Source organism: Myxococcus sp. MxC21-1 (assembly GCF_032612255.1).
Classification (GTDB): domain Bacteria; phylum Myxococcota; class Myxococcia; order Myxococcales; family Myxococcaceae; genus Myxococcus; species Myxococcus virescens.
In genome coordinates this window covers 7,986,167-8,041,575 of the sequence record NZ_CP123278.1, presented here as the reverse complement: position 1 = coordinate 8,041,575, position 55,409 = coordinate 7,986,167, and the positions used below count along the sequence as shown (strand labels likewise).

Here is a 55,409-nt window from a genome sequence, read left to right as displayed (position 1 = left end):
AACACGCACCCCTACGTCGCGGCGGCGATTGTCGGCGGCGTCATCAACCACGAGGAGCGCATTGCCCGGGGGGAGGAGACACCGGACAAGGTGGTGGCCTTCAAGGCCGCGCTCATGGGGCCCCTGGCCGCGCTGGGGGACGGCTTCTTCTGGCTGTCCCTCAAGCCCGCGACGGGGGCGGTGAGCGCCGCGCTGGTGCCGCTGCTGGGCGTGTGGGCGGTGCCGCTGTTCCTGGTGCTCTACAATCTGGTGCACTTGCTGCTGCGGGTGCGCCTGTACTGGCTGGGCCTGACGCTGGGCGACAGGCTGGTGGAAGCAGTGGCTCGCGCCAACCTCCCCGCGCGGGGGCCCGGCTGCGGGCGGTGGCGGCGGCGAGCGCGGGCGGTGTGGCCGCCTGGCTCGCGGTGTCATTCGGGGCCAACGCGGGTGGGCTGTATGCGCCCCTGCTGGCGGCCGGATGCCTGGCCCTGGGGGTGGCGTCCTACGTGCTGGTCAGCCGTCGGGTGCCGAACTACGTGGTGCTCTATGTCGCGGCGGGCCTGGCCTGCGTGGCGGGAGCATTCCTCTAAGGAGAGTGGGAGTCGCGATGGCAAGCGTGGTCGAAGGGACATACGAGATCATCAACGCGCTGGGGCTGCACGCCCGGGCCGCGGCGCAGATGGTCAAGGTGGCCAACCGGTTCAAGAGCGAGGTCACCATCGAAGCCCAGGGACAGCGGGCCAATGCCAAATCCATCATGGGCGTGCTGATGCTCGCCGCCGCCCAGGGCACCCAGGTGAAGCTCACCTGCAAGGGCGACGACGCGGAAGCCTGTCTCCAGGAGCTGGCGAAGCTCATTGGTGACCGTTTCGGCGAGGCGCAGTGAAGGGTTGGTCGGAAAACGCGGTAGACGGACAGGAACGGAAGGAACCGTGAGCAGCCAGGCCACCCCCACTCTGAGGTTGTTGGGCATCGGTGCCTCTCCCGGCGTGGCAGTGGGGCACGCCTTCATCCTGGACCGCAAACGCATCCGCACGCCCAAGCTGCGGCTGGCGGAGGCGGAGGTCGAGCCCGAGCGGATGCGGATGAAGACAGCCATTGACCTGTCCGACCGCCAGCTCGCCGAGCTGAAGGAACAGATTACGCGCACCGAGGGCAGCGACCACGCCCTCATCCTCGAGGCGCACCGGTTGATGCTCCACGACCCCATGCTCGTGGACGAGGTGAACCGGCTCATCATCGAGGACCGCATCAACGCCGAGTGGGCCGTCCGGCGCGTGGCGCGCAAAATCAAGCACCTGTTCGACAACATCCCCGACGAGTACTTCCGCGAGCGCCGCTCGGACGTGGACTACGTCGCCGACCGAATCATCCGCAACCTGATGGGGCAGGTGGTGGATGAGGAAGTGGAGGTCCCCGCGGAGGCCATCGTCGTCGCGCACGACTTGTCTCCGGCGGACGCGGCGCTGATGGCGCGCAGCGGCCGGGTGGGGGGCTTCGTGACGGACCTGGGGGCCAGACGAGCCACACCGCCATCGTCGCCCGCGCGCGGGAGACGCCCGCGGTGGTGGGCGCCGGCCGGGCCAGCGAACAGATTTCGCCGGGCGACCTGGTGGCCATGGATGGCATCCGGGGCGTGGTGCTGGTGAACCCCTCGGACGAGCAGCTCACCGTCTTCCGCGAGGAGCAGCGCCGCTACCAGGAGAGCGAGCGGCTGGCCCTGGCGACCAAGGACCTGCCCGCCGTCAGCACCGACGGCTTCCAGATTCGCCTCAACGGCAACATCGAATTCCTGGAGGAAATCCCCTCGCTGCTGGCGCACGGCGCGGAGGGCATTGGCCTGTACCGCACCGAGTTCATGTTCCTGGACCGGAAGACGGCGCCCACCGAGGAGGAGCACTATCGCGCCTACCGCCAGGTGCTGGAGGCCATGGGCGGGCGCCCCGTCACCATCCGCACGTTGGATTTGGGCGGCGACAAGGTGCCGGGCAAGACGAAGCACGAGAAGGAACCGAACCCTGCCATGGGCCTGCGGGCCATCCGGTACTGCCTGTCCAACCGGGAGCTGTTCCGCACCCAGCTGCGCGCCCTGCTGCGCGCCAGCGTGCACGGCAACTTGCGGCTGATGTTCCCCCTCATCTGCGGGGTGAGTGAGCTGCGTGAGGCCCGCAGCGAGCTGGAGGCCTGCCGCACGGAGCTGGGCCGCGCGGGTGTCCCCGTGGGCAAGCGCTTCCCCGTGGGCATCATGGTGGAGACGCCCAGCGCGGCCACCATCGCCGACCGGCTGGCCCAGGAGGCGGACTTCTTCTCGGTGGGGACCAACGACCTCATCCAGTACTCGCTGGCCATCGACCGCCAGAATCGGGAGGTCGCCTACCTCTACCGGCCCCTCCACCTGTCCGTGCTCCGGCAGCTGCGCGGCATCATCGACGCGGGCCGGGCGGCCAACATCCCCGTGTCCATGTGTGGGGAAATGGCGGGAGATCCGCTCTACACCCTGGTGCTGCTGGCGCTGGGCTTCGACGAGCTGTCCATGACGTCGGGGCAGATTCCGGTGGTGAAGCGCTTCCTGCGCCGGGTGAGCCGTGTGGAGGCCATGGACCTGCTTCAGAATGCCATGGAGCTGACCACGGCGGAGGAAATCGAGCGCTACGTGCGCACGGAGATGGACCGCCGCTTCAGTGAGACGATGGAGCCGGGCGCGCCGGGAGTCGGGAACGCGGAGCCCACGGACCACGAGCCCTCCGAGCACGGGGCTTCGCCCTCGGGACGGAACACGGCCTGACCCCGCGCCCGTGAGGGCGGGGCGGACGGCGGTGGCTTGCCAACATGGCTACCGGACCCGAAGGGGATTCCGGACGCGAGCCGTCGTGTGCAACTTGCCGGGACGAGCACAGGGGGGCGCCCCAGGAGCAAGCATGTTCAATCCCGCCAACATCCAGATGGGTATGACCGCGAGAGACCGGGACGGTGAGGAGGTGGGCACCATCATCGCCGCGGACGCGGCGGGTTTCTTCATCGGCAGGGGGCGCCTCTTCACGCGCGACTGCCGGCTGTCCTTCTCGGATGTGGCGGACATCGACGGGGAGGACGTCTACCTGCGTGAGGAGTTGTCGCACCTGCCGGACCTCAAGCCGGAGGCCCTGGCACCCGCGCGGCGGTCCTCCACCACGGCGGGCCTGCCGCTCCAGCACGACTTGACGGGCGGACTGGGCTGGGCGGACGACGACACCGACGAAGAGTCCTCGGCGCCGTCTTCGGCCCGGGAGCCCTCCGGCATGCAGCAGTGGGCCCGCGGGGAGGGCGAAGCGGCGCCTCGTCGCGAGGCCCCTTCCGCGGATGCGCGGCGGTACACGCGCCACTGAGCGCCCCCGCTGCGGCGTTGCTCACCAGCTCGACTTGACGACGCCGGGAATCTCTCCCCGGAGCGCCTTCTCACGGAACGCGATGCGAGACAGGCCGAAGCGCCTCAGGTTGCCCCGAGGCCTTCCCGTCAGCGCGCAGCGGTTCGTCACGCGGTTGGGGTTCGAGTCGCGGGGCAGTGACGCCAGCGCGTCCTGCGCCGCGCGCCTTTCTTCATAGGGCAGGGTGAGGTCGCGGATGCGCGCCTTCAGCGCCGCGCGGCGCTTCGCGTACTTCGCGACCAGGGCCTTGCGCTGCGCGTTGCGCGCGACCTTGCTCTTCTTCGCCATGGCTGTGTCTTTCTCGCTCAGGGGGCGGGGGAGGGACGACGTTCAGGTGGGGCGGCGGTGCCGGGGATTCGTCCGCGTCGTCCGCCCCGACGTCGACGAGCAGCGGGGGCGCGAACTCACGGCCATGAAGCCGGTGCCGCGCGGCGGCCCGGAGGCGGGTGGGGCGGGTGGGGCGTCCATCGCGCCGGCGCATCAGAGCTTCACTCCCTCCGCGAGCAGCTCCCGCACCACGCGGTCGATGCCGCGCTGGTTGATGATGCGGATGCCGTGCGTGCTCACCCGCAGCTTCACGAAGCGGTTCATGCTGGGCACCCAGAAGCGGTGCCACTGGAGGTTCGGCAGCGAGCGCCGCTTGTGCCGGTTGTTGGCGTGGGAGACGGTGTTGCCGACGAGTGGCCGCTTCCCGGTGACCTGGCAGACCTTCGACATGGTGGGGTCCTCTAGAGTGCTTCGATGGAGAGAAAGAGCCGCCGCCGACCACTGCTGGCGATGGCGGGAGAGCGGTGCACGGCGCCGTTGCCCTGATTGCCGGGCCAGGACTCGCCCTTGAGGAGCGCCACGTCGAAGCGCTCCAGCGCGTGGACGGGCGCGGGCAGCCCATCCAACCGGCGCCGCAAATCCGGCGCGTCGCCCCGTACGCGGGCGATGACGTCCAACTCGCGGGTGGCCGCCACGTCGCTGAGCCAATGCGCCAGCGGCGCGTCCAGGCCCCGGCGCCACACGCAGCGGTTGAGGTCCTCGCGGTAGATGCCCGCGAGCTCCTCGGGCGTCCACACGAAGGCATGGGCGGGCGGAGCGAGGGAGCGGAGGGCGGTCTGCATCAGGCGCGCTCCTCGTCCTCGTCGGGCGCGTCCGTCCGCTGCACCTGCCATTCGGGAAACGGGTCCTCCAGACGCACCCAGTGTTGGGGCCCGCGCGCCAGCTCCTCCGGCGTGAGCAGACACGCCTCCAGCAGCCGGGCCATCTCCTCGTGGTCCGCGTCCTGGGTGATGAAGACGATTTCCTGCCGCCGGTCGCCGTGTGGGCCCACGCACTCGCGCTCGATGTCGGCGCGCGCCTGGGCATCCTCCGGCCACTCGGCGCGGGGCATCGCGTCCCACCACACGCCGCCGGGCTCGAAGCTGCAGGCGCCGCCCGCCTGGGCCCAGACACCGGCGATGTCCATCCGCGTGGCGAGCCAGAAGAAGCCCTTGGAGCGCAGCACGCCCTTCCAGCTCTCGTGGATGAAGTCCCACAGCCGCGCGGGGTGGAAGGGCACGCGGCCGCGGAAGACGAAGCTGCGGATGCCGTAGGTCTCCGTCTCCGGCGTGTGTTCGCCCCGCAGCTCCTTGAGCCAGCCCGGGGCGCGCCGCGCGCGTTCGAAGTCGAAGCGGCCGGTGTTGAGCACCGCGGAGGGGGCACGCGGCCCCGCTCGGAGGTGACGAGGTGCGCGTCCGGGTTGAGCTTGCGCAGGATGTCCTTCAGCCGGGCCAGCTCCTTCGCCGGGACGAGGTCCGTCTTGTTGAGGACGAGCACGTCCGCGAACTCCACCTGCTCCACCAGCAGGTCCACCACGGTGCGCTCGTCCTCGTCCGCCGCGGCCAGTCCGCGCGCGGCGAGGTCATCCGCGGCGCTCCAGTCCCGCAGGAAGTTGAGGGCGTCCACCACCGTGACGAGCGTGTCCAGCCGCGCGACGTCCGACAGCCCCTGGCCCTGCTCGTCCGTGAAGGTGAACGTCTCCGCGACGGGCAGCGGTTCGGAGATGCCGGTGGATTCGATGAGCAGGTAGTCGAAGCGGCCCTCCCGGGCGAGCCGGGAGACCTCCAGCAGCAGGTCCTCGCGCAGCGTGCAGCAGATGCAGCCGTTGGACAGCTCCACCAGCTTCTCGTCCACGCGGCTCAGCGCGCCGCCGCCCGTCTTCACCAGCCGGCCGTCGATGTTCACCTCGCTCATGTCGTTGACGATGACCGCCACCCGCAGGCCCTCCCGGTTCTGGAGGACGTGGTTGAGCAGCGTCGTCTTGCCCGCGCCCAGGAAGCCGGAGAGCACCGTTACCGGCAGCCGGGCCGTGGCCGCGGGCGCCGTCATGGCTTGCCCTCCACGAACAGCACATGCTTGCGCACGCGCGGGTCGTACTTCCTGAGCTGGAGCTTCTCCTGCGACTTCCGCTTGTTCTTCGTCGTTGTGTAGACGTAGCCAGTCCCCGCCGACGACACGAGATGGATGATGGTGCGGTTTCCCTTGGGCATGGTGGGCTCCAGCCGCGCGGACATGACAGGGCATGCCGCGACGATTCGCTGCCGCGGAGTCACGTCGGGATGGCGGTGTTGATGTGTCGGGTGTTGTTGTATCTGAGTTGCGTTTGTCGTGCAAGCAACTGCGCGGGCCCGACGTCCGGAGAGCGCGCGCCGCTAAGCCTCGGCGTCTTCGTCCACGTCCGGGATGCGAGTCGCGCTTTGCCGCTTCCGGTAGCGCCTGATGGCGCGCTCCAGGGGGCGCAGGCCCGCCAGGCACAGCAGGGCGATGGTCATGGTGGTGACGGCGGCGAAGTAGAAGCCCAGGCCGGCAGCCAGGCCCACGGACGCGGTGAGCCAGAGGTTGGCCGCCGTCGTCAGTCCCTTCACCTGTCCGTTGTGGCGCAGGATGACGCCCGCGCCGAGGAAGCCGATGCCCACCACCACCTGGCTGGCGATGCGGCTGATGTCGCCTCGGGTACCTTCGGGGGTGTCAGGGCCCAACGCCACTTCGATGAAGACGCTGGCCAGCGTGAAGCAGCACGCGCCCAGGGAGACGAGGATGTGGGTGCGCAGCCCGGCCGCCTGGCCGCGCACCTCACGCTCCAGGCCCAGCACGCCCCCCAGCAGGGCGGCCAGGGCCAATCTCAGCGCGACAATCTGCTCATCCACGAGCGGGGAGCCTACTCACCCAGCTCGATTTTCTCGTCCTTGTCCGCTTCGCTCAGTTCGGGATTGGGCAAGGTGGCCAGCGTGGCCGTCAGCAGCTTGCTGGACGGCACCACGTAGGGCGCCACTTCTTCACCCAGCTCCTGGACGTACTGACCCACGCGCTGCTCGTAGTCCGCGTCCTTGGAGTTCCAGCTCCCGGCGGCGTCGGCGGACCAGACCTCTTCACCGTCGCGGCAGCGCACCAGCTTCGCGCTCACCGCGGCCTCCGCGCCGCTGCCCCGGAGCTGAATCTGGGGGGACAGCCAGAGCACGCCCTCCAGCCCCTCCACGCACAGCGTCTTGAACGTGGCGTCCGTGGGCACGTCGGGCAGCGCCGCGCTCTCCTTCACCAGGAAGTCGCGGTTCTGGTTCACCCACTGGCGGGCGATGAGGCTCCACAGCTCGCCCACGGCGACCTTGCCGTCGGGCAGCGGCTGCGTCACCACCACCAGTCGCTTCACCTGGTGCTTGTCCACCGTGTCGTAGTCACTGCGCAGCCGCTGATTCTTCACCGCGGAGCATCCGGACAGCAGGCCCAGCCCGAGCACGGGCAACAGTCGCTTCATCATGATGTCCCTCTCCCGGCCCCCTTCCGCGGGAAGGGGGCCTCCTTCAGGTGCACGCCCGGGCCAGGCGGCTCAGGCCGCCTTCGGCTCGGTGTCCTTGCCACCGCCAGTCGAGCCGCCCTCACCGGAGGACGCGCCCGACTCGCGCTGACGCCGGTCGTACATGAGCTGCATCACCGCGGCCAGCACCGTGAAGGACACCACCAGCGTGGTGATGAGGCCAATGCACGCTACCAGACCCATGGAGCGCAGGCCGTTGTGGGCCGCGGCCAGCAGCGCCGCGAAGGCCACCACCGCCGTGAGCGTGGAGGACGCCACGGCCGCGCCCACGCTGCGCAAGGCCACCAGGGGTGAGGTGCCCTCCAGGAAGCGGTGGAGCAGGTAGAGGCCGTGACTCACCCCGAAGCCCAGGAGGATGGGCAGGATGATGATGTTCATGAAGTTCAGGCGCAGCCCCGTCAGCGCCATGATGCCCAGCATCATCGCCACGCCCACGCCGAGCGGAATCACGGACGCCAGCGCCAGCTTCACGTTGCGGAAGTCCAGGAAGTGCATGGCCAGAATCCAGAGCGCGGTGAGCACCACGGTGACCTTGCCGTCCCAGAGGACGATGCGCGCCAGCCGCGCGTAGAGCTGCGTGGCGCCCGCGGCGCGGAACTCCTTCTCCACCGTGGGGGCCTTGGGGTCCCACGCGTCCTGGTCGAACTTGCCCGGCGTGTACGCGGCCTTGATGACCTTCGTCTCGTCGGAGAACTTCAGCATCTTCTGGCCGTCCATCAGGTCCACGCTCGCGTAGATGTACGTGAGGTAGCCGTGGTTCTCCGGCTTCGCGGAGGGCAGGTTGCGGAACTGCGCGGTGTAGTTGGCCGGGACGCCGTGGACGTCGAAGGGCTTGGCGTCCAGCACCTTCTTGAAGAAGTCCGCGTTGGCCTGCATCTCCGGCGGCAGCGCGGCGACGGAGAAGCCCTCGTCCTCCAACTGCTGCATCTCCGCCTTCCACTCCTCCAGCACCTTGGCGTTGGCCGCGGCCGTCTCCGCCGGGGGCACGAAGGTGAAGATGCTCACCACCTGGTCGATGGAGGGGTACTTGTGCGCGTTCTGCGTCAGCTCCCGGTACACACCTTCGGCCTCGTCCAGGTCCTTGGTGTAGATGGCCATCGGGTCGCTGGAGATGTTGAAGCGCTCGTTGATTTCGTCCTGGAGCAGCACGGACGACATGCCGTCGGGGATGAGCGCGCGGGTGTTGTAGTTGAAGCTCACGCCGTACTTGAGGCGCTCGAAGAAGCCCAGCTCCACGCCCTTGGGCGGCTCCTCCGAACCGGCCCAGGGCACCGCGGCGGCGCAGATGAGCGCGACGATGGCCGTGCTGATGCCCAGCACCATCTTCGGCTTGGGGATGCGCAGCTCCTTGCCGGTGGTGGCGGAGTTGGTGGGCGGCGGCTTCATCACGCCGATGAGCTTCTGGGGCAGCTCCGGGTTGATGCGGCCGGCCAGCGCCAGGATGGCCGCGCTCCAGCAGAACAGCGTCAGGCCCAGGATGAGCGTGCCCGCGCCGGCCAGGAAGCCGAACTGGCTGAAGCCGCGGAACTCGCTGACCATCAGCACGAAGAAGGAGCCCGCCGTCACCACCGCGGCCACCGCGGCCGGGCGGCCCGCATTCATCACCGCGTCCCGGATGGCCACGTCGTACGGCTTGCCCATGCCCAGCTCCAGCCGGGTGCGGAAGATGAAGTGGATGCCGTAGTCGATGCCGAAGCCGAGCAGGATGCCGCCCAGGATGGACGTAATCATGTTCAGCTCGCCCACCGTCGCGTAGGTGAACCCGAGCGTATAAATCGTGCCTACCACCGTGCCGATGACGACCAGGAAGGTCGGCGCCAGCTTGCGGAAGAAGATGATGGTGATGAGGAAGATGGAGCCCAGGGCAATGAGCGTCACCGGCTCCAGCGACTCTTCAATCGCGAAGGAGTCATCCACCGTCGTCTTGTAGGAACCGGTGAAGCCGTAGGCGATGGTCTTTCCATCACCCATCAGCTGGTAGTCCTCCACCAGCTTCACCTTGCCCGGCTGCGCGGAGTACGCGTCAATCTGGCCCTTGAGCCGCTCAAGGTAGTCCTTCGTCTTGCCGATTTCGGTGTTGTCCCACATCGGCTTGACGAGCAGCATCAACATCTTCTTGTCGTTGGAGATGTTGTAGTCGTCGCGGATGCTCTTCTTGCCAATGGAGGAGTACTTGTCGACCAGGTCCTGCATGTCGAGCTCGACGGGCTTGGAGCCGCCCAGGTCGATGAAGAACGGGTTGCTGCGCTTCAGCTTGTCGCGCAGGAACGCCATGATGCGGCGCTTGCCCTCGACCAGGTCCTCCGTCTTCACGAAGAGGACCATGTTCTGCTGGATGAACTCGACGGGCAGCTTGTAGGAGACGTTGCGGACGTTCTCCTTGTCGTCCTGCATGATTTTCGCGAGGTCGTCGGCGGTGCGCTTGAGCGCGGCCTCGTCCTCCGAGCGCAGGGCGACCATGAGGAAGCCGCTGCCGCCCACCATGTCGATGACCTGCTTGACGTCCTTCACCTCTTCCAGGTCCTGGGAGATGAGGTCGAGCTGGTTGGAGTTGATGTGCAGCTTCGACGTCCCCCACAGCGACACGGCCAGCAGGGCCAGCATCACGAGGAGGACCGCCCCGGGCCTGCGGACCAGCAGTCCGGCAAAGGCTTGGGCGAAACGGGAGTGGGAGTTCGGATTTCTATCGCCGCTCATGCGGCGGCGACCCTACTGGCAAACGCCCTGACCCGAAAGGCAAAGCCCGGCCGCCAGGTCGCTGCCCTGCCACGGACGCCCGCGTCATGGCGGGGCGCCCCAGGGCCCGCCCTCAGTGGGCGGGCGGCGCGGTGACCCGCAGCACGTCGTTTTCCGGTTCCTTGGGAGGCAAAAGGAACGAGCGCGGGTGCTTCACCAGGTGCGAGAGCACGGCGCGCAGGAAGGGCAGGGCCTCGCGGGCCGGGACGTCGCGGGCGCGGACGGCCACCCCCAGCGCCAGCGAGAAGGACACCCCGAAGTTGATGAGGCCGGTGAGGGCCATGCCCGCCAGCGCGGCCAGGAACTCCGGCTGGAGCACCGCGCCGGGTCCCATCGCCGTGCCCGCCAGGGAGAGCGAGCCGAGCACGAAGGTGACGTGGCGCACGTCCAGCGTCAGGCCGAAGAAGCCGCCCACCAACGGCCCCAGGGCCAGCAGGAAGCCCAGCGTCACGTTGGCCCCCAGGCCGGAGGCCGCGTGCTGGAAGGTGTCCGCCAGCCGCCGGGCGCGCGCCTCCCCAGGAGTCGCCGCAGCACGCGGTGGTGGGCCAGCGCCTCGGGCAGCCGCCGGTACACCACGAAGTTCTCCAGCCAACCACCCGCCACGCTGCTCATCCACAGCATGACGCCCGTCATGGCGGCGAATATCAGCGTGCCGCTCTTCCACGGATGCAGCGAGGCCACCGTGGCCTGGGCCTTGGCCGGGCTCAGGAAGGTGTGGCCGGTGATGAACTGGTACCCCAGCGCGAACACGATGGCCGCCGGGGCCACCACGCCCAGGTTGCCCATGAAGGCCGCCAACTGGGAGCGGGTGATTCGCGGGATGAGCTCCACCAGGCTCGCCAGCCGCTCCCCTCGGGCACCTTCTCCCACCGCGCCCGCCAGCGTGGCCGCCGTCACGGACGGCTGCTTGGTGGCCAGGGTGAAGCCCAGCGCTTGGATGAGGAGGAAGGCCAGGGCGTAGTTGAGGCCCACGGCGAGGAAGGAGAAGAAGGGCGCCAGCATCAGGCCCGACAGGAGCATCTTGGCGGCCACCGCCATCGCCGTGACCAGCCCGCCGCCCGCCGCGGAGTGCACCATCGCGTGGAAGCCCTCGCGGGTGCTGGTGATGTAGTGCTCGCCGGAGTGCCCCGCGCGTTCGATGATTTTGCGCGCCAGCATCCGCATGTTGCGCTTCACCAGCTCCACCACGGAGCGGTCCGCGTGCGCGCGCCGCAGCAGGTCCGACACCAGCGCCATGGCCTCGCGCCAGCGCGCTTCGCCCCGAGGGGCCCCCAGCACGCGGGCAATGGCCTCCATGCGCTCCAGGCCCCGGCGGATGCGCTCCAGCCGGTACACCAGGTCCACGCTGACGCCCGAGTCCTCCAGGTGGCGTGACACGCTGCCCACCACCTGGCGGCAGTCGGCCACGCATTGCGATAAATCCCGCAGCGTGTCCGCCGCCGCGTCGCGCGCCAGGACCGCGTCACAGACCAGCCGCATCCGCAGGAAGGGCGAGGCACGGAAGGACGTCTCCGGGCTGCGGTCGCGCACGTCCTCGGCCATGCCCAGGGCCGCCACCTGCACCGCCAGCAGCAGCAGCGCGTCCATCAAATCCGCGCGCACGCGGGCGGCGGGCATGGGCCCTGGCGACGCGGGTTCGCCGACCAGCGCCGCGAGCTGCGCGAGCCGCGCGGGGGACAGCCGTGCCAGCCAGTCCGCGTCGTCCGGGTCCGGGCACAGGCGCAGCAGCAGCTCCGACAGCTTGCCGGGCTCCGGAGGGGCGGGCAGCAGCGAACGGGCGAGCCGGTCCGACGCCTCCGCGAAGAAGCCCTGGCCGGCGGGCAGCCCCACCTGGGCGAAGAGCTTGAGGCCCCGGCTGCCCTCGAACACGGTGGCCACCAGCCGCGTGAGGGCGGCGCGCATGGCGGGCTCGCCTTCGAGCACGCGCACCATCAGGGCCAGCCGGGTGTCGGCGGCGGAGGCCTCGGGTTCGGAGGCGTCCACCAGCGCGTGGGCGGGGATGCGCTCGCGCAGCCACTGCATCCAGCGCTCCACCCACTGGAGCCGGTCCTCCAGGCTGCCCTCGGGCACGTTGCACAGCAACCGGTACAAATCCCGCACGGCGGAGTGGCCCGGCGCCCGGGGCGCGTACTGCATGCAGAACGCGTCCACTTCGCGGGCGGAGGGCTGCTGCCTGGGGGCGGGGGACGGCACGGGGGCGGGGTCGGTCATCGGCCAGGCACGAGGGGAGGGGCGACTCTACGCGATGCGCGGACCCCGCGAAAACAATGGTGCGGCCGGGAAGCCTGGTGGCCCGGCCGCCGGGCAGGTGCGGGCTACTTCTTCTTCACCTTCGCCAGCTCCGTGCGCATGCGCTCCAGCAGCAGGTCCCAGCCGCCCTTCTCCATCAGCGGCTTCACCTGCGTGTCCCGGATGTCCTGAAGCATGGACGAGCCCAGCACCGTCACGTCCACGACCTTCCAGGCGGCGGCTTCCTTCACCAGGCGGTACTTGAGCTTCATCTCCTGCGTCTTCAGCGGGTGCTTGATGAAGACGGTGGAGGCCACCGTGGCCTCGGGGCCCTGCACCTGCGACGGCTCGTAGGTGATGCTGTCCAGGTTCTTGAAGTTCTCCCGCACGCGAGGGAAGGCGATGTTCGCGAAGAGGTCCTGGAACAGCGTGACGAACTCCTTGCGCTGCGCATCGGTGCCCTTGTCCCAGTTGTCGCCGAGCAGGAACTTGCCCTGCTCCTGGCTGCCGAAGTGCTTGAGGGCCAGGGCGTCGCGCTCGTAGCGCACGGACTGCACGACGGTCTTCACCGGCTTGGCGATGGGGTCTTCCTTCGCGGCGAGCGCGGGGAGGGCGAAGGCGAAGGTGGCCAGGAAGGCGAGGGTACGGAAGCGGGCGTTCATGTCGGGCTGCTCCTCCAGAGCGGATGCGCGGACGTCTGTTAGCCCAAGGGAACGTCCGGCGCCTCGCGAAATTCACGCTGGGGTGGGAGGCGGCCATCCGGCCGTCGCCAGCCTGGTCGCTGTTCGCTGGCGGATTCCGAAAAGTTGAATGATGCGGCGCTCTTGCGCGTTTGACTCCTCTAGGACGCCACGTCTAGTGTCCGGCCTTCGCGCACTGTCAGCGCAGCCTCTGAGACGACATGCCTACCGACTTCCTGTTCACGTCTGAATCCGTCACTGAAGGCCACCCGGACAAGATCGCCGACCAGATCTCCGACGGTGTGCTGGATGCCATCATCGCCAAGGACCCTCAGGCGCGCGTCGCCGTGGAGACGCTCGTCAAGACGGGCCTCGCCATCGTCGCGGGTGAGGTGACGACGAACTGTTACGTGGACATCCCGAAGCTCGTCCGCAGCACCATCTGCCGCATCGGGTACACCGACAGCTCCATGGGCTACGACGGCAACACCTGCGGCGTCATGGTGGCCATCGAAGGCCAGAGCCAGGACATCGCCCGGGGTGTCGACAACAAGAAGGACCAGGGCGCCGGCGACCAGGGCATGATGTTCGGCTTCGCCTGCGATGAGACGCCGGAGCTGATGCCGGCCCCCATCCACTACGCGCACGCCATCACCCGCCGCCTGGCGGATGTGCGTCGCAAGCAGCACCCGTGGATCCGCCCGGACGGCAAGAGCCAGGTGACGGTGGAGTACCGCGACGGCCGCCCCGCCCGCATCGACGCGGTGGTGGTGTCCACGCAGCACTCCGATGAGGTCTCCAACAAGAAGATCCAGGAGGCCATCCGCGAGGACGTCATCGCGAAGGCGCTGCCCAAGAAGCTCATCGACAACAAGACGAAGTTCTTCATCAACCCCACCGGCCGCTTCGTGGTGGGTGGCCCCATGGGTGACTCCGGCCTGACGGGCCGGAAGATCATCGTGGACACCTACGGCGGCATGGGCCGTCACGGTGGCGGCGCGTTCAGCGGCAAGGACCCGTCCAAGGTGGACCGCTCGGCCGCGTACATGGGCCGTCACATCGCCAAGACGGTGGTGGCCGCGGGCCTGGCCCGGCGCTGCGAGGTGCAGGTGTCCTACGCCATCGGCGTGGCCGAGCCCGTCAGCGTCATGGTGGAGACCTTCGGCACCGCCACGGTTCCGGAAGAGCGCATCGCCCTGGCCGTCCGCAAGACGTTCGGCCTGCGTCCGCGCGAAATCACCGAGTACCTGAACCTGCTGCGGCCCATCTACCAGAAGACCGCCGCCTACGGCCATTTCGGCCGCACGGAGAAGGAGTTCACCTGGGAGCGCGTCGAGGAGAAGAAGGACGCGCTGCGGGATGCCGCCAAGAGCGCCACGCCGTCAGGTGGCCGCCGCCTGAAGGCCGTCTGAGGCAGGGCGCTTCAATTCGGCCCTCGCGCTGCCTCACCGGCGCGTGAGGGCTCGTAAGCACACGGGCCGTCTCCATCAGAAGGAGGCGGCCCGTTGTGTTTCCGCCTGGGCGCTTCGCTGGCGCGTGAGGGCCCGCAACAAGACGGGCCGCTTCCCAGCGAGGGAGGCGGCCCGTTGTGTTTCTGCCTGAGCGTTACTCGCGCCCGTGATGCCTGGCGCTTGGGCGAGGCCCTCGCCCCGGTGCATGCGGGCGAGGGCGACAGCGGACCGCTCAGTAGCGGTAGGTGTCCGGCTTGTACGGGCCGGAGGTCTTCACGCCGATGTAGTCAGCCTGCTCCTGGCTCAGCTCGGTGAGCTGCGCGTTGAGCTTCTTGAGCTGGAGGCGAGCGACCTTCTCGTCCAGGTGCTTGGGCAGCACGTACACCTTGCCGACCTCGTAGTTGGCGCTGTGCGAGTACAGCTCAATCTGCGCGATGGTCTGGTTCGCGAACGAGCTGGACATCACGTAGCTGGGGTGGCCGGTGCCGCAGCCCAGGTTCACCAGCCGGCCCTTGGCCAGCAGGATGATGCGCTTGTTGTCCGGGAAGATGACGTGGTCGACCTGCGGCTTGATCTCCTCCCACTGGTACTTCTCCAGGGCGGCGACCTCGATTTCGTTGTCGAAGTGGCCGATGTTGCAGACGATGGCCTGGTCCTTCATCTTCGCCATGTGGTCGTGCGTGATGACGCCCTTGTTACCGGTGGCCGTCACGAAGATGTCCGCCTTGTCCGCGGCGTACTCCATGGTGACGACGCGGTAGCCTTCCATGGCCGCCTGGAGCGCGCAGATGGGGTCGATTTCCGTCACCCACACCTGGGCGGACAGCGCGCGCAGCGCCTGCGCGGAGCCCTTGCCCACGTCGCCGTAGCCCGCGACGACGGCAATCTTGCCGGCGATCATCACGTCCGTGGCGCGCTTGATGCCGTCCACCAGCGACTCACGGCAACCGTACAGGTTGTCGAACTTGCTCTTCGTCACGCTGTCGTTGACGTTGATGGCGCGGAACAGGAGCGTGCCCTTGGCGGACATCTCCTGGAGGCGGTGCACGCCCGTGGTGGTCTCCTCGGTGACGCCGAGAATCTTCGCGCTCTTGCGCGTGTACCAGGTCGCGTCCTCGGCCAGCTTCGCCTTGATGGCGGCGTACAGCTCGCGCTCTTCCTCGCTCTGGGGGTTGGCCAGGACGCTGGCGTCCTTCTCCGCGCGCTTGCCCAGGTGCATGAGCAGCGTGGCGTCACCGCCGTCGTCCAGAATCATGTTCGGGCCCTCGTGGTCGCTGCCCGCGGGGCCGAAGTCGAAGATGCGGTGGGTGAAGTCCCAGTACTCCTTGAGGGACTCGCCCTTGTGCGCGAACACCGGCGTGCCGGCCTGCACCAGCGCGGCGGCGGCGTGGTCCTGCGTGGAGAAGATGTTGCACGACGCCCAGCGGACCTCGGCGCCCAGCGCCTGGAGCGTCTCCACCAGCACGGCCGTCTGGATGGTCATGTGCAGCGAGCCCGTCACGCGCGCGCCCTTGAGCGGCTGCGTCTTGGCGTACTCCTCGCGGATGGCCATGAGCGCGGGCATTTCGCTCTCGGCGATGCGGATTTCCTTGCGGCCCCAGTCGGCGAGCGACAGGTCGGCGATGGCGTAATCCTGCTTCAGGGACTTGGTTGCGGCGGTCATGGCAATGGCTCCTGGTCCAGCGGGCGCGGCGTTCCGGGCTCGGGGAAGTTCGGTGTGAATGCTGCGACGACTCACCCTCGCAAGAGACGCGTACAGGTGAGCGCCGTTGGGTGATTCCGCTTCGAGCCTGGGGCCGGGTCCGGCCTCGCAGCGCTCCTCGAAGTCAGCGGGGAACCTACGAAAAGGACCCCTTCATTTCAACGAGAGACTGCCGCCCCGGGGGGCAGGCGGACAGCCTGCTCCATCCACTTCCAGGCGCCCACCTAGCGAGGGAACGTGGCGAGCGTGAGGGACTCGGGAGGGACGGCCAGCTCCTTGGGCGCCAGCGCCACGCCGGACAGGTAGCGCCAGCCGGTGCCGTCGTGGCGGAAGTCGGAGCGCTCCACGAAGGAGCGGTCCTTTCCCTTCTCGAACACCTTGGCGAAGAAGAGCACCTGCGCCAGTCCGTCCGCGTCCGGTTCCCGGCGGTCCATCACCACCAGCTTCGGGTACTGGTGCGCCTGGGCGAAGGCGCGCAGCTCGCGCAGCACCTCGTCCTGGGGTCGCGCGCGGTCCGGGTGGCTGGGGTGCAGCGTCTTCCACAGCCAGGCCACCTCGCGCAGGGCGAAGGCGCTGTAGCGGCTGCGCATGAGGCGCTCGGCGTCGGGCGGCTCGGCCTCGCCTCGGTGGAAGGGCGCGCAGCACTCGCGGTAGCGCAGGCCGGAGGAGCAGGGACAGAGGGGGGCAGGGGGCATGGTGCGGTCCGAGCCTACCCGTCCCGCGCGGGCCGTGGGTGTTCGTGCGTACAGAGGCGGTGGAACACCCTTGCTGGGCGGGGAGAGCAGGCATACATCCGGGGGCCGCACCCTATGAGCCTCCTCGAAGCCATCGTCCTGGGTCTGGTCCAGGGTCTCACGGAGTTCCTTCCCATCAGCTCCACGGCGCACCTGCGCATCGCGCCGGAGCTGTTCGGCTGGAGGGACCCGGGCGCGGCGTACTCGGCGGTCATCCAACTGGGCACGGTGGCGGCCGTGCTCATCTACTTCCGCAAGGACATCGTCTCGCTGGTGGCGGCCTTCTTCCGGGGGCTGGCGCGGCGCGAGCCCTTCGGCACGCTGGAGGCGCGGCTGGCCTGGTTCGTCCTGGTGGGCACGTTGCCTGTTGGCATCGCCGGGCTGACGTTGAAGAAGTTCATCGAGAACGAGTTCCGCTCGCTCTACGTCATCTCCGGAAGCCTCATCGTGCTGGCCCTCATCCTCCTCGTGGTGGAGAAGCGGGCCTCGCACCAGCGGACGCTGGCGGACATGCGGTGGAAGGATGGCATCCTCATCGGCATGTGGCAGGCGCTGGCGCTGATTCCGGGTGCGTCTCGCTCTGGCACGACGCTGACGGGCGGCCTGTCGCTGGGGCTCAAGCGCGAGGATGCGGCACGCTACTCGTTCCTGCTGTCCATCCCGGCCACCACGCTGGCGGGCGTCTTCGAGCTCAAGCACCTGCTGGAGGCGGAGACGCGGCCTTCCGCGATGGCGCTCTGGGTAGGGACGCTGGTGGCCTTCGCGTCGGGCATGGCGGCCATCGCGTGGCTGTTGCGCTTCCTGCGCACGCGGACGACGTTGGTGTTCGTCGTATACCGCGTGGCGCTGGGCGTGCTGCTGCTGGTGCTGCTCCAGACGGGGAAGCTGAGCCCGATGTCGGGAGCGGAGAACGTGGAGGTCCCTGGCGAGCCGGGGACTCCGCCGGTGGAGAAGCAGATTACCGACTAGCGTGAGAGGACGTGGGCCGTGAGTGTGGAGGCGCTGTTCCAGACACTGGAGTCACGGCTGTCCTCTCGGCCGGCGCGTGAGGTGCACCTGCCGGGGTGGACCCTGCGGGAGGCCTCGGTGCTGGTGCCGGTGTTCGAGCGGGACGGCGTGCCCCACGTGCTCTTCACGCGCAGGCCCGCGACGCTGCGGACGCATGCGGATCAGTACAGCTTCCCCGGGGGAGGCCGCGACCCCGAGGACGCGACGCCCCTGCACACGGCGCTGCGCGAGACGGAAGAGGAGCTGGGCATCGACCGGCGCGGCGTGCGGGTGCTGGGGATGCTGGATGAAGTGCCCACGATTTCGCAGTACCGGGTGCGGCCCTTCGTGGGGGTGATTCCCGGGGACGGGAAGTACCGGCCGAGCGCGGAGGAGGTGGCCTTCATCCTGGAGGTGCCACTGTCGGGGCTGTTGGACCCGTCCATCCTCCGCGTGGAGCAGAAGGAAATCATGGGCGCGGAGCGGGACCTGTACTTCTACACGTATGGGACGCACGTCATCTGGGGCGCGACGGCGCGCATCCTGCGCGACTTCCTGAACCACGTGACGCAGGTGCCTGGCGGGGTGGGGTAGGGCGCCGTCGCGTCAGGGCAGGCGCGTTCGGAACTGGAGCCAGGGGACGAGCTCCGGGTGCTTCTGCTCCACCTGTGTCTTGGGCAGGGCGTGGGCCAGGGTGTTGAGCGCGTTCTTGAGTCTTCGCATGACGAGGAGCTTCTCGATGGGGACGGCGCGGAAGTCTTCCTGCGCCAGTGCCATCCATCGTGACGCTTCCTCCAGCGACATCGTCGTGAGGCACTGGATCCACGCGACGATGGGCTCGGAGTCGAGGACGGGGTCACCTTCGCGTTCGCCCAATTCGGAGATCAGTCCTGCCCGCAAGTTCATCGCCGAGAGCATGAATGAGTGCTCTGTAGCTCCCGAGGGAGGTTGTTTCGCGAGGGCATCGTAGATGCGAAGGGCGACGTGGGCCCAACCGGGGCTTCTTTCCTCGCGCGCTCTCGCTGCGATGGTGAACGCAAAGACATCCCAGTTGAAGGGCTCGCCTTCAATGGGCCCACCCAGGGTGACCCTGTCGAGCCATGGATTCACTTTCGAGAGGGGCCATTCCAGGACGTCGTCAAACAGGTCACGAGTCGGGTTCATTGGGCAGGTCCCTACGGGAACAAGATACCGGCTCGGGAGAAGGCCTGTCTGCCGATTTCCAGCGCTCTGGCACTCGTGGCTGCGGGAGCCCCGAAGAGGTAGTGGCCACTGTGAGGCGTGATCTCCACACCTGTGCGTAGCATGCCATGGGCGGCGATTTCAGCTTCGCCTGCTGCGAGCACTGGGCGTCCTCCGCTGGCGACCGCGTGCGAGATTTCTTTTGTTCGCCATGTGTGAGGGACAATCAGTAATTCCCCCTCCGCAGTCACCACCCACTTGATGGAACCGTTATTCACATACCGTAGAAAGTCGGGGTCTGTGACTCGGACGGGGCGAACGCCTACCAACCGCGCGATTTTCTGCTCGTTGTCCAATAGGTGAGGGCGTTGATTCTCAAGGAGCTTCGTGGGAGCGCCGTCCAAGGAGGAGGGCACGACTGCTCCTCCCGGGCCGCGAGCAGTCATGGCGACCGCATTGGGCGCGAGGACCACGGTCATGACGCCCTCCGCCACGGTGATGGAGCGCACGCCCCCTGCCATCGCCGCGGATAGCCGGAATCCCGCCTGAGTCTCGGCGGCCAGGGCCGCGCTGGCGAAGCCGGGCAGCGTCGGTCCCTTGGAGGCCATGCTCGCGGCTCCACCACTCAGCGCCGCCGTCAGCGCGAGGATGAGCACGCGCGCTCCGTTCTCCCCCATGACTCGGCCGAAGCGGTGCCCCGCGTCCTCCAATTCCTGGAACGACACCGCTCGTTCAGCGTCCGCGGACAGTCGCTGCCAGCCCTCCACGAGACTCATGAAGGCGTCCACGCCGAGGTAGGCGAGGACGAAGGTCGTCAGGGCGACGGCGACGACCTTGGTCACAGGCTCCGGCGCGACGATGAGAAGCATGTACGCGGCCATCGCCGACGTCAGCATTGCCTTGAGCGCGAGCGGGTTGACGACCTCCTTCACGGCGTCCTGTACACCGTCCCACACGCCATCCCAGGCGAAGGCGAGCGCCATCTGTCGGCGTGCCTTTGCATCCAGGAAGGAGAAGCCCCCCTCCAGGAGCGTGAGGCACTCGCCAGGGCTGTCCTGGCGGGAGCGCCAGGCGCCGTAGTCGTGTCCGGCACCTTGGGGCTCCGAATCCCACGACGCGAGCCGGACCCGTGGGCGCTCCGCGTCCTCTCGAAGGGAGAAGCGCATGTCGAGCACGAGCCGGGTCATCACCTTCCGGAACGCGCCTTCGTCCACTTCAACCGGCTTCGCGTTTCTCGGCGGGAGGTAGACGATGGGCTCGCCCTGGCCCGTATCCAGGCGCACGACACGCGGTGTCGCGGAGCCCACGAGAAGCACGCTCAAGAGCAGTGCACCTGCTCCACGCAATGACATGTCGTCCCCTGCCGCACGCCCCCCGCCCGAGGGAGCACCCGTCAGAGAGGTAGCATGCGCGTCTGACGATGAGCGGGACGCGCTGGCTTGCGTGGTGGCACCGATGCAATCTCTGGCCTACGGGCCCCACCTGCGGGAGTGCGCAGCGTCAGACCAGACGTGACCTGAACTGGAGCCAGGGGACGAGCTCCGGGTGCTTCTGCTCCACGTTCGTCTTGGGCAGGGCGTGGGCCAGGATTTTGAGCGCGTGCTTGAGCCTGCGCATGGCGCGGAGCTTCTCGATGGGGACGGTGCGGATGTCCTCCTGCGCCATCCACTGGGCAGCCTCCTCCAGCGAAAACGTCGTCAGACGCTGGACCCACGCGACAATCGGTTCGGCATCGAGGACGAAGTCGCCTTCGCGCTCGCCAAACTCGGCAATCATCCCTGAGCGCAGGTTCATCTCAGAGAGCCTGAGGGAGTACTCCTCCTCGTCGGAATGGCGTTGTGCGAGGGCTCCGTAGACGAGCAGTCCGATATGCGCCCACCCCAAGCTCCGCTCTTCGCGCGCCCGCGCGGCGATGGTGAAGGCGAAGACGTCCCAGTTGAAGTGCTCGCCATCTACAGGCTCCCCGATGACGAGCCCGTCGAGCCACGCTCGCAACCGCGGTAGTGGCCAGCTCAAGGCGGTTGCAACGAGGGAAGGGTTCGTTTTCATGGCGCTTGGTCAGGGAGGGAACGTGATGCCGTACCGAGCGAAGGCCTGCCGTCCGAGTGCCAGTACTTTGTCGCTCACGGCTTTGGGGGCCCGGTTCATGTAATGCCCGCTCCGAGGCGTGATTCGAACGCCAAAGAATGTGGTCCCATGGATGGCAAGTTCCGCCTCACCAGCCGCCAACACAGGACGTCCGCCACTCGCGACCGTGTGCGCGATTTCGAGTGTGCTCCATTTTTCAGGGACGATTCTCAGATGGCCCTCTTCGGTGATGACCCATTTCACCCGTTCCTCGCTGGCATAGCGTGCGAACTGGGGTGAATCCACACTGGCGGGACGGACCCCGAGCTTGCGGGCCAGCTCCAGCTCCGCAGGAAGGCGTTCTGGGAGTTGATTGTCGAGAACCTGCGCGGCCCCCGTGCCGTCAGTTCGTGGCGCGTTTGAGCTTCCAGTGCCGCGAGCAGTCATGGCGACCGCATTGGGCGCGAGGCCCACGGTCATGACGCCCTCCGCCACGGTGATGGAGCGCACGCCCCCTGCCATCGCCGCGGATAGCCGGAATCCCGCCTGAGTCTCGGCGGCCAGGGCCGCGCTGGCGAAGCCGGGCAGCGTCGGTCCCTTGGAGGCCATGCTCGCGGCTCCACCACTCAGCGCCGCCGTCAGCGCGAGGATGAGCACGCGCGCTCCGTTCTCTCCCATGACTCGGCCGAAGCGGTGCCCCGCGTCCTCCAATTCCTGGAACGACACCGCTCGTTCAGCGTCCGCGGACAGTCGCTGCCAGCCCTCCACGAGACTCATGAAGGCGTCCACGCCGAGGTAGGCGAGGACGAAGGTCGTCAGGGCGACGGCGACGACCTTGGTCACAGGCTCCGGCGCGACGATGAGAAGCATGTACGCGGCCATCGCCGACGTCAGCATTGCCTTGAGCGCGAGCGGGTTGACGACCTCCTTCACGGCGTCCTGTACACCGTCCCACACGCCATCCCAGGCGAAGGCGAGCGCCATCTGTCGGCGTGCCTTTGCATCCAGGAAGGAGAAGCCCCCCTCCAGGAGCGTGAGGCACTCGCCAGGGCTGTCCTGGCGGGAGCACCAGGCGCCGTAGTCGTGTCCGGCACCTTGGGGCTCCGAATCCCACGACGCGAGCCGGACCCGTGGGCGCTCCGCGTCCTCTCGAAGGGAGAAGCGCATGTCGAGCACGAGCCGGGTCATCACCTTCCGGAACGCGCCTTCGTCCACTTCAACCGGCTTCGCGTTTCTCGGCGGGAGATAGACGATGGGCTCGCCCTGGCCCGTATCCAGGCGCACGACACGAGGTGTCGCGCAGCCCACGAGAAGCACGCTCAAGAGCAGTGCACCTGCTCCACGCAATGACATGTCGTCCCCCTGGCGTGTGCTCCGAACCCGCGGGAGCACTCGTCAGGAGTTAGCACCTGGCTCTGACGACCCGAGGAGGTCCGGAGGCATCGGACCCCCTCCGTTGCAGCTCACGCCTTCTGCTTCTGCTCCAACTCAGCGCGCAGCTTCTCTTCCCGCGCGCGCAGCTCCGGGGTGAACTCGGCGCCGAAGTCCTCGGCCTCGAAGACGGGGCGAATCTCCAGCTCCGACTCCTCGCCGGGCATGGGGGGCGGGCAGCGGCGTGCCCACTCCACGGCCTCTTCCATCGACTTCACCTGCCACATCCAATAGCCGGCGATGAGCTCCTTCGTCTCCGCGAACGGACCGTCGATGACGCTCTTCTTGCCGTCCGCGAACCGGATGCGCTTGCCCTTGTTGCTCGGGTGGAGACCGTCACCGGCCAGGAGCACGCCCGCCTTCATCAGCTCCTCGTTGTACTTGCCCATCTCGGTCATCAGCTTCTCGTCGGGCATCACATTGGCTTCGGAGTTCTTCGTCGCCTTCACAATGACCATGACGCGCATCGGTTCTTCCTTTCGGTTCGGGAGGCGCTGCGTCCTCGTTCAAAATGGCGACGAATAAGCTCGAAGCGGATCGACACGCGGCGAAAAAATCGCGAGGCAGGCTGGCTCGCGGCTCAGGAAAGCCCCAGGAGTCCAAGAAATATCAAGGGGTTGCGTGAGATGCCGGGCCGACTGAGTGGCTGCGAACCTCGCCCATGGCGCAACGCGAGCGATGCGTGAGGCTCAGCCCACCGCGCCGAGGGCTGCGCCCCGTGGGCCCTTGCATCGCCTCTTCGCCTTGACGCTCGTTTCGCCCGCGCCATGTCGGCCCAGGTGAGCGCGGCGGCCGGGCCCAGCGAGCCCTCTGCGCGCGCCTCCCATGTGGCGTTGTAATGCGTTGATGCCGGCCTCACCGTCCCGAGAGGCGCCGCCATTGCGGGGGGCGCGCCGGGAGCCGGACAGGGTACGGGGCGCACGGAATGAAGGGGGCAGGCTTGTGTGGCGCACTCTCACGCTTGATGGCGATGCCTCTCCATAGTTGGTGTTGGGGTTGGTGTTCGCGACCTTGGTGGTGCCGCCGCGCATCCCCGTGGACGGCGATGACACCGCGCCATCGCATTCCGGGAGCACGTAGCGCCTCTGGGGCGGAACGATGCAGCGCAAATCCGATTCGACGGGACCCGGAGGTCCGCCCGGCGGAACACGGGCGGCGGCGCTGCTCCGCCGCCCGGCGCCGCGCGTGGCTACGCATGCGACTGCTGGGCGCGGCGGACGAACCACTCCACCTGTTCGGCCAGCGCCATGATCTGGTCGCCGCTGGCGGTCCCCTCCTTGCGCTCGCGCGCCTCCAGCAACTGCCGCTTCACGCGCTCCTTGATGGGCCCGATGCTCAAGCTGCCCGGGGCCTGGCTGGGGGGGAGTCGAGCAGGCTCTGCGCGAACTTCTGGACCAGCGCCTGCGCGGGCACGAACGTGAACATCCGCTCCCCGTACCACTTCAAGTACAGGCCGGCCTTGGGGCCGTACTCGAACGGGTCCGAGCGCAGGTTGATGTCGGTCATCATCGCGACTTCCTTCGCGATGCGGTCGATGTTGGGCGTGAGGTACCCCATCATCCCCTGGTTGTAGGCGCTGATGTTCCAGATGCCGATGTCATCGCCCCAGATGACCAGGATGTTGGGCTTGCGCGACTGCTTGCCGTTGCCGTTTCCATTGCCCGTGGGTTTCGCCTTGCTTGCCATGTGTTGCCTCCTGGGCAGGAGGTGTGCACGTGCCACCGCGGAGACATGGTTCTGGAGGAGGGGACGGGAAGGACGTCAGCGCGATCCCCAGCACGGTGGAGAGCATGTCCCGCGCCTCCGAGGAGGTTGCCTGCCAGGCGACGCCGCGCAGAACCCTTGCCGCGAACACAGGGGGCGCCACGAACACCACGCCCAGGCATGCCCCAACCACCGCGCCCACCACGGGGGTGAGCCACAACCGATGCCTCAGCCACCATCGGAGCGGCGGTGCATCTCGCGGAGGACCGGACCTGGGGACTCCACGTCCCAGGGCTGTGCGGGGGAGTGCCTGGATGCCCGCCATGCGCAGTACCTCCGCCACGGCACTGGCCCTGAGCCAGTGCGCTCAGACCGACCGAGCACGGCGACCGGGCCTGCTTCCCGGCTCCAGCGACGGGGCTGCCCCCAGAGACTGGGAACGCTCATGCCCGGCGGCAAGACGCCCGCGAGGGCCCGGGGGACTGGGGCCCGACAGCCCCTACGCCCGCCTAGAACTGCAGGTACACGTACGGCCGCGTCTCCACGGCGGACAGGTGGCGGATGCCCAGGCCGAGCACCACCAGCACCGCGGCGCGCACCGGCACGGGCATGCGGACGAAGAGGTCCGACGACACCGTGTAGAGCTTCATCGGCACGGCATGGAAGAAGACGGCCGCGGCCAGCATGCCCCACACCAGCGGGCTCACGTTGGCGATGCCGGGCACGCCCGCCATCATCCGTTCGTAGAACTCGCCCGCGTGCGCCATGTCCGCTGCCCGGAACACCACGCGCGTCAGCACGACGATGGTGAAAGTCGTCAACATGCCCAGCGCCACGCGGGGGATGCCCGGGGACTCGGGCTTGCCCACCGACCACTCCCAGCAGCGCGACACACACAGCGCCACGCCGTGCACCGCGCCCCAGACCGCGAAGCGCCAGTCCGCGCCGTGCCACAGGCCGCCCAGCACCATCACCGTCATCAGGTTGAACAGCACGCGCGGCTTCGACACGCGGTTGCCGCCCATCGGCCGGTACAGGTAGTCGCGCAGCCACGTGGACAGGCTCAGGTGCCATCGGTTCCAGAACTCGCCGATGTTCTTCGCCAGGTACGGGCGGTTGAAGTTCTCCGGGAACTTGAAGCCGAACAGCGCCGCCACGCCAATCGCGATGTCCGAGTACCCCGAGAAGTCGTAGTAGAGCTCGAAGGTGTAGGCCACCGCCGCGACGATGCACTCCGCGGAGGCGTACTTCTCCGGCGCGGCGAAGACGGGGTCCACCAGTCCCGCGCCCAGCACGTCCGCGATGACCAGCTTCTTCACCAGACCCACCGCGATGCGGAAGAGGGCGTGGCCACCGTCCTCGGGCGTGAGGCTCGGCGTCTGGCGGAATTGCACCATCAGCTCCGACGCCCGGACGATGGGGCCACTCACCACGCGCGGGAAGAAGAGCAGGTACAGCAGGTGCTCGATGAACGAGTGCTCCGCGCTCGCCTTCTGCCGGTACACGTCCACCGTGTAGCTGATGGCCTGGAAGACGAAGAAGGACAGGCCCACCGGCATCAGCAGGTTGAAGGGCTCGGCGCGGACTTCAATGCCCCACGGCGCCAGCAGCGACAGCAGCGTCTGCCGCAGCATCTCCAGGTACTTGAAGCCCGCGAGCAGGCTCAGGTTGGAGACGACCGACACCGTGACGAGCGCCTTGCGGACCCCCTGTGACTGCGCGCGGGCCATGCCCTTCACGCACAGGTGGTCTACCGTGACGCCCACCAGGAAGATGAGGATGGGGAAGGGCGTGAAGACCGCGTAGAACAGGAGGCTGGCCACCAGCAGCACGCCGATGCGCGGCCAGTAGTGCCGGTGCACCGCCCAGTACAGGGCGAACACCTCGATGACGAAGATGAGGTACTGGACGCTGTGCGACAGCACGTCAGTTGTCCTCCACGCGCGAGGTGGGGCCTGCCTTCTTGTGGGCCTCGTACGCCGTGAGCAGCTCTCGGGAGAAGGCCCCCGCCAGCCGCGCGTAGCCTTCCGGTGTCAGGTGGACGCCGTCCGCGTGGCCCAGCGCGGGCTGCGTGCGCTGCCAGCGCAGCATGGAGCGCTCTCCGCCCATGGCCGCGCGCGTTGACCAGTACGCGCACCCCGCGTCCTTCGCCACCTGCGGCAGCGTGTTCAGCACCGGCGCCAGCGAGGGCGCCTCGCTCCACCGGCCGTTGGCGTCCTGCGTGAGCCGGTCCGTGGGGCCCATCACCAGGCACTCCGCGTTGGTGGCCTTGCGCAGCCGCGTCAGCAGCTCCGTGTAGTCCCGGCGCAGCGCCGAGGCGTCCAGGTCCGGCCGGCCCGCCTCGTTGGTGCCGTACCAGAACACGAGCAGGTCCGGCCGCCGCGACGCCAGCTGCGCGTCCACCGACGCCGCGTCCATGGCCCCCAAGGTCGAGGCCGTGGCACCGGGAAGGCCCAGCGCGTCGTACACGACGCCCGGCGTGTCGTATTCCAGGGACGCCCCCAGCACCGTGACGTTGCCGTCCTTCGGCGCCGTCACCTCCACGGTGTGCGAGGACCCCGTGACGGGGAACGAGCGGATGCGCACGGTGGGCGCGGTCAACGGCTCCGGCGGAGGCGCGTCCGGCGGCAGCAGCTCGCCGTCAATCGCGATGTCCGGCGCGCGCACGTCCGGCGCGTCCAGCGCGTACAAATCCAACCGGCCCGAGGTCTCCTTCGCCTCCGGGCAGTCCTTGCAGAACTGGATGCGCAGCTTCGCGCCCGGACCGCCCACGGCGCGGATGCCCGTCAGCCCCCACAGGCCGCCGGGGGCGCGTCCTTGGCGGCGTCCTCGATGGTCCAGTCCCCTCCAGTGCGCGCGCCACACCCGCGGGCTCCAGGCGGGGGAGGCCTTGCCGGCGGCGATGAAGCCCCGGCCCGCGGCGCCGAAGCGCTTCGTCAGCACCTCGCGCACCGCGTCCGTGAAGTAGTGCGACGCGGTGTGCGAACCGCCCAACTGCGCGACGCCCACGCGAAGGGCCTCGCCCGCCTCGCGGCGCTTCAGCTTGTCGAACGTGCGCGCCAGCGCGGTGTCCGCGTTCTGCAGGCCGGCCGGGTCCACCGCGGCCACCAGCGGCGCCCGGCTCTTCGCGAACGCACGCTGAAGGGACAGGTCGAAGAGGTGGCCCAGCAAATCCGAGCCCCGGGCGCGCGGGTGGACGAGGTCGTCCAGCATCAGCCCTTCCTCGAGCCAGCGCAGCGCGGAGCCCTCGCCGCCCATGGCGGCATAGGCGTCCCAGAACGCGCAGCCGGCCGCGCGGGCCTCCTCGCGGTAGATGGCGCCAATCTCCTGGGTGCCCCGGCGTGACACCACCTCGCCGCTCATGGTGCGCACACCCGCGTCGATGGGGGCCATCAGCAGGCACGCGGCGTTCGGCACGTTGGTGCGCACGCGAGACATCAACTCCTTTATCTGCGCGCGCACCTCGTCCAGCGTGGTGCGGTCTCGCGAGTAGAAGAAGGCCTCGTTGCCGCCCACCATCATCACCACCAGGGACGGCTTGCGCTGGCGCAGCTGCGCGCGGAAGGCGGCGGGCTGGGCGCGCAGGTACACCTCCGCCATTCCGCCCAGCAGGCCCACCGTGTCGTAGACGACGCCCGGCGCGCCCGACTCCAGCGTCATGCCGTGCAGCTCCACCTTGCCGGACGTGGTGAGCGTCAGCGACTTCGCCCCCTGCGGCAGGGTCACGCGGGCGAAGGCCGCCTCCGACTTGTTCTTGGAGAAGCCCCGCGTGTGGATGCGCTGGAGCGGCTTGCCGTCCACGGAGAACTGCACGGAGCCACTGGCGGGCTGCGCCAGGAAGAAGAGCTCCGCCACGCGCGAGCCCTCCACGTCATAACGCGTGCTCTGGGAGCCCTTCTCCGAGCTGAAGGCCACGCCGGTCCAGCCCACCCGGTCGCGGGGCCACTTGGAGTCCACCAGCCGCTCGATTTCCCAGCCGTCCGAGCCTCGGCCCGAGCGCGTCCAGCGGCCCGCGCTGGCGGGGCGGGTGATGAAGAGGAAGCCCTTGCCGCCCGCGCCGAAGCGCTCCTGGAGCCGGTCGCGCACCAAATCCGTGATGTGGTCGGAGGCCACCAGCGAGTCGCCCAGGTGCACCACGCGCACCGGCGTGCGCCGGGCGTCCTCGCGCAGCTCGGCCAGGGCCCGGGTGTAGGGCGCCAGTCCGTCCTCCAGGCAGCTCCCGTCCGGCCCCGCCTTGCGGCAGTTCAGCTCGATGTCCACGTGCTGGGAGCCCATGCGCTCGCGCAGGGCCTCCAGGTCCTTCGCGCGGGCCAGGGTGGGGGCGCTCAGCTCCTCCAGGCCGATGCCCGGCGTGGTGGGCACGGCGGGCAAAGGCTCCGCCACCAGGGCACCGGCGTCGGCGGGCTCCTCCTCTTCCGTCTCTTCCGGCGGGCGTTTGGCGGCGCCCGCACCCGCCGTCATCACTTCTCCGGGCGGACGCGTGGCGCGACCGCCCGACAGCGAGGTCGGTAGGACGAGCGCCACCAGCTTCTCGGGCAGGGGACCCCGCTGGAGACTCGGGAGGGGCCGGAGGGCGTCTGAGACCGGGGCAAGCGACAGCCCCAACGCCAGTGCGACGGTGAGGATGAGCGTCAGCCCGGTGGATCTGGCCTTGAGGAAGTCCAACAGCGCGGCATGAGACTGGCTTTTTGGTGGCGGGTCAAAACTCTCACCTCCCTTCGTGGCTTCGCCGTCTGGAGGGCGGGCAGGCGAGTCCCTCTTTCCCGGCGAGGCTGAAACGGTATGGTGCGCCGCCATGGCCGCCGGCTGGGTCCGGGGCCTTCAGGAGTGCAACACCCGCAATGGCCCTCTACCCCGTCATCATGGCCGGAGGTTCCGGCACCCGCTTCTGGCCGCTGTCCCGTCAGGCGCGGCCCAAGCAGTTCCTGCCGCTGGCTTCCAAGCTGCCGCTCATCACCGATACGTCCGCGCGCCTCAAGGGGCTCGCCTCGGTGAAGGACACCTTCATCGTCTGTGGCCCCCTGCACGCGAAGGCCGCGGCGAAGCTGGTGAAGGGGCTGCCCAAGGCGAACCTCCTGGTGGAGCCGGTGGCGCGCAACACCGCGCCCGCCATCGCCCTGGCGGCGGTGCAGGTGGCCGCGCGCGACCCCAAGGGCGTCATGGTGGTGCTGCCTTCCGACCACCACGTGGCGGACGTGCCCGGCTTCAAGCGCACGCTCGCGGACGCGGCGGACCTGGCGGAGGCGGGGCACATCGTCACGCTGGGCATCAAGCCTTCGCGCCCGGAGACGGGCTACGGCTACATCCAGGTCGGCAAGGCGCTGGAGGGCGGTGGCCGCAAGGTGCAGGCCTTCAAGGAGAAGCCCGACCTGGCGACGGCGCGCGGCTACGTGTCCTCCGGTGACTACCTGTGGAACGGCGGCATCTTCGTCTTCCGCGTGGACGTCATCCTGGAGGCCTTCGCGAAGCACATGCCGGAGATGCAGAAGGGCCTGGACGCCCTGCGCAAGGCCGCGGGCAAGCGGACCTTCGGCGCGGTGCTGAAGAAGGTGTTCCCGAAGCTGCCCTCTACCTCCATCGACTACGGCGTCATGGAGAAGGCCTCCAACATCGCGGTGCTGCCGGGTGACTTCGGCTGGTCGGATGTCGGCTCGTTCGCGGCGATTCCAGAGGTGCGCCCCGCCGACGCCCACGGCAACGTGGTGTCCGGCAACCTCGCGGTGGTGGTGGACTGCCACAACTGCGTGGTGCTCGCCGACAAGCGCCCGCTGTCCGTGGTGGGCCTCTCCGACATGGTGGTGGTGGACTCCGGCGACGCGGTGCTCGTGGTGCCGAAGGACAAGAGCCAGGACGTGCGCAAGGTGGTGGAGGCGCTCAAGGCTCGCAAGCTGACGAAGTACCTGTAGGCGTCCAGGTGGGGCCGGGTGCGCTGGAGAAACGCCCGGTCCCCACCCGGGAAGAATTACTGGCCGCGAACCCCTGATTCACCGGTGACCTCGGTCAGTTGGGGGCTTGCTCTGTCGATGAGTGGACAAGGGTCCTCTGCACGCCGGTTGCAAGGCCCCCACCGCCTGCCCCGCTCCGGGGCGACAGAGGGTGGTGGGGTATGGCCTGCATGCGGTGTGACGTGGACCATCCGGCCGGGGCGTCTTGCTCGGCGGTGCATGACGGCGTCGCCGTGTCAGCGAGCTGCCTGGAAGGGCAGCGGCACGGGCCGCTCCTCTTCCGGCGCTGGTTGGGGGCGGGGGCGCTGGGCACGGTGTACCTGGCGGAGTACCTCCCCACGGGGCACCGCTTCGCGGTGAAGGTTTTGCACCCGCACCTGGCGGCGCAGCCGGCCATGCAGCGCCGCTTCTACGCGGAGGCGCATGCGTTGCGCGAGCTGGTCCACCCTCACGTGGCCCGCGTGCTGGACGCGCGCCCAGGGCCCGGCGGTCTGCCGTGCCTGCTGATGGAGTACGCCGACGGTGAGTCCTTCTCCCGTCTTCCCATGCCGCTGGCGCCCGTGGAGGCGGTGGAGCTGCTGGGGCAGACGCTGGAGGCGGTAGAGGCCGCGCACGCGCGCGGGCTCATGCACTGGGATTTGTCCGCGGACAACCTGGTCCTCACGCGGGATGCGCGGGGGGAGCGCCGGGTGAAGGTGCTCGACTTCGGCGCCAGCGCCATCCTCAGCTCCAGCCTGTCTCCCGAGGAGCGGGCTCGCGGCATGGTGGTGGGCTCGCCGGCCTTCATCGCGCCCGAGCAGTGGTCCGGTGAGGGCGTGGATGGCCGCGCGGACGTGTATGCGCTGGGCGTGGTGGGCTACCTGCTGCTCACCGGGCGGCTACCCTTCGGCATCGGCCGCGCGGGGGAGCTGGCGCCTCCGGAGCCGCATGTCCTCAATCCCTGCGTGCCACCCGCGCTGTCCGCGGTGCTGCTGCGGGCCCTGGCGCCGCGGCCCGCCGAGCGCTTCCCGGATGCCCGCGCGTTCCGAGAGGAACTGGCGCGCTGCATGGACCCGCGTGCCCGCGCGGCGGAGCGCGAGGCGGCGCTGGTCGACGACGTGGAGCTGCTGGTGGACATCGACATCACGTTCGATGAGGAGGCAGCGCCCGTGCCCCAGGCGCCCATCCTGCTGCTGCCGGAGATGCGCGTGCCGGAAGGCAACGTCACCATCTTCGGCCAGGCGATTCCAGAGGACGGTGCCACGCCGCTGCACGGCGCTGCGGGCGGCGGCCCATGCGGAGCCGGTGCTGGAGGCGCCGGCCCCGCGCGTCGCCGCGCCCGAGGGGTTGGACGTTCGCGTGCGTCTCGCGGAGGGCTGGGCGCGGGTGGTGGCCAACGACGTGTCGGTGGATGGCTTCTTCGCCGCGTGGGATGGCGCGCTGCCGCCGCTGGCCGCGCGCCTGGGCGTGGAGCTGTCCTTCGCGGGACGCACCGTGACGTGCGAGGGCGACGTCGTCCGCCATGTCACGGGAGACGAGGCCCGGACCTGGGGCGTGGCCGCGGGCGCGTTCATCCACTTCGCCGAACCCGCGCCGGCGCTGCGCCAGTGGGTGGCGTGGATGCTGGAGGAGGGGCGCCGGCCGGAGCCGCGTCCCGATGGGGAGCTGGCGCGGCTGCTCGCCCGGGCCGCGGAGGCCGCGAAGGACCCGTATGTCCTGCTGGGCGCGCGGCCCGACGCCGACTTCGAGGAGATTCGCCGCCGGGCCAGCGCCGCCCTGCGCCGGCTGGAGGGCTTCCGCGCCCGTCCGCTGCCGTCCGGGCAGCGCCGCGCGCTGGAGGCGCTGCGGGGGCGGGTGGAGTCCGCCCGCTGCACCCTGGGCGAGCCGCTGAGCCGCGCCGGCTTCGACGCCGTTCGGGGCAACCTGCCGGGGCTGGCCCGCTGCGTGGAGGCAGGGCTGCCGGACGAGGAGGTGGAGCCCCTGCGCCACGCCTTCCTGTCGGCCCGGCCGGGCTCGGAGGCTCGGGCCCGGGCCCTCTTCACCCAGGGACACGCGCTGGAGGCGCAGCGGGCCCTGCGCGCAGCCCTCTCTCGCTATGCGAACGCGCTGGCGTTGGATCCGCTCAACGTGTCGTGGCTGCGGCACTACCAGGAGCTGCGCCAGCGGGCACAGGGGCTGACGCCTTCCATGCCCCCTGTACCTCATGAGGGGACCATGCCCCCCTCGGCCCTGCTTCCGTAGCGCGGGGGCCTTTTCCGGCCCCTTGGCCCTCCAACGGGCCAGGGACGCCCTCGGGTCGGGTGCCCCCCTGGCCCGCGCTCGTGTAGAGTCCGCCGCCCTCTGCCATGCCCTCCGTCGTCACGGGGGCGGGGACACCTTCATGAACGCGCACATCTTCCGCGAATACGATATCCGAGGCCTGGTCGATAAGGACCTCACCACCGAAGTGGTGGAGCTGCTGGGCAAGGGCCTGGGCACCATCATCCGTCGCCAGGGCGGGCGCTCCATCGCCGTGGGCCGCGACTGCCGCGAGTCCTCCACCCGCTTCCGGGACGCGCTCTGCGCGGGCCTCACCTCCACGGGCCTCAACGTGTTCGACGTGGGCGTGGTCCCCACGCCGCTGACGTACTTCGCCGCCAACACCCTGCCGGTGGACGGCCTGGCGATGATTACCGGCAGCCACAACCCGCCCGAGTACAACGGCTTCAAGATTGGCGCGGGGAAGACGACCTTCCACAGCCATGAGATTCAAGCCCTGCGCAAGCTCATCGAGGCGCGGGACTTCGAGGTGTCTCCCAAGCCGGGCACGGTGACGCCGTACGACATCATCACGCCCTACAACCACTTCGTCCGCCAGACGGTGAAGGTGGGCCGCAAGGGGATGCGCATCGTCATCGACGCCGGCAACGGCACGGGCGGCGCCATCGCGGTGCCGCTGTTCGAGAGCATGGGCTTCGACGTGGTGCCCCTGTTCTGTGAGATGGACGCGACGTTCCCCAACCACCACCCGGACCCGACGGTGGTGGAGAACCTGGAGGACCTCATCGCGGCGGTGAAGCGCGAGAAGGCCGAGGTGGGCATCGCCTACGACGGCGACAGCGACCGCATCGGCGTCATCGACGACCAGGGCAACATCCTCTGGGGCGACCAGCTGATGGTGCTCTTCAGCCGCTACGTGCTGAAGGAGAGCCCGGGCGCGGCCATCGTCGGCGAGGTGAAGTGCAGCTACACGCTGTACGACGACATCGCGAAGCGCGGCGGCAAGCCCATCATGTGGAAGGCCGGGCACTCGCTCATCAAGTCGAAGATGAAGGAGACGCAGGCGGAGCTGGCAGGAGAGATGAGCGGCCACATCTTCTTCAAGAACCGCTACTTCGGCTTCGACGACGCCATCTACTCCACCGCGCGCCTGCTGGAGATTCTCACGCACGAGAAGGCGACCATGTCGGAGCTCCTGTCCGACGTGCCGAAGACCTACGCCAGCCCGGAGCTGCGCTTCGACACGAAGGAAGAGAAGAAGTTCGAGATGGTGAAGCGCGCCACGGAGACGCTGCGCGACGCGGGCCACGACATCATCGACGTGGACGGCGTGCGCGTGACGTTCCCCGACGGCTGGGGCCTCATCCGTGCCTCCAACACGCAGCCCATCCTGGTGCTGCGCTTCGAGGCCAACACGCCCGAGCGCCTCAAGGAAATCCAGGCCCTCATCGAGGGCACCGTGGAGAAGGTCAAGGTCGAGGTCGGGGGCTGACATGACGACGCCGCGCATCCTCGCCATCAGTGGCAGCCTCCGGACGGGGAGCTTCAACCGCCAGCTCCTGGCCATCGCCGTTGCCCACGCCCGCTCGCTGGGCGCGGAGGTGGACGTGGTGGACCTCAAGACGCTGGAGCTGCCCCTCTACGACGGCGACGTGGAGGCCAAGGCACTGCCCGCTCCCGTGGAGGAGCTGCGCGAGCGGCTGGGCAAGGCCCAGGGCCTGCTCATCGCCAGCCCGGAGTACAACTCTTCCATTCCGGGAGGCCTGAAGAACGCCATTGACTGGGTGTCCCGTCCACCCGGCAGACTCTTCCAGGAGAAGTGGGTGGCGATGATGGGCGCCACGCCCGGCGTCTTCGGCACCGCGCGCATGCAGCCGCACCTGCGGCAGGTGATGGCCTCCGTGGGGGCGCACGTGCTGCCCACGCAGGTGCACATGGCCCGCGTGTCGGATGCCTTCACCCCGGACGGGAAGCTCAAGGACGAGGCGCGCCAGAAGGAAGTGGAAGCGCTGGCGGCCGCGTTGGTTTCCAAGCTGAAGCCCTGAGAGGACGCGCTCATGCCAACGCTCGGAATCGACCTGGGGGGGACTTTTGCCCGCGCCGCCGTGGTGGACGAGGTTGGCAAGCTGATCGCCTCCTCGAAGGTGGCCCTGGTGGAGCGCAGTCCTTCAGGGGTCGTGGAGACCATTGCCCAGGCGGCCTCGGACGCGGTGATGGTCGCCGGTGTGCCGCTGGGCGCGTGTGGTGTGGCGGCCGCCGGGCAGATTCACAAGGACTCGGGCGTGTTGTCGGTGGCTCCCAACCTGGGCTGGCGCAACGTGCCGCTGGGCGCGCTGCTCACGCACCGGCTGGGCCAGCCGGTGCGCGTGGTGAATGACCTGCCGCGGCGGCGTGGGGCGAATTCCACGCTGGCGCGGGTCGGGGCTCCCAGGACATGCTGGTGGTGTTCGTGGGCTCGGGGGTGGGGAGCGCCATCATCGCGGGCGGGCGGCTCGTGGACGGCGGTGGCGGTGTGGCGGGCGAGCTGGGCCACATCAAGGTGGTTCCCGGCGGCGCCGCTGCGGCTGTGGTGAGCTGGGGTGCCTGGAGGCCTACGCTGGTGGCCACAACCTCATCGCGCAGACGCGGGAGTTGATCGCCAGCGGTGGTGCGCCGGAGGTGGCGCGGCTGACGGGTGGAGACCCGGCGCGCATCACCCCGGTGACGTTGGAGCAGGCGGCGGAGGCGGGCGACGTGGCGGCCGGCGAAGTCTATGAGCGGGCGGCGCGGTTCCTGGCCCTGGCCGTGGCCAACCAGGTGACGATGCTCAACCCGGCGCGGCTGGTGCTGGGTGGCGGCGTGCTGAGACACTGCCCGGGCTTGCGGCGCCGTGTGGAGGAGGGCGTGCGCGCCTGGTCCTCCACCACGTCGCGCGAGGGCCTGCTCATCGCGGACGCGGAGCTGGGAGACGACAGCGGTCTGATTGGCGCGGCGTTGCTGGTGAAGTAGTCCGCGCCCCTTTCCGGAGGAGGAGGCATTCCATGGCCGAGCACAAGGGCATCGTCACGTTCAAGGGGCAGCCGGTGACGCTGGTGGGGGACGAGGTGAAGGTGGGCGACGCCGCTCCGGACTTCACCGTCTTCAAGGGACTCAACGACGCCGTGCGGCTGTCGGACGTGAAGGGCAGCGTGGTGGTGTTGAGCGTGGCGCCCAGCGTGGACACGCGGGTGTGCGCGGCGCAGCTTCGCGCGTTCAACAAGGAAGCCACGGCGCTGGGGCCGGACGTGAAGGTGTGGTTCGTCACGCTGGACTTGCCCTTCGCGCTGGGGCGCTTCATCGGCGCCGAGGGCATCCAGAACGTCACCACGCTGTCGGACTACAAGGACCGCGAGTTCGGTGAGAAGTACGGCGTGTACATGAAGGAGCTGGGGCTGCTCGCGCGCAGCACCTTCGTGGTGGACCGTGAGGGCAAGGTCGTGTTCCGGGAGATTGTCCCGGAGATGACGCACGAGCCGGACTACGACGGCGCGATGAAGGCGGTCCGCGCGGCGCTGTGATGGAGGTTCAGCCGCGCTCCGGCGGTTTCCAGCGCCGCAGCGCGGTCTGCTGCTCGTAGGGCTGGGGCGACGGGTAGGTGATGAACTCGATGATGGTGCCCCAGGGGGCCCGGGCGTAGCAGAAGGCGTTGCCCGGGCCTTTCTCCAGTGCTGGCAGTTCGTGGGGGCTCGAGAAGACCTCGCCTCCCGCCGCCTGGAAGCGCGCGAGCGCTGTGTCCATGTCGTCCACGTAGACGGCCAGGTGCTGGATGCCCAGGTCGTTGGGGCGGGCGGGTGGGCGCTGCTCGGGGGCTGCGTATTCGAACAGCTCGAGGCTGGGGCCGTTGCCCAAGCGAAGCAGCCGCATCGCGCGGATGCTGGAGCCGGGGAGGAAGCGCAGGCGTTGTTGCAGGTCCGGGCCTTCCTGGGGCGGCTGGCCTTTCACCAGGCTGTCGTAGAGGACTTCGGCGCCAAGGGCCTCGATGAAGAAGGCCGTTGCCGCTTGGAGGTCCGGCACCGTCACGCCGACATGGTCGATGCCGCGTACTCCGGGAGAAGCCGATGGCATGGCGCGCACGCTCCTGAAGGGGATGGAACGCGAGACTGCTGGGCTGCTCCACGGTGCGGCCATGTGAAGTGCCGCGTCAATGTGCGGTGTCCCTTGGGGCGGGCCGGTGTTCATTCATGGGCGGAGGGGCAATGTCCGCTGAGCAGGGGCCATCCAGGCGGCATCTGTCATTTACCGCCAGGTCCCCCGCTGGGGCCCTGGCGCTCCAGTGCTTCTGTTTGAATCCGTGCCATGTCTGTGCCGACACGAAAACAGAGCCTTCGCTTGTTCAGGCCACGTTCTGCGTTGCTATGGGGCTTGTGGGCGTCTGGGTGTGTGTCTGGACGGCCCGAGGTCGTGGACTCGAGGTACTTCGCTCAGGCCTCGGTCGCGACCTGCAAGCCGGGCGAGTCCTCTGTGGTGTGCTGTATCAAGAAGTGGGGTCCCGAGAGCTGCGGAGTCAGTGCGGCGGAGGCGGCGGGACTCCTCAATGGCGCGGGAGTTCTCAACGAGGCCGCGCAGGCTGCTTCAGAAGATGCTGCGGTGTCGGCCGACGCGGGATGGAAGCAGCACTGCATGGACACCTATGTCGCCTGCAGGAATCAGAAAGGGTGGGAGGGTGACTGCTACGAGTGTTTCCGAAATTGCGAGGGCCAGCGTGAATGGCCGTTTCATCTCTGCTGGCGAAGGGGCAAGGTCCGTTGATGCGTGAAACGCATGACTGGGACAAGGTCGCCGCATTGGAGCGTCAGCTGGCTCGTGAGGAGGTGCTGGAACTCACGCCCGAGGTGATGGAGTTGCTCCGCAGCGTCGCACGAGATGTCGTGGTGCCCGATGCGGAGGTCCAGCGAGCACTGATGACGCCTGCTGGGTGCGTCGTGCTGGTTCGCGAAATACGCCGCCGCATTCGAGAAGGTTCGCAGCGTTTGATGCGCGCCATCTCTGAGTCCAATCGCCTCGTGGAGGCGGGGGACACGACCGGCGCCCGAAAATGCCTGGAAGACGTGCTCGCTGTGGAAGTCGTTCCCCTCTACCGCCAGCACGCGGAAGCAGAGCTCAGTCACCTGGAGTGACACGAGAAACCCCGCCCCAGTGCATCTCGGCACCGGGACGGGGTGGGGTGTGGGTGAAGCAGGCTGCGGAGCGACTACAGCGTGGGCGTGCCGACGCGGTTGCTGCAGTACGCGCTGGAGCCGCAGGTGGTGCCGACGTTGGCGTACCAGGCCGTCTTGCGCGTGCCGTACTGACGGTTGTCCGCGTGGACGTGCGCGCCCGTGGAGTTACCCGTGGAGCCCACGAGGCCCAGCGCGCAGCGGTCGCACGTCTTGGAGCCCGACGACACGTTGGAGTTCAGGTGGAGCTGGCGGAAGTCCCAGCCGCTGCCACCCTTGACGACGTAGTAGTTGCCCGCGCCGCCGTTGCAGCTCGTGCCGCCGCTGCAGTTGTTCGCACAGCCGCCGTAGTAGGCGTAGTAGCGGCTGACGTTGATCATCCCGCGGTGGTTCCACACGCTGCAGGTGCCGTTACTCATGTCGAGCGCGTTGTGGCTGCTGCCCGAGCACGAGTAGTACGTCGTGGAACCCACGCGCGCGGCGGTGTCACAGATGGGACCCACGGCCGTCGCGGCCGTGACAGAGGTGGCCCAGCCCGCGGCGGCGAGCACCAGGCCCGCCATGGTCAGCTTCATCGTCTTCATCAAGAGACTCCCTCGTTGGTGTAGCGCTGCGTACTGCGGTGAAGCAGGGGTCACCTCCGGCGGCGCTGCTTCTCGCGCAGCACCAGCTCCCACTCCTGGAGGTTGAGCTTCAGGACGGACACCCAGGCGTCGATTTCCGCATCCATGGCGCGGTCCACGCCGCGCAAGGACTCCAGCACGGGCACCGCGTGGGCCTGCCCCAGCCGGGCAATCCCCTGGAGCGCCGCCTTGCGCACCGCCGGGTCCTTGTCTTCGCGGAACAGGTCCACCAGCGAGCCCCGTGCGCCCGCGGACTCGCCGCCGGGCACGCCGCCCAGCGCCGTGGCCGCCGCCGCGCGCAGCTCCGGGTTCTCCGAACGCAGCTGACGCGTCACCTGCTCCACCGCCTCGTGGCCCACGGCCTCCATGGAGACCTCGCGCAGCAACTTCGCCGCCACCGCAGGGTCCTCCGACGCCGCCGCCACCGACACCGCCGCTTCGGACACCCGGCGGTCATGGCCGCTGTAGACGTCCGTGCTCTCGGAGACGATGTTGTCCGCCACCGCCGCGCGCACCTCGGGGAGGCGTCGCGCACCAGTTGCTCGTACGTCACCACGCCGCCGTTCTTCTCCATGAACTCGACGGAGGGCACGCCGCGCAGGCCCCGCACCGCCGCCGCGCGCAGCGCCGGGTCCGAATCCCCGGTGGCCCGGGCGAGCAGCGGCTGGATGAGGCCGGGGTTCTCCGCGTTGCTCGCCTTGGTGGCCAGCGCCGCGCCCAGGGCCTCCAGGACCTCCGGGTCCCGCTCACCTTGCAGCGCCGCCAGCAGTGACTCCGCGGGCATGGCGAGCGCGGCTTCCTTCAGCCGCATCTTCACGTAGCGCTTCAGCGCGGGGAGGAGCCGCTCTTCATCGCCACGCGCACGTCGTCCAGCATGCCCTGCACCGTGCATTGCGTGGGGCGGAGCGTCGCCTCGGCGCGCGCCGTCACGGGCGTCAGGGACGAAAGGGCCACCAGGAGCGCCGCGCGCCCCATTCGCTTCATCGACAGGGGGGACATCAGTGCGGCGCTCCTTCTTCGACCAGACAGTTGTGGTGCTCGCGCTTGCCCAGCCAGATGCGGGCGAAGTCCACCGTGCCCGACGCGTAGAGGGCTTGGAACTCCAGGTAGTCCTGGGTGAAGCGCGGGTCCTTCGCGGCGAACTGCTCCAGCATCGGCAGCGCCTTGTCGCCGCCCGCGCGCACGGCGAAGCGGAAGATGGCCCAGCGCACGCAGAGGTCATGCTCGGCCAGGAAGGCGGCGCGGAGGATCTCCATCGCCTTCTCCGGCTCGCTGGTGACGCCCAGCCGGAAGGCCGCCATCTCCCGCACGTCCCGCTCGCGGTCGCTGGAGAGGATGCGCTTGAGCGAGTCGAAGGACTCCGCGCCGATGACGGGGTTCGAATACGACGGCATCTCCAGCGCGAGCAGCCGCACGGCCATGTCGTCGGACGTGCCGCCGATGTCCAGGAGCTCCTTCCAATAGGGCTCGAAGGTGCCGGTGCGCTCGTAGTCCTCCTTCATCACCCGGCCCAGCGTGCGCGTGGCCACCCAGGCGGTGGAGTCCAGCGTCTCGTCCAACGCCAGCTTCTTGAGTCGCTGGATGTCTCCCGGCGCCAGCTTCCGTTGCGTCTCCAGGGCGTCCAGCGCGGCGGAGCGCGTCTGCAAGGGCGCACCTGGGTCCTCGCCCAGCTTCAGCAGGCTCTGCGCCACCTGCGGCGCATGCACCGCGGGCGCGGCCTTCAGCGCGTCCATGTAGATGCCCAACTCCGGTCCGCTGGCGCCCTTGGCCCACTCCAACACCTGGAGCGCGCGGGCCGCGTCGTTGCCCACCAGCTCCGTCAGCCGCTCCTGGAGGTAGGCCGCCAGGTACCGGTCTCCGTTTCCGATGGCCGTCGTCAGCGCCTTCCGGAACGAGTCCATGGACACCGCGGCGTCGAAGGCATGCAGGCCGTCCCAGCACCCAGGCATGGGGATCTGCTCCACCGCGGGCTCGGGCTCCGAGGGCGTGGCGTCTGGGGTGCCGACACCGGGCGTACCGCGAGGGCCGGAGGCCGCCGAGGGGGAGGTCTCGGCCGGTACGGGCTCACCGGGAAGAGAGGGGCCAGTCCGTGGCCACAGCAACGCCACGGCCGCAGCAACCAGCAAGACGCCTGCGGCCACGGTCCAACGAAGGTTTCTGGAAGTCATCAGGGGAGGGGCTGAGTCAGTGAATCCTGCGAATTCTTGGATACTTTGAATTTGAGGGCCTTGGCAATGGGGGCCCACAGAACTCAGCCTGCGCGTCGCGTCATCGCTTCAAGGGAGACAGAAATGTCCACGGCACGCACGGTTCGAATGGGTGTCATTGGCGCGGGCTTCGCGCGCACCACGCAAATCCCCGCGCTGCGCGCCTTGCTGGGCGTGGAGGTGGTGAGCCTGGCCAGTGCGCGGCGCGAGAAGGTGGAGGCGGCGGGCCGGCAGTTGGGCGTGCCGCATGTGACGACGGACTGGCGTGAGGTGGTGTCCCGGCCGGACGTGACGTGCGTGTGCATCTCCACGCCGCCCGCGCTGCACCGGGACATCACCCTGGCCGCGCTGGAGGCGGGCAAGGCGGTGCTGTGTGAGAAGCCCACCGCGTTGGATGCGAGGGAGGCGGAGGCCATGTGGCACGCGGCGCGTGAGCGGCGTGTCCTGGCGCTGCTGGACCATGAGCTGCGCTTCCTGCCCGCGCGGCAGCGGATGCGAGCCCTGCTGCGTTCTGGTGAGCTGGGCGCGGTGCGCGGCGCGCGTGTCTTCTATCGCAACGACAACCGCGCCTCGCCGGAGCGGCCGTGGGACTGGTGGTCGGACGCGTCGCAAGGAGGCGGGCTCCTGGGCGCCATCGGCTCACACTCGGTGGACACGCTGCGCTTCATGCTGGGCGCCGAGCCCGACGAGGTGCTGGGCGAGCTGGCCACGCACACGCCCGAGCGGCCCGATGCGCTCACGGGACAGCCGCGCCCGGTGACGAGCGACGACGAGGCGCGGCTGCTGCTCCGCTTCGGGGCGACGACGGCCGCCATCGAGATGTCGATGGTGTCCCCCGGCAAGCCCGTGCACGGCGTCGAGGTGTCCTGCGCGCGCGGGGGCCTGCGCGTGGAGGGCCGCGAGCTGTGGCGCTCCACGGTGGGAACACGTTCCTGGGAGCGGGTGGCGCTTCTCGAGGAACCGCCGCTTCCACCCGGCCTGCCGGACAACGAGTGGGCGCGCGGCTTCCTGCTGCTGGCCCGAGCATTCACCCAGGCCCTGCGCGAAGACCGCGCCTCGGTGGAGGACGCGGCCACGCTGGAGGACGGCTGGCGCAACCAACGGGTGTTGGATGCGGCTCGGCGCTCACATGTGGCGCGCCAGTGGATTCGCCTGTCCTCCGGGACGTAAGTGCTCCCCGCCCATCCCGGAGGACACGGCGGGCTTCAGGGTGACAGCCTCAGGAGGAGGGTGAAGCCTCCTTCGGAGGAGTACTCCGTCTGGTCCACTCGGATGACCTCCGACTCCTCGAGGAGGCCACCGAAGAGCACCTCTCGCGAAGGCGTCAGGCCCAGCAGCGTCGGCGCCAGTCCGTCTCCCACGGCGCGGGACCAGCGGTGGCTGCCGTCGGGCCCGTAGCTGGCCACGAAGGAGCTCTCCTCGCCGGCCTGGTCGGGATTCAAGGTGCCGCCGCCCAGGTCCGTCTCGTAACTGAACACGCCCGACGTCACCAGGTTGCCCTGCGCGTCCACGACGAGGTCTCCGCCGTACTCACCATGGACGCCGCCGTACAGGCGTCCCCAGCGGTCCGTTGAAGAAGACTCCAACACGCCCAGCACCATGTCCGGGTCTTCGGTGGGGTTCGACAGCGACGTGCCCGCGAAGGTGAAGGTGCCACGGACATCGCCTCTGAACGCCACGGCGCCATCCGGCATCGCCGCCACCCCCGTGATGTTGCCCCGCGCCCCGTCGAGGCGGCGCACCCAGTGGCGTTCGCCGGTGGGGAGGAAGCGCGCGATGAAGGGCGTCATCCACGTGGAGGAGCCCAGGTCATTGACGCCGCTCGTGGTTCCGCCGACCAGGATGTGTCCCTGGCTGTCGGTCGCCACGGCCAGCCCCAGCGTGTCCCAATCGTTGCCCGCGGCGAAGGCATGGGACCACACGTGCGTTCCTTCCCATGAGAACTTCGCGAGGAACATTCCCCGGCGGCCGACGCTCGTGTGACTGAAAGGCCCCGCGTCCAGGGGGCCGCCTCCCAGGTCCGTGCGGCCCTGGAAGTCGCCGGTGACAATGAGGCTGCCGTTGGCGTCGGTGGCGATGCCGCGCGCCCGGATTGGGGCCGGCGTGGTCATGCCCTGCTCGTGGGTGAAGGCGCGGAAGGCCTTGCCCCAGACGAACTGCCCGGTGGGGCTGAACTTCGCGATGAACAGGCCATGGTTGCCAGGACCCGTTCCGGGGAGGGGGCCCGTGCCGAAGTCCAGTGGGCCCGTGAAGCTCCCGTGTACGAGCAGATTGCCCAGGGGCGTCATCACGAGCCCTCCGAGCGTCCGCCAACCCCCGTTGTTCTCGGGGTAGTTCTGCATCCACACCACGGAGCCGTTCGCGTCGTACCGGGTCAGCCGCATCCCCGACCCGGCGTCCGTCGAGTACGTGGCCAGGGTAGCGAAGCCGCCGCTGCCATCCATGGCCAGGTCGCGAGGGAGCGTGTCGCCGCGGAGGACCTGGGTGACGGCGCCGCCCGTGCCCCGGTGCTGGCACCGGGGTTCCGTCTCCCGCAGTCGCAGCCGCAGCTCAGGACCAAGGCCATACGTGGGGTGCCGGGTCGAGGCGAAGTCCGTGCCGTCTCCCACCTCGGGCACGAGGGCGAAGCTGTACAGGCCATTGCCCGTCACGTGGGCCGTGACGTCGTACGTCACGAAGGTCCCGGAGGCGATGGGACCCACGTTCGCGAGCGGCGCGCCGACGAGGGCGGGGCGGTTGTTCCACGTGAGGGAGTAGGGGTCCCAATCCGCGCGGGTGGCATACACGGCGGGGCCGTTGCTCGAGCCATCCAGGGCATGGAGCCTCAGCTCCGCCTGGATGATGGTGGTGGACGCAGCGGCGTCGACCCGGAAGCGCAGGTAGGTCTCCTGCCGGGGGTTGCCGTCGGAGACGAGCACCGTGGACGTGTTGTGCGGCGTGTCCGGCGCGTCCTGCACGACGTACGTGTCACCCGCGTGGCGCGCCACGCTGTTGTACTCGATGCCCAGGTCCTCGCAGCCGGGCGGAAGCGCCTGCACCTTCACCGCCGCGCCCTGGGCCTGCTGCTCCCCGAGCTCCTCCGCCACCACGCCGCCACACCCCACCGCCAGCCCGAGGACGGGCAACAGGCCCAATCCCTTTCTCCACTGCTTCACAATCACTTGCGCCTCCCGGACCCATTGTCTGTTGCAAAGTGATTGCACTCGCAGTGCCAATGACAGGCGTCCCCGGGGTGCTGAAAGCCGTGGGGGATTGGCCCTTGCCTCGCCCTGGGGGGCGCCTTTCTTTCCCTCTCGGTCCGGAACAATGGCCCTGGAGGGCCGTGTGATGTCCACCCGCCCACTGCCCAGGTGGAGATGCGCGCGACCGTTGCCAGATTGCATTGGAAGGAGTCACCGGATGAAAGACCAGCCCGCCGCACCCGAACGACCGGGTGCACCAGCGCCCGCCGGGCCGCCTGCCGGCACGAAGCCCCTGTGGCACGCGCTGCCACCGGACCAGGTGCTGACGTCGCTCGGGAGCACGGCCGAAGGGCTGACGGACGAGGAAGCGCGCGAGCGCCTATCGCGCCATGGGCCCAACGTGCTGGAGCGCGCCCAGCGGGATGGCCCGCTGAAGCTGCTGTGGCGGCAGGTGAACAGCCCCTTCATCTGGGTGCTCATCGCCTCCGCGGTGCTGGCCGTCATCATGGGGAAGGTGACGGACGGGCTGGTGGTGGCCGCGGTGGTGGTGCTCAACACCCTCATCGGCTTCGTGCAGGAGTACCGCGCGGGGAAGGCCATTGAGTCGCTCAGCCGCATGGTGCCGGAGAACGCCACGGTGATTCGCGCGGGCCGCAAGCTGCGGGTCCCCGCGGCGCAGGGGGTGCCGGGCGACGTCATGGAGCTGACGCCGGGTGACAAGGTGCCCGCGGACATGCGGCTGCTCTCCGCGCGCAACCTCACGGTGGAGGAGGCCGCGCTCACGGGCGAGTCCGTGCCCGCGCAGAAGGCCGTGGCGCCCGTGCCGGCGGACGCGGAGCTGGGAGACCGGGCCAGCCTGCTCTTCGGTGGCACCCTGGTGACGTCCGGCTCCGCCACCGCGGTGGTGGTGGCCACCGGGCAGGCCACCGAGCTGGGCCGCATCTCCACGCTGCTCCGCGAGGCCACCGACCTCCAGACGCCGCTCACCAAGGCGCTGGCCGTCATCGGCAAGTACATCACCCTGGGCATCCTGGTGATCTCCGCCGCGCTGCTGGCGGTGGGGCTGGTTCGTGGCTACGCGGTGAGCGAGGCCGTCGTGGTGGCGATTACGCTGGCGGTCGCCGCCATTCCAGAAGGACTGCCCGCCATCGTCACCATCGCCCTGGCCATTGGCGTGCAACGCATGGCCGCCCGGCGCGCCGTCATCCGCAAGCTGCCCGCGGTGGAGACGTTGGGCAGCACCACCGTCATCTGTACGGACAAGACGGGCACGCTCACCCGCAATGAGATGACGGTGCAGGCCTTGTGGACGACCCACGGGCGCTACGCGCTCAGCGGCGTGGGCTACGCCCCCAAGGGGTGCTGACGCGGGGGGCCGCCGTTGGATGCGCCGCCGCCGGACGTGTGTGAGCTGCTGCTGGCGGGCGTGCTGTGCAACGACGCCGCGCTCCAGCCCCGCGATGGACAGTGGGACATGACGGGCGACCCCACCGAGGCCGCGCTGCTGGTGGCGGCGGAGAAGGCGGGCATGCACGTGGACGACGCCCGGCAGGCGCACCCGCGCGTGGACGCCATCCCCTTCGAGTCGGAGAACCAGTTCATGGCCACCCTGCACGACGACGGGAAGGGCGGCCGCCGCATCCTGCTCAAGGGGGCGCCGGAAGTCGTCCTGCGCCGCTGTGCCCTGGAGGACGGCTGCTCGTCCAGCACGGTGCTGGCGGAGGTGGACGGCCTGGCGCGGCAGGGCATGCGCGTGCTCGCGGTGGCATGCCGGGAGGTGACGGTGTCACACGTCGCGCTGCGCATGGAGGACGTCCAGGGCGGCCTGCGGTTGCTGGGCCTGGAGGGGATGATTGACCCGCCTCGCGAGGAGGCCATGGCCGCGGTGCGCGCCTGCCACGAGGCGGGAATCACGGTGAAGATGATTACCGGTGACCACCCCTCCACGGCAGCGGCCATCGGCGCGCAGTTGGGGCTGCTGAAGCCGGGGAGGAGGGCATCCCCGGCGCGCGGCTGGCCGCCACGGATGACGCGGCGCTGGAGGAGGTGGCCCTGCGCTCCAACGTCTTCGCGCGGGTGGCGCCCGAGCACAAGCTGCGGCTGGTGCGCGCGCTCCAGCGCCGGCAGCACGTGGTGGCCATGACGGGGGACGGCGTCAATGACGCGCCCGCGCTCAAGCAGGCCAACATCGGCGTGGCCATGGGCATCACCGGCACGGCGGTGGCGAAGGACGCGGCGGACATCGTGCTGACGGATGACAACTTCGCCTCCATCGTCGCGGCGGTGGAGGAGGGGCGGCGCGTCTACGACAACCTCATCAAGTCGCTGGCCTTCGTCCTGCCCACCAACCTGGGGCTGGCGCTCATCCTGCTGTTCGGCGTGTCCCTCTTCCCCATCCAGGAGGTGGATGGACGGCTGGTGCCGCTGATGGCCATGCTGCCCACGCAGTTGCTCTGGATAAACCTGGTGGCCACGGTGTCACTGGCGCTGCCGCTGGCCTTCGAGGCCCGGGAGCCGGACGTCATGCGCAGGGCCCCCAGGGCCCCCGGGGCGCCGGTGCTCAACCGCTTCGTGGTGATGCGCACCGGACTGGTGGCGTTGCTGATGGCCGCGGGCGCCATCGGCCTCTTCCTGTGGGAGTACCGCCGGGACATTCCTCGCACGGGGCACGCGCACGCGCTGGCCGAGGCCCAGACGATGGCGGTGAACACCGTCATCAGCTTCCAGATGTTCTACCTGTTCATGTGCCGCAGCCTCATGGGCTCGGTGCGCAAGGTGGGTCTCTTCAGCAACCGCTCGGTGTTCGTGGGCATGGGCCTGCTGGTGCTGCTCCAGGTGGCCTTCATGTACCTGCCCTTCATGCAGCGCGTGTTCGGCACCGCGCCCCTGGGCTTGGAGGACGTGGGCCTGTCCATCCTGGTGGGCGCGGTCGTGCTGCCGGTGGTGGGGCTGGAGAAGTGGCTGCGGCAGCGCAAGGACGACACGGACGCTTCATCAGGACGCGGCGCCGTGCGGCTGCGCGAGCGTGTGCCCACGTGAGGCGGCTCAGGGACGCGCGGGCCGGGCGGCGGCGTCCGGCAGTGTCCAGTCCCGCTCCATGAAGGCGATGCGGCACTGGTCCAGCCGGGGACCGCAGGCACGGTCCAAATCACTGCGGGTGTCGCAGCCCGGGCGCTCCTCGCAGGTGTCCGGCAGGAAGGCCCAGACGAACTGGAGCACGTTGCCACCGCGGCCCTCGGGCAGCGCGGCGAGGAAGTCCTCGCGGTACTCCTCGAAGAGCGACGTCAGGTAGACGGTGTCCCGCTCCAGCCGCACGTTGCGCCGGTCGCCCACGAAGCGGCGTCCGGCCTCGTTGAGCTGCGAGTCCAGGAACTCCGGCTGGAAGTGCGAGCCGTCCAGCCGGGGCCCCGCGCGCGGCCTGGAAGAGCGCCGGTGGATGCGCGGGTCGGCGAACTCGCGGCGCAGCACGCGGTCGTGCAGCGCCCACAGCGTCAGCCGCTCACCGCCCACCGCCCAGGAGCGGCCCCAGAAGAAGCGTCCCAGCACTGGCTGCTGCACGGTTTCGAGGTACGGGTAGCCGTCCACCACCTGCTGGAGCACGAGCGCGTTGTAGGCGTTGAGCCAGTAGGCCAGCGCGTCCTCCGGCGTGGGAAAGACGTCCGGGCGGTTGTGGGGGGAGAACGACGCCAGCGAGTCGACGAAGCCGTCCAGCGTCTTGCGCTCGCGCCCCACCGAGGCGAAGTCCACGTCCCCGTCCGGGCGCACGTGCCGCAGCACCTTCTCGTAGTCGTGGTAGCTGAACGGGGTGGCGGGGGAGGGCACGCGCGCGGGCAAAAGGCCCTGGACATGCAGCGCGCCTCCCGCGCCCAGCAACGCGGCCACGGCGAGCAGCACGGCGAAGACGTGGGGACGACGGCGAGGAGCGGAAGAGGTTGCCACGGGGGCGGGAGCATAACCCAGGGGGAAGGGGGCTGCCCGGCCCTCCAGTTCACCCCGCGTAACTCGGAGTCCATTCCAAGCAGGGATAGTCGTCGATTTATACTGGGCCCTCATGGAGCCTACCCCCAAGGTCATCCGTCACTTTCATCCGGTGCTCTCCGCCCGCGCGCTGGGCACCAAGCCGGTCCGCGTGGAGGTGGCGGGCCGCGCCTACGCGCTCTTCCGGGATGGCACGGGGCAGCCCGCGGCGCTCGCGGATGCCTGCCCCCATCGCTTCGCGCCGCTGTCCAAGGGGACGGTGCGCGCGGACGGCCGGCTCCAGTGTCCGTACCACGGCTGGCGCTTCGACGCGGAGGGCGCGGCAGCAACCCCAGCCAGCCGGAGCTGCGCCACTGTGACGCGCGCAGCTTCCAGGTGGTGGAGCGCTACGGCTACCTCTGGCTGGCCGAGCGGGACACGCCGCTTTCGGCCATGCCCGACATGGGCGATGAGGGCTACGTCTTCGGCGGCGCGTTCTCCACGCACTTCGCGGCGCCGCTGCACGTGTCGCTCGACAACTTCAGCGAGGACGAACACACGCCCTACGTCCACACCCGGCTGGGCTGGGACGACCCGAACGCGGGCCGGGTGGAGTTCGAGGCGCGCAACCTGGAGGACCGCACGGAGGTGCACTACCGCGCCCCGCAGCGACCCGCGCCCATCATGACGGTGCTGGGCGTGCGCGACGGTGACTTCTTCCAGAACGACTGGGTGACGCGCTTCGACCCGGTGCGCAGCCAGTACACCATCCGCTGGGTGGCGCCGGACGGCTCGCCGCGTCCCTTCATCACCCGGGCGAACATCTTCTTCGTGCCGGAGACGGCGCGCACCACGCGCCTGCACGTCTTCTCCTTCCTGCGCACCGAACAGCCGCTGCTGCGTCCGCTGCTTCCCGTGGCGGCGCGGGCGGCCATGGCGCTCACCTGGTGGGAGGTGCGCGACGACGCGCGCTTCATCACCACCGTGGCGGACACACCCTACAGTCACAAGGGCATGCGGTTGGACCGTTTCGACGCGCCGTTGGTGCACCAGCGGCGGCTCCTGGAGCGCATCTACTACGGCGCCGGTCCGAAGATGACGGGGGCCGTGGTGCCGCTCACCCGCGAGGCCCCGGGCGGCTGAAGACCCCCAGGGCGCGCTCGCGCTCAGTGCAGTGAAGGAGAGGGCCCTTCGTACGCCGGAGTGGCCACACCGGTGCGCGCCTCGTAGGCGTTGCAGCCGCTTTCTCCGGACACCTCCAATTCGAACTCGGCCAGCTCCGGCTGCATGCAGCGGTGCGTCTCGCCGGCGCTCTGGGGTGTCTGGTTGGCGAAGTAACGGCAGCCCTTGCAGTTGCCCCACTGTCCTTCCGCCATGACGTCCTCCTCGGGAAAGGGTGTGATGCCTCTCTCCACGAGGGTGGGGCTGGCGAAGGCCGCTCACAACCGGCGCTCGCCGCCCACCTTCCACGGCGGGCAACCCGGCGCCTGGGAACGGCGGGCGCCGGGAGGCCGCGCGGAATTACGGCTGCCGGGGGCGTCCGCCGGCCCTTCCTGGGTGGGCTGCGTCGGCTGCGTCTGCTCCGGCAGCGGCTGGAGGAACGGGGCCTCCGAGGTCTCCACCTTCAGGTCCGTCGTCAGGGGACGGGCGCCGAACGCGCCCACCGCGCGCAGCAGGCGCAGGCCGGCGAGCGAGGCCTGCAGCCGCTCACCCACCAGGCCAATCTCCGCCTGCGTCAGCGCGGTGTTCGCGTCCGCGACCTCCAGGTACGTGGCCACGCCTTCCTTGAAGGAGACCTCGGTGAGGCGATGGGACTCGCGCGCCAGCTCCACGGCCTGCGAGGCCTTGAGGCGGTTGGCCAGGGCGCTCTCCAGGTCGAGCTGCGCGGTATTCACTTCCTGGCGTGCGGTGAGCTCCGCCTTGCGCTGCAACGCCCGGTTCTCCGCGATGACGGCCGAGGCCTCCTGCAGGTTGGCCTCACGCAGGCCGCCGTCCCACAACGTCCAGCTGGCGCCCAGGGTGATGAGCCAGATGCGGTTGGAGCCCACGAGGCCCGCCGCGTTGCTGATGTTGTAGGTACCGGAGACCTGCACGTTGGGCAGGTAGCTGAGCCACACGCCGCGCTTGTTGATTTGCGCCAGCTCCACGGACTCACGCGCCGCGGCGACGTCCGCGCGCTGCTCGAGCGAGCGCTCGACGAGCACGTTGGTGTCCGTCTTCTCCGGCACCTGGGGCTCCGGCGGCGGCGCCACGTCGAAGTTCGGGTCGTCCAGCGCCAGCAGGGTGGCCAGCACCAGCTTGGCGGACGCCTCCGCGTTGCGCGCGCGGACCAGGTCCTGCTCCGCACGGGCCAGGTCCTGCTCGGCGCGCAGCAGCGCCACGCGCGTCACCGTCCCCGCCTCGAAGCGGACCTGCGTGTCCTTGGCGCGCGCGCTGTTGAGCTCTACCAGCCGCTCCTGCACCGCCACGGCCTGGGCCTGCGCCACGGTGCCGTAGTACGCCTGCGCCACGCCGAAGAAGATTTCGCGCCGCGCCTGCTCCACGTTGAGCTCCGCCACGCGCTCCGCTTTGTAGGCGGCCTGGATCCCGGCCCACAGCTGCGGGGCGATGATGGCCTGCCGCACCTGGCCCTGGGCCTGCATCTGCACCCGCGGCTGGATGACGATTTCCACGGGCGCGAGCGGACCCGCCGGAATCACCGCTTCGATGGAGTTGCGGGTGATGGCGCCGTTGACGGTGACGTTGGGGAGGTAGCCGGCCCAGGCCTTGCGCGACGCGGTATCCGCCTGAGCGAGGCGGGCCTGTGCGGCCTTGAGGTCCAGGTTCTCCTTGCGGGCGCGGTTGAGTGCGTCCTCCAGGGTCAGCGTAGGCGGCGGTGCCGCGGCCAGGGTGGCCGCGAGGGACAGCGCCAGGAATGAACTCATGACCGCCTCTACCTCCTCAAGGGCCCGCGCCGGCGCGGGCCACTGCGTCCAGAATGGACTTGCTACGGGTTCGAGCCTCGGGTCGGCAGCCATAGTCCATGACGTCCGAATTTGGAAGCTCCGGAATGTAGTAACCCTCAATAGTTGATGAGGTCAATTGTTTAGGTGGCTCAGGTGACATAACATGAGAGGCATGAACGGGAGCGGCGAGCAGCTGGAGCGGAAGACGAAGCCGGGGAGCGGGCCCGGGCAGGCCGGACCTGCGGGTGACTTGCCACGCCAGGCGTGGACACTCCTCTTCGAGCTGATGCACACGCACATGCGCAACTTCCCCGCACTGGCGGCGGAGTTCGACCTGTCGCCGGTGCAGGCGCACGTGTTGCGACAGCTGGGGGAAGGGCCGCTGGCCATGAGCACGCTGGCCGCCTACTTGTCGTGCGACGCGTCCAATGTCACGGGCCTGGTGGACCGGATGGAGGCGCGCGGACTGGTGGTGCGCCGCAGCTCCGAGCAGGATCGGCGGGTGAAGATGCTGGTCCTGACGGAGGACGGCGCTGCGCTGCGCGAGCGGCTGCTGGAGCGCATCTTCGAGCCGCCGGACGCCATCTGCGGCCTGCCGGAAGAGGACCTGTGCGCGCTGCGCGACATCATGCGCCGCGCGCTGGGCGCGCAGTAGGCGCCCCGGGTCAGTCCAGCAGGAAGGTGTACGAGTACTTCATCTCCGTGGAGACGGGCTCGCCGCCCTTGATGGCGGGCTTGAAGCGGAAGCGGCGGATGGCATCCCTCGCCGCCTCGTTGAGGCCATAGCCGGGCCCCTTGAGAATCTTCACCGCCACCACCTTGCCCTCGTGGTCGATGGTGATGGAGAGCGTGACGGTGCCCTCCACGCCCGCGCGGCGCGCTTCCTCCGGATAGGGAATCTTCACCTCGGAGGCCACCGTGGGCTCGGAGTCCACCTGGTAGATGGGCGCGTACTTCGGCGCGCTGTACCCCTTCACGTCCTTGGGGTCCTTCGCGGTGGGGCCCGTCCTGCCATACGCGGTGTTGCCCACGGGCGCGGAGAACGAGCCCGCGCTGGTGGTGGAGGACATCGTCATGCCCACCACGAGCGGCGGCGGCTTGGCCTGCGGCTCCGGCGGCGGGGTGTCGTTGGGCGGCGGCGGCGCGTCCACGGGCGGTGGGGGCAGCGGCTTGGGGGCCTCGGCCACCTTCACCGGCGGCGGCTTCACCACCTTGGGCTTGGGGGCGGCGGCTTGGGCGGCTCCTCCGGCTTCGGCGTCTCGGGGGCGGCGGGGGTGGCGGGGGCGGCTTCACCACCTCCACCATCACCATCTCCACGGGGCGCCTGGCCGCGGGGAGGGTGCGCGAGGCGCCTTCCCCGAGCGCCCAGAAGCCGCCGACGTGAATCCCCAGCGACACGAGCAGGAAGACGCCTACCACGGCCAGGGAGCGATCGCGTCGGGGCGTCGGAGCGTTGTCGAGGACCGCCTGACTCATGAAGTGACGCCTTGCCTCAGGGGGCTGAGGGCGCGGCCGCGGGGGCTACGTCCTTCTCGATGTTGAGCGCGAACTTGGCGATGCCCTGGCCCTTCACCACGTCGATGAGCCGCATGACGCGGCCATAGGGCAGCGACTGGTCGGCGCTGATGATGGCGCGCGTCTCCTTGTCCTTGGCCACCGCTTCCTGAACGCGCTTCTCCAGGTCCTTCTCGGTCATCTCGGTGCCGTCGAAGAAGAGCTTGCCCTCCTTGTCCAGCACCACGTTGACCAGGCCCTGCACCGTCTCACCGCCGTTGGCGGCTCGGGGCAGGTCCACCTCCACCGTCTCGCGGACGATGAAGTTGGCCGTCACCATGAAGATGATGAGCAGCACCAGCACCACGTCCACCAGCGGGGTGACGTTGATGCCTGTGATTTCGTCGTCGTTGTCCTGCGCGCCGCCCGCCATGGCCTAGCGGGCCTCCGCGGCGCGAGCCGCAGTGGCCGTGCTGGACGCGGGGCGCTCGGCGCGCATGCTGCCCACCAGGGCGTAGCCCAGGGCATTGGCGCGGCTGGTGAGCGTCTTGAGCTGGCGGTTGAAGACGTTGAAGGCCACCACCGCCGGAATCGCCACCGCCAGACCCACGGCCGTGGCGACCAGCGCTTCGGAGATGCCGGCCATGACGGTCTGCTGCATGGCCCCGCCGCCGCCCTGGGCGTTCATCTTCCCCAGGTCATTGAAGGCCTTGATGATGCCCAGCACCGTGCCGAACAGACCGATGAACGGCGCGTTGTTGCCCAGCGTGCCCAGGTACGACAGGAAGCGCTCGTACTGGGGGCGCTCACGCGACAGGGTGGAGGCAATCACCTGCTCCACCGTGTCCGCGCCCTGGTCGGCGGAGGCCAGGGCCTCGCGGATGATGGCGGCCTCCATGCCCGTCTTGCCTTCAATGGCCTTGCGGGCCACGTCGTACTCGCCGCGGGCCAGCCGCACCGCCAGGGCCTCCGAGTCCGGCAGCCGGTGGCGAGCGAAGTACACCGTGCGCTCCAGCATGATGGCGATGGAGAGCACCGAGAGGATGACGAGCACCCAGAGCACCCATTCGGCGGAGGTGAGCGTCACGCCGAGCAGCTTGCTGCTGAGCCAGCCCAGCTCGGTGTGATTCGTCTGGGCCAGGGAGAGGAAGGGCGTCATGGAGGGAAGCCTGGGTAAAGGTGGGTCACGGTGCACTCGCAACCCGGTTGCCAACCTGCGGGCCCATGTCTTGTTCCCTTGGCGCGGAAAGTCAAATGGAACGGATCGGGTTGGGTGCCGCCCTCCCGGAAGCGGACGCTCAGGCGCCCGCCCGGGTGGGGCGGGCTCAGGGGCGCTGGGCGGGGACGTCGGTCAGGGCTGGATTTCGTTCGATGGCGGGGCCCAGCACCGCGTCAATCCGGCGCAGCAGCTCTGGCTTCAGCTTCACGCCCGCGGCCTTCACGTTGTCGTGCACCTGCTCTGGCCGGGAGGCGCCGACGATGGCGGAGGAGACGCTGGGATTCTGGAGCACCCAGGCCACGGCGAGCTGGGCCATGGAGAGGCCGGCATCCTTCGCCAGCGGGACGAGCTGCTGCACGCGGGTGAGCACGTCATCCGTCATGAAGCGGGTGATGCCGTAGCGCACGCCGGTGGCGTCCGTGGCGCGGCTGCCGGCGGGCGGCTGCTGGCCGGGCAGGTACTTGCCGGTGAGGACGCCCTGGGCGATGGGGGACCAGACAATCTGCCCCAGGCCTGCTTCGTCGGAGGCCGGGATGACCTGCGGCTCGATGACGCGGTAGAGCATGGAGTACTGCGGCTGGTTGGAGATGAAGGGCACGCGCAGCTCGCGGGCCAGCGCGGCGCCCTGGCGAATCTGGTCGGCCGTCCATTCGGAGACGCCGATGTACAGCGCCTTGCCCTGGCGGACGATGTCTGCGAACGCGAGCATCGTCTCCTCCAGCGGCGTCTCCACGTCGAAGCGGTGGGCCTGGTACAGGTCCACGTAGTCCGTCTGTAGCCGGCGCAGCGAGCCGTCGATGCTCTCCAGGATGTGCTTGCGCGACAGGCCGCGGTCATTCTTTCCGGGGCCGGTGGGCCAGTACACCTTGGTGAAGAGCTCGTAGCCGGCGCGGCGCTGGCCCTTCAGGGCACGGCCGAGCACTTCCTCGGCGCGGGTTGCCGCGTATACGTCCGCGGTGTCGAAGGTGGTGATGCCCACGTCCAGCGCCGCGCGCACGCAGGCGAGCGCGGCCTCTTCCTCCACCTGGGAGCCGTGGGTGATCCAGTTGCCGTAGGAAATCTCACTGACGACGAGGCCGCTGCGGCCGAGCTTGCGGAAGTGCATGGTGCGCGCGAGCCTAACCGTGGGCTGCCAGTCGCGCACGGCCGCGGACGGGCCACCAGCCGCCAGCCCACGCCACCCAGGCGACGTAGACGAGCTGGAAGGGGATGCGCAGCCAGAAGTACCAGTCCGGGAAGGGCAGCACATGGGCGGCGGTGTTGGCCTGGGCCTCATGGATGTTGGCGGGGAGGATGGCCAGCAGCAGCGCGATGAGCCCCAGCGCCGCGAGTCGACGGGTGCGTGGCAGCAGCAGCCCCAGCCCGCCCGCGACCTCCGCGGCTCCGGAGAGGTAGACCCAGAAGGCGGGTGATGGCAGTCGCGGCGGAATCATGGCCGCGTAGCGCGCGGGCATGACGAAGTGCATGACGCCCGCGCCCACGAAGAAGAGCCCCGCGGCGACCGCGGCGCGCGCCGTGGGGGTGGACAGCGCGGGGATGCGCCGCAGCGGCGGCAGGTGCAGCAGCAGGAAGAAGGACAGCAGGAGGATGGCGAAGGACATGGGGTGTGCTCCTGAAGAGAGGCACGGGAGGGAGTGGCCTGCCGTGCCGTTGACTTCAGGATGGCGCCCCGGTGCTGGCGTTCGCTTGAACGAACTGGCTGCGCTCCGAGAGGCGGCGCGCGTCGCGCCGCCCCCGGCCTTGCCGCTACCGCTTGTCGCGCTGGCTGACGGCTTCCACCACCTTGACGATGGGCCACCGCACCTTGTTCCGGGCCGAGACGCCATCCCACTCCGCGGCCTTGTCGGCGGCGGCGAGCACCTCCCGCAGGAGCTAAGGGTCCTTCCTCGCCCTCGCCTTCGTGTCGGTCAGGATGCTGCTGAAGTCGGCATTCCCCAACCGCTCGGTGAGGAGCGACCGGGTCTCCAGCTCGAGCATCTCTTCCGTCGAATAGGGGGCGCACATGCGCCCCAGCAGGCTGACCCTCTGCAGGTAGAGCGCGCCATCGAGGAGCCGGTGGTCCTCTTCCTTCAGGTCCTTGGGGTCGTTCGCGGCGATGAACGCGTCGGTGCTGAGGCTGCCGGGTTGCCCTCCGACTGGAGGGTGATTCGGGCGCACTCGAGCGGCAGCGCGTGCGCGAGCTGCTGCGCCACAGGTGCGCGGTGCTCAGCGGGGCGCGCCGTTGCGTCCCTGCGCCTGGACGCGCGGTCCACGGCGCTGAAGCGATGACGGCGTGGTGCCGAACATCCGCCGGAAGGTGCG

At 69.3% G+C, this 55,409-nt stretch carries 50 protein-coding genes, 10 pseudogenes and 1 riboswitch (2 of these 61 running past the window's edge); of the genes and pseudogenes, 20 read left to right on the top strand and 40 right to left on the bottom strand.

Annotated features, from left to right (window positions below; translation table 11 throughout):
- From QEG98_RS35890 to QEG98_RS35875, 4 genes and pseudogenes are all read left to right on the top strand, one after another.
- A pseudogene (locus QEG98_RS35890) lies at positions 1-569 on the top strand (PTS system mannose/fructose/sorbose family transporter subunit IID) (it extends 198 nt beyond the left edge of the window).
- A 17-nt stretch (positions 570-586) separates the two neighbouring features.
- Entirely contained in the window at positions 587-865 is a 279-nt protein-coding gene (locus QEG98_RS35885) for an HPr family phosphocarrier protein (protein WP_316564511.1), read from the top strand.
- Positions 866-911: 46 nt separating this feature from the next.
- Positions 912-2,764 (top strand): annotated as a pseudogene (gene ptsP, locus QEG98_RS35880) (phosphoenolpyruvate--protein phosphotransferase).
- Positions 2,765-2,897: 133 nt separating this feature from the next.
- Positions 2,898-3,344 (top strand): hypothetical protein, encoded by a 447-nt coding sequence (locus tag QEG98_RS35875; RefSeq protein ID WP_316564510.1) that lies wholly within the window; start codon positions 2,898-2,900, stop codon positions 3,342-3,344.
- A 21-nt stretch (positions 3,345-3,365) separates the two neighbouring features.
- On the opposite strand, the gene rpsN is transcribed toward QEG98_RS35875, so the two are convergent.
- The 11 genes and pseudogenes from rpsN to QEG98_RS35820 all read right to left on the bottom strand — a co-directional run bounded on the left by rpsN (position 3,366) and on the right by QEG98_RS35820 (position 12,848).
- A complete protein-coding gene (gene rpsN, locus QEG98_RS35870) occupies positions 3,366-3,671 on the bottom strand; it encodes a 30S ribosomal protein S14 (protein WP_316564509.1) in 306 nt (101 codons plus the stop codon).
- A gap of 192 nt (positions 3,672-3,863) precedes the next feature.
- Positions 3,864-4,100, bottom strand: a complete 237-nt coding sequence (gene rpmB, locus QEG98_RS35865) for a 50S ribosomal protein L28 (protein WP_011556457.1) — start codon at positions 4,098-4,100, stop codon at positions 3,864-3,866.
- An 11-nt stretch (positions 4,101-4,111) separates the two neighbouring features.
- Positions 4,112-4,492 carry a DUF1826 domain-containing protein gene (locus QEG98_RS35860; protein WP_316564508.1) on the bottom strand — a complete coding sequence of 127 codons (381 nt, stop codon included), beginning with the start codon at positions 4,490-4,492 and terminating at the stop codon, positions 4,112-4,114.
- Entirely contained in the window at positions 4,492-5,058 is a 567-nt protein-coding gene (locus QEG98_RS35855; RefSeq protein ID WP_316564507.1) for a GTP-binding protein, read from the bottom strand. Before QEG98_RS35855 ends, QEG98_RS35860 begins: the two co-directional genes overlap by 1 nt.
- Before the next feature lie 92 nt (positions 5,059-5,150).
- Positions 5,151-5,738, bottom strand: a pseudogene (locus QEG98_RS35850) (GTP-binding protein); the annotation flags it as partial.
- Entirely contained in the window at positions 5,735-5,899 is a 165-nt protein-coding gene (gene rpmG / locus QEG98_RS35845) for a 50S ribosomal protein L33 (protein ID WP_011556454.1), read from the bottom strand. The pseudogene QEG98_RS35850 and the gene rpmG, both read right to left, overlap by 4 nt.
- 162 nt (positions 5,900-6,061) lie before the next feature.
- The gene (locus QEG98_RS35840; protein WP_316564506.1) at positions 6,062-6,556 is read right to left on the bottom strand and encodes an MgtC/SapB family protein; all 495 of its coding nucleotides are present in this window, start codon (positions 6,554-6,556) and stop codon (positions 6,062-6,064) included.
- Between the two features lie 11 nt (positions 6,557-6,567).
- A complete protein-coding gene (locus QEG98_RS35835; RefSeq protein WP_316564505.1) occupies positions 6,568-7,164 on the bottom strand; it encodes an MXAN_6521/LA_1396 family lipoprotein in 597 nt (198 codons plus the stop codon).
- 69 nt (positions 7,165-7,233) lie between these two features.
- Complete coding sequence (locus QEG98_RS35830) at positions 7,234-9,918, bottom strand: efflux RND transporter permease subunit (RefSeq protein ID WP_316564504.1); 2,685 nt, start codon at positions 9,916-9,918, stop codon at positions 7,234-7,236.
- 112 nt (positions 9,919-10,030) lie between these two features.
- Positions 10,031-12,168, bottom strand: a pseudogene (locus tag QEG98_RS35825) (site-specific recombinase).
- Between the two features lie 104 nt (positions 12,169-12,272).
- On the bottom strand, positions 12,273-12,848 hold the full coding sequence (locus QEG98_RS35820; RefSeq protein WP_011556449.1) for an ABC transporter substrate-binding protein: 576 nt from the start codon (positions 12,846-12,848) through the stop codon (positions 12,273-12,275).
- Between the two features lie 239 nt (positions 12,849-13,087).
- Here QEG98_RS35820 and metK point away from each other — a divergent pair, with 239 nt between their 5' ends.
- The gene (gene metK, locus QEG98_RS35815) at positions 13,088-14,278 is read left to right on the top strand and encodes a methionine adenosyltransferase (protein WP_011556448.1); all 1,191 of its coding nucleotides are present in this window, start codon (positions 13,088-13,090) and stop codon (positions 14,276-14,278) included.
- A 271-nt stretch (positions 14,279-14,549) separates the two neighbouring features.
- On the opposite strand, the gene ahcY is transcribed toward metK, so the two are convergent.
- Both ahcY and QEG98_RS35805 read right to left on the bottom strand, forming a co-directional pair.
- Complete coding sequence (ahcY, locus tag QEG98_RS35810) at positions 14,550-15,980, bottom strand: adenosylhomocysteinase (protein WP_090488320.1); 1,431 nt, start codon at positions 15,978-15,980, stop codon at positions 14,550-14,552.
- A gap of 91 nt (positions 15,981-16,071) precedes the next feature.
- Positions 16,072-16,145: riboswitch (S-adenosyl-L-homocysteine riboswitch) on the bottom strand.
- A gap of 98 nt (positions 16,146-16,243) precedes the next feature.
- Positions 16,244-16,714, bottom strand: coding sequence for a YchJ family protein (locus QEG98_RS35805; protein WP_140867906.1), 471 nt, complete (start codon positions 16,712-16,714; stop codon positions 16,244-16,246).
- A gap of 114 nt (positions 16,715-16,828) precedes the next feature.
- Between QEG98_RS35805 and QEG98_RS35800 the strand changes: the two genes are divergently transcribed.
- Entirely contained in the window at positions 16,829-17,722 is an 894-nt protein-coding gene (locus QEG98_RS35800) for an undecaprenyl-diphosphate phosphatase (protein ID WP_141256678.1), read from the top strand.
- A gap of 18 nt (positions 17,723-17,740) precedes the next feature.
- Positions 17,741-18,334, top strand: coding sequence for a CoA pyrophosphatase (locus tag QEG98_RS35795; RefSeq protein WP_316564503.1), 594 nt, complete (start codon positions 17,741-17,743; stop codon positions 18,332-18,334).
- 12 nt (positions 18,335-18,346) lie between these two features.
- Here QEG98_RS35795 and QEG98_RS35790 read toward each other — a convergent pair whose 3' ends face one another.
- From QEG98_RS35790 to QEG98_RS35750, 9 genes and pseudogenes are all read right to left on the bottom strand, one after another.
- On the bottom strand, positions 18,347-18,646 hold the full coding sequence (locus QEG98_RS35790) for a hypothetical protein (protein WP_316564502.1): 300 nt from the start codon (positions 18,644-18,646) through the stop codon (positions 18,347-18,349).
- Between the two features lie 269 nt (positions 18,647-18,915).
- Complete coding sequence (locus QEG98_RS35785) at positions 18,916-19,905, bottom strand: hypothetical protein (RefSeq protein ID WP_316564501.1); 990 nt, start codon at positions 19,903-19,905, stop codon at positions 18,916-18,918.
- Positions 19,906-20,422: 517 nt separating this feature from the next.
- A complete protein-coding gene (locus QEG98_RS35780) occupies positions 20,423-20,971 on the bottom strand; it encodes a hypothetical protein (protein WP_316564500.1) in 549 nt (182 codons plus the stop codon).
- Positions 20,972-20,980: 9 nt separating this feature from the next.
- Positions 20,981-21,973, bottom strand: a complete 993-nt coding sequence (locus QEG98_RS35775; protein WP_316564499.1) for a hypothetical protein — start codon at positions 21,971-21,973, stop codon at positions 20,981-20,983.
- Positions 21,974-22,452: 479 nt separating this feature from the next.
- A complete protein-coding gene (locus tag QEG98_RS35770; protein ID WP_090488332.1) occupies positions 22,453-22,887 on the bottom strand; it encodes a YciI family protein in 435 nt (144 codons plus the stop codon).
- A gap of 722 nt (positions 22,888-23,609) precedes the next feature.
- Positions 23,610-23,759, bottom strand: coding sequence for a hypothetical protein (locus QEG98_RS35765; RefSeq protein WP_316564498.1), 150 nt, complete (start codon positions 23,757-23,759; stop codon positions 23,610-23,612).
- Positions 23,756-24,106: a hypothetical protein gene (locus tag QEG98_RS35760; RefSeq protein ID WP_316564497.1), complete on the bottom strand. Its 351-nt coding sequence runs from the start codon at positions 24,104-24,106 to the stop codon at positions 23,756-23,758. Before QEG98_RS35760 ends, QEG98_RS35765 begins: the two co-directional genes overlap by 4 nt.
- Positions 24,107-24,633: 527 nt before the next feature.
- Complete coding sequence (locus QEG98_RS35755; protein ID WP_316564496.1) at positions 24,634-26,049, bottom strand: MBOAT family O-acyltransferase; 1,416 nt, start codon at positions 26,047-26,049, stop codon at positions 24,634-24,636.
- Position 26,050: 1 nt separating this feature from the next.
- Positions 26,051-28,921 (bottom strand): annotated as a pseudogene (locus QEG98_RS35750) (GDSL-type esterase/lipase family protein).
- 44 nt (positions 28,922-28,965) lie between these two features.
- On the opposite strand from QEG98_RS35750, the gene QEG98_RS35745 reads away from it, so the two are divergent.
- The gene (locus QEG98_RS35745) at positions 28,966-30,030 is read left to right on the top strand and encodes a mannose-1-phosphate guanylyltransferase (protein ID WP_316564494.1); all 1,065 of its coding nucleotides are present in this window, start codon (positions 28,966-28,968) and stop codon (positions 30,028-30,030) included.
- Between the two features lie 200 nt (positions 30,031-30,230).
- Positions 30,231-30,899 (top strand): annotated as a pseudogene (locus QEG98_RS35740) (serine/threonine-protein kinase); the annotation flags it as partial.
- Between the two features lie 48 nt (positions 30,900-30,947).
- Here QEG98_RS35740 and QEG98_RS35735 read toward each other — a convergent pair.
- Positions 30,948-31,322, bottom strand: coding sequence for a hypothetical protein (locus QEG98_RS35735; protein WP_316568069.1), 375 nt, complete (start codon positions 31,320-31,322; stop codon positions 30,948-30,950).
- On the opposite strand from QEG98_RS35735, the gene QEG98_RS35730 reads away from it, so the two are divergent.
- The 5 genes and pseudogenes from QEG98_RS35730 (at position 31,306) to tpx (ending at position 35,843) form a co-directional block, all read left to right on the top strand.
- Positions 31,306-32,289 (top strand): hypothetical protein, encoded by a 984-nt coding sequence (locus QEG98_RS35730; protein WP_316568068.1) that lies wholly within the window; start codon positions 31,306-31,308, stop codon positions 32,287-32,289. The genes QEG98_RS35735 and QEG98_RS35730 overlap by 17 nt on opposite strands.
- Before the next feature lie 139 nt (positions 32,290-32,428).
- The gene (locus QEG98_RS35725; RefSeq protein ID WP_011556430.1) at positions 32,429-33,799 is read left to right on the top strand and encodes a phosphomannomutase/phosphoglucomutase; all 1,371 of its coding nucleotides are present in this window, start codon (positions 32,429-32,431) and stop codon (positions 33,797-33,799) included.
- A gap of 1 nt (position 33,800) precedes the next feature.
- The gene (locus tag QEG98_RS35720; RefSeq protein ID WP_090488362.1) at positions 33,801-34,352 is read left to right on the top strand and encodes an NADPH-dependent FMN reductase; all 552 of its coding nucleotides are present in this window, start codon (positions 33,801-33,803) and stop codon (positions 34,350-34,352) included.
- A 12-nt stretch (positions 34,353-34,364) separates the two neighbouring features.
- Positions 34,365-35,295 (top strand): annotated as a pseudogene (locus QEG98_RS35715) (ROK family protein).
- Positions 35,296-35,327: 32 nt separating this feature from the next.
- The gene (tpx, locus tag QEG98_RS35710; protein WP_141593691.1) at positions 35,328-35,843 is read left to right on the top strand and encodes a thiol peroxidase; all 516 of its coding nucleotides are present in this window, start codon (positions 35,328-35,330) and stop codon (positions 35,841-35,843) included.
- Positions 35,844-35,850: 7 nt separating this feature from the next.
- On the opposite strand, the gene QEG98_RS35705 is transcribed toward tpx, so the two are convergent.
- Positions 35,851-36,390 (bottom strand): VOC family protein, encoded by a 540-nt coding sequence (locus tag QEG98_RS35705; RefSeq protein WP_316564493.1) that lies wholly within the window; start codon positions 36,388-36,390, stop codon positions 35,851-35,853.
- Between the two features lie 641 nt (positions 36,391-37,031).
- Between QEG98_RS35705 and QEG98_RS35700 the strand changes: the two genes are divergently transcribed.
- A complete protein-coding gene (locus QEG98_RS35700; RefSeq protein WP_316564492.1) occupies positions 37,032-37,442 on the top strand; it encodes a DUSAM domain-containing protein in 411 nt (136 codons plus the stop codon).
- Between the two features lie 74 nt (positions 37,443-37,516).
- Here QEG98_RS35700 and QEG98_RS35695 read toward each other — a convergent pair whose 3' ends face one another.
- Genes QEG98_RS35695 through QEG98_RS35675 form a run of 5 tightly spaced genes read right to left on the bottom strand, consistent with a single transcriptional unit; the run spans position 37,517 to position 40,245 of the window.
- Positions 37,517-38,065 carry a peptidase M23 gene (locus QEG98_RS35695; protein WP_316564491.1) on the bottom strand — a complete coding sequence of 183 codons (549 nt, stop codon included), beginning with the start codon at positions 38,063-38,065 and terminating at the stop codon, positions 37,517-37,519.
- Positions 38,066-38,115: 50 nt separating this feature from the next.
- On the bottom strand, positions 38,116-38,472 hold the full coding sequence (locus tag QEG98_RS35690; protein WP_316568018.1) for a HEAT repeat domain-containing protein: 357 nt from the start codon (positions 38,470-38,472) through the stop codon (positions 38,116-38,118).
- Positions 38,436-38,921, bottom strand: a complete 486-nt coding sequence (locus tag QEG98_RS35685; RefSeq protein WP_316564490.1) for a hypothetical protein — start codon at positions 38,919-38,921, stop codon at positions 38,436-38,438. The genes QEG98_RS35690 and QEG98_RS35685 overlap by 37 nt, the downstream gene beginning before the upstream one ends.
- 8 nt (positions 38,922-38,929) lie before the next feature.
- The gene (locus QEG98_RS35680; protein WP_316564489.1) at positions 38,930-39,103 is read right to left on the bottom strand and encodes a hypothetical protein; all 174 of its coding nucleotides are present in this window, start codon (positions 39,101-39,103) and stop codon (positions 38,930-38,932) included.
- On the bottom strand, positions 39,103-40,245 hold the full coding sequence (locus tag QEG98_RS35675; RefSeq protein WP_410477892.1) for a HEAT repeat domain-containing protein: 1,143 nt from the start codon (positions 40,243-40,245) through the stop codon (positions 39,103-39,105). The genes QEG98_RS35680 and QEG98_RS35675 overlap by 1 nt, the downstream gene beginning before the upstream one ends.
- 150 nt (positions 40,246-40,395) lie before the next feature.
- Here QEG98_RS35675 and QEG98_RS35670 point away from each other — a divergent pair, with 150 nt between their 5' ends.
- Positions 40,396-41,481: a Gfo/Idh/MocA family oxidoreductase gene (locus QEG98_RS35670; protein ID WP_316564487.1), complete on the top strand. Its 1,086-nt coding sequence runs from the start codon at positions 40,396-40,398 to the stop codon at positions 41,479-41,481.
- Between the two features lie 35 nt (positions 41,482-41,516).
- On the opposite strand, the gene QEG98_RS35665 is transcribed toward QEG98_RS35670, so the two are convergent.
- Positions 41,517-43,472, bottom strand: a complete 1,956-nt coding sequence (locus QEG98_RS35665; RefSeq protein WP_316564486.1) for a DNRLRE domain-containing protein — start codon at positions 43,470-43,472, stop codon at positions 41,517-41,519.
- Positions 43,473-43,710: 238 nt separating this feature from the next.
- On the opposite strand from QEG98_RS35665, the pseudogene QEG98_RS35660 reads away from it, so the two are divergent.
- Positions 43,711-46,532: pseudogene (locus QEG98_RS35660) on the top strand (cation-translocating P-type ATPase).
- 6 nt (positions 46,533-46,538) lie between these two features.
- Here the strand turns inward: QEG98_RS35660 and QEG98_RS35655 are convergent.
- Positions 46,539-47,567 carry a DUF547 domain-containing protein gene (locus QEG98_RS35655; RefSeq protein ID WP_316564485.1) on the bottom strand — a complete coding sequence of 343 codons (1,029 nt, stop codon included), beginning with the start codon at positions 47,565-47,567 and terminating at the stop codon, positions 46,539-46,541.
- On the opposite strand from QEG98_RS35655, the pseudogene QEG98_RS42470 reads away from it, so the two are divergent.
- Both QEG98_RS42470 and QEG98_RS35650 read left to right on the top strand, forming a co-directional pair.
- Positions 47,545-47,754 (top strand): annotated as a pseudogene (locus QEG98_RS42470) (Rieske 2Fe-2S domain-containing protein); the annotation flags it as partial. The gene QEG98_RS35655 and the pseudogene QEG98_RS42470 sit on opposite strands and share 23 nt — an antisense overlap.
- On the top strand, positions 47,754-48,593 hold the full coding sequence (locus QEG98_RS35650) for a (2Fe-2S)-binding protein (RefSeq protein WP_410478105.1): 840 nt from the start codon (positions 47,754-47,756) through the stop codon (positions 48,591-48,593). The pseudogene QEG98_RS42470 and the gene QEG98_RS35650, both read left to right, overlap by 1 nt.
- 23 nt (positions 48,594-48,616) lie before the next feature.
- On the opposite strand, the gene QEG98_RS35645 is transcribed toward QEG98_RS35650, so the two are convergent.
- Both QEG98_RS35645 and QEG98_RS35640 read right to left on the bottom strand, forming a co-directional pair.
- The gene (locus tag QEG98_RS35645) at positions 48,617-48,826 is read right to left on the bottom strand and encodes a hypothetical protein (protein ID WP_225888207.1); all 210 of its coding nucleotides are present in this window, start codon (positions 48,824-48,826) and stop codon (positions 48,617-48,619) included.
- 63 nt (positions 48,827-48,889) lie between these two features.
- On the bottom strand, positions 48,890-50,374 hold the full coding sequence (locus QEG98_RS35640) for a TolC family protein (RefSeq protein WP_316564484.1): 1,485 nt from the start codon (positions 50,372-50,374) through the stop codon (positions 48,890-48,892).
- A 184-nt stretch (positions 50,375-50,558) separates the two neighbouring features.
- Between QEG98_RS35640 and QEG98_RS35635 the strand changes: the two genes are divergently transcribed.
- Positions 50,559-51,050, top strand: coding sequence for a MarR family winged helix-turn-helix transcriptional regulator (locus QEG98_RS35635; RefSeq protein ID WP_011556416.1), 492 nt, complete (start codon positions 50,559-50,561; stop codon positions 51,048-51,050).
- A gap of 10 nt (positions 51,051-51,060) precedes the next feature.
- On the opposite strand, the pseudogene QEG98_RS35630 reads toward QEG98_RS35635, so the two are convergent.
- The 7 genes and pseudogenes from QEG98_RS35630 to QEG98_RS35600 form a co-directional block, all read right to left on the bottom strand.
- Positions 51,061-51,871: pseudogene (locus QEG98_RS35630) on the bottom strand (energy transducer TonB).
- Between the two features lie 16 nt (positions 51,872-51,887).
- Positions 51,888-52,322, bottom strand: a complete 435-nt coding sequence (locus QEG98_RS35625; protein WP_141594587.1) for an ExbD/TolR family protein — start codon at positions 52,320-52,322, stop codon at positions 51,888-51,890.
- 3 nt (positions 52,323-52,325) lie between these two features.
- Entirely contained in the window at positions 52,326-53,048 is a 723-nt protein-coding gene (locus tag QEG98_RS35620) for a MotA/TolQ/ExbB proton channel family protein (RefSeq protein WP_090488393.1), read from the bottom strand.
- A 166-nt stretch (positions 53,049-53,214) separates the two neighbouring features.
- Positions 53,215-54,213, bottom strand: coding sequence for an aldo/keto reductase family protein (locus tag QEG98_RS35615; RefSeq protein WP_316564483.1), 999 nt, complete (start codon positions 54,211-54,213; stop codon positions 53,215-53,217).
- 13 nt (positions 54,214-54,226) lie between these two features.
- Positions 54,227-54,709, bottom strand: coding sequence for a DoxX family membrane protein (locus QEG98_RS35610; protein ID WP_316564482.1), 483 nt, complete (start codon positions 54,707-54,709; stop codon positions 54,227-54,229).
- 271 nt (positions 54,710-54,980) lie between these two features.
- Positions 54,981-55,265 (bottom strand): hypothetical protein, encoded by a 285-nt coding sequence (locus tag QEG98_RS35605; RefSeq protein ID WP_316564481.1) that lies wholly within the window; start codon positions 55,263-55,265, stop codon positions 54,981-54,983.
- A gap of 48 nt (positions 55,266-55,313) precedes the next feature.
- Positions 55,314-55,409: the final stretch of a helix-turn-helix domain-containing protein gene (locus tag QEG98_RS35600; protein WP_316564480.1), read on the bottom strand. Its footprint extends 150 nt past the window's final position; the window shows 96 of its 246 coding nt (coding positions 151-246); its start codon lies off the right edge, out of view; the stop codon is at positions 55,314-55,316.

Coding starts and splice junctions, on each gene's coding strand:
- QEG98_RS35885 (WP_316564511.1), top strand. CDS start 587: ATGGCAAGCGTGGTCGAAGGGACATACGAGATCATCAACGCGCTGGGG.
- QEG98_RS35875 (WP_316564510.1), top strand. CDS start 2,898: ATGTTCAATCCCGCCAACATCCAGATGGGTATGACCGCGAGAGACCGG.
- rpsN (WP_316564509.1), bottom strand. CDS start 3,671: ATGGCGAAGAAGAGCAAGGTCGCGCGCAACGCGCAGCGCAAGGCCCTG.
- rpmB (WP_011556457.1), bottom strand. CDS start 4,100: ATGTCGAAGGTCTGCCAGGTCACCGGGAAGCGGCCACTCGTCGGCAAC.
- QEG98_RS35860 (WP_316564508.1), bottom strand. CDS start 4,492: ATGCAGACCGCCCTCCGCTCCCTCGCTCCGCCCGCCCATGCCTTCGTG.
- rpmG (WP_011556454.1), bottom strand. CDS start 5,899: ATGCCCAAGGGAAACCGCACCATCATCCATCTCGTGTCGTCGGCGGGG.
- QEG98_RS35835 (WP_316564505.1), bottom strand. CDS start 7,164: ATGATGAAGCGACTGTTGCCCGTGCTCGGGCTGGGCCTGCTGTCCGGA.
- QEG98_RS35830 (WP_316564504.1), bottom strand. CDS start 9,918: ATGAGCGGCGATAGAAATCCGAACTCCCACTCCCGTTTCGCCCAAGCC.
- QEG98_RS35820 (WP_011556449.1), bottom strand. CDS start 12,848: ATGAACGCCCGCTTCCGTACCCTCGCCTTCCTGGCCACCTTCGCCTTC.
- metK (WP_011556448.1), top strand. CDS start 13,088: ATGCCTACCGACTTCCTGTTCACGTCTGAATCCGTCACTGAAGGCCAC.
- ahcY (WP_090488320.1), bottom strand. CDS start 15,980: ATGACCGCCGCAACCAAGTCCCTGAAGCAGGATTACGCCATCGCCGAC.
- QEG98_RS35805 (WP_140867906.1), bottom strand. CDS start 16,714: ATGCCCCCTGCCCCCCTCTGTCCCTGCTCCTCCGGCCTGCGCTACCGC.
- QEG98_RS35800 (WP_141256678.1), top strand. CDS start 16,829: ATGAGCCTCCTCGAAGCCATCGTCCTGGGTCTGGTCCAGGGTCTCACG.
- QEG98_RS35790 (WP_316564502.1), bottom strand. CDS start 18,646: ATGAACTTGCGGGCAGGACTGATCTCCGAATTGGGCGAACGCGAAGGT.
- QEG98_RS35785 (WP_316564501.1), bottom strand. CDS start 19,905: ATGGCGCTCGCCTTCGCCTGGGATGGCGTGTGGGACGGTGTACAGGAC.
- QEG98_RS35780 (WP_316564500.1), bottom strand. CDS start 20,971: ATGAAAACGAACCCTTCCCTCGTTGCAACCGCCTTGAGCTGGCCACTA.
- QEG98_RS35775 (WP_316564499.1), bottom strand. CDS start 21,973: ATGGCGCTCGCCTTCGCCTGGGATGGCGTGTGGGACGGTGTACAGGAC.
- QEG98_RS35770 (WP_090488332.1), bottom strand. CDS start 22,887: ATGCGCGTCATGGTCATTGTGAAGGCGACGAAGAACTCCGAAGCCAAT.
- QEG98_RS35760 (WP_316564497.1), bottom strand. CDS start 24,106: ATGGCAAGCAAGGCGAAACCCACGGGCAATGGAAACGGCAACGGCAAG.
- QEG98_RS35745 (WP_316564494.1), top strand. CDS start 28,966: ATGGCCCTCTACCCCGTCATCATGGCCGGAGGTTCCGGCACCCGCTTC.
- QEG98_RS35725 (WP_011556430.1), top strand. CDS start 32,429: ATGAACGCGCACATCTTCCGCGAATACGATATCCGAGGCCTGGTCGAT.
- QEG98_RS35720 (WP_090488362.1), top strand. CDS start 33,801: ATGACGACGCCGCGCATCCTCGCCATCAGTGGCAGCCTCCGGACGGGG.
- tpx (WP_141593691.1), top strand. CDS start 35,328: ATGGCCGAGCACAAGGGCATCGTCACGTTCAAGGGGCAGCCGGTGACG.
- QEG98_RS35705 (WP_316564493.1), bottom strand. CDS start 36,390: ATGCCATCGGCTTCTCCCGGAGTACGCGGCATCGACCATGTCGGCGTG.
- QEG98_RS35700 (WP_316564492.1), top strand. CDS start 37,032: ATGGCCGTTTCATCTCTGCTGGCGAAGGGGCAAGGTCCGTTGATGCGT.
- QEG98_RS35695 (WP_316564491.1), bottom strand. CDS start 38,065: ATGAAGACGATGAAGCTGACCATGGCGGGCCTGGTGCTCGCCGCCGCG.
- QEG98_RS35690 (WP_316568018.1), bottom strand. CDS start 38,472: ATGGAGGCCGTGGGCCACGAGGCGGTGGAGCAGGTGACGCGTCAGCTG.
- QEG98_RS35680 (WP_316564489.1), bottom strand. CDS start 39,103: ATGTCCCCCCTGTCGATGAAGCGAATGGGGCGCGCGGCGCTCCTGGTG.
- QEG98_RS35670 (WP_316564487.1), top strand. CDS start 40,396: ATGTCCACGGCACGCACGGTTCGAATGGGTGTCATTGGCGCGGGCTTC.
- QEG98_RS35655 (WP_316564485.1), bottom strand. CDS start 47,567: ATGACCTTGGGGGTAGGCTCCATGAGGGCCCAGTATAAATCGACGACT.
- QEG98_RS35645 (WP_225888207.1), bottom strand. CDS start 48,826: ATGGCGGAAGGACAGTGGGGCAACTGCAAGGGCTGCCGTTACTTCGCC.
- QEG98_RS35640 (WP_316564484.1), bottom strand. CDS start 50,374: ATGAGTTCATTCCTGGCGCTGTCCCTCGCGGCCACCCTGGCCGCGGCA.
- QEG98_RS35635 (WP_011556416.1), top strand. CDS start 50,559: ATGAGAGGCATGAACGGGAGCGGCGAGCAGCTGGAGCGGAAGACGAAG.
- QEG98_RS35625 (WP_141594587.1), bottom strand. CDS start 52,322: ATGGCGGGCGGCGCGCAGGACAACGACGACGAAATCACAGGCATCAAC.
- QEG98_RS35620 (WP_090488393.1), bottom strand. CDS start 53,048: ATGACGCCCTTCCTCTCCCTGGCCCAGACGAATCACACCGAGCTGGGC.
- QEG98_RS35615 (WP_316564483.1), bottom strand. CDS start 54,213: ATGCACTTCCGCAAGCTCGGCCGCAGCGGCCTCGTCGTCAGTGAGATT.
- QEG98_RS35610 (WP_316564482.1), bottom strand. CDS start 54,709: ATGTCCTTCGCCATCCTCCTGCTGTCCTTCTTCCTGCTGCTGCACCTG.